This is a genomic window from Microbulbifer aggregans (genome assembly GCF_020524005.1).
GTDB classification, from domain to species: Bacteria; Pseudomonadota; Gammaproteobacteria; order Pseudomonadales; family Cellvibrionaceae; genus Microbulbifer; species Microbulbifer aggregans_A.
Map to the genome: position 1 here is coordinate 1 of NZ_JAIVKK010000002.1, position 57,671 is coordinate 57,671.

Consider the following 57,671-nt stretch of genomic DNA (forward strand, 5'->3'; position numbering starts at 1 on the left):
CACCACAAGCGAAAGCCAAACTCTCTCCGAATGGATCAGCTTTCAACTCTGATCCATCTCCGAAAATGACTAGATAATCGGTTATTTCTGCCATAAATATGAATCACGACTCTTGTGAGTTTTAACGCCGCCAGCAGAGGCGGCTTACTTTGTGCGCTTTTTGCGCGAAAATGGGAGCGTAGCGACCGCGCAAAAAGTGCACAGAGTAAGCCGTCCTGCGGAGGGCCGAAGGCCCGGAGCGAACTGCCTGGCCTTGTTATTGCTGGCGCGCTCCGACCTAATTACTAGCACTCTGCCTGCCACCCTGTGGCTGGCCACTGCCCGAAAATTGCGAGGAAAGAATACCGCACTTTCCCCAACCTACTTTTTTTATAGGCACACGACAATACTGCAGCGGAGCACCCTCTTCTACCAAACCCGAGCGAACACTCTAGGAACGAAACTACTTGGATGCACACAGGCAAAAAGCCAAATGCTGGTTGCCAAAACTGTGCGCAAAACTTGCCGTACCAAAAATATTTATTTTTACCGACCGGCACAATAACGCCGCGCTCAGCCGCAGCTTACTTTGGGCGCTTTGTTGCGCAAAATAGGAGCGGAGCGACCGCGCAACAAAGTGCACAAAGAAAGATGTCGGCTGCAGCGCCTGGTTATGGCTGACGCGCTCCGAAGCACCTACGGGCACCGAATGCGCAGAAACTCCTTAAAAACGAGGAAAGAGCTTACGGCTTCCCCCCAACCAATTATTCTCTTATTGGCACTCCGCGTTATTGCAGCGGAGTTGCCGCGATTCCTACGGACTTAAACAAAAGCACTAGGAACGAAACTGCTTGATTTTATCATGGCAAATAGCCAAATACTGCGGGCCCAAACAGTGCTTTCAATTACACGCTGGCACACGCCACAAATTTTTCGGCCCGGCACCATAACGCCGCCGGCAGGGGCAGCTTACCTTGTGCGCGTTTTGCGCAAAAATGGGAGCGAAGCGACCTGCGCAAAACGTGCACAAGGTAAGCTGTCCCGCGGAGGGCCGTAGGCCCGGAGCAAACTGCCCGGCCTTGTTAGCAGGGGCCCTACCACCCTAGAAAATTGGAAACAAACGTTAGCAGTAAAAGAGAGAATATTACGGAGAATGAATAGCTAACGAACTTTTTCAGCCGCTTGTATTCTGCATCCCCTGCTTCAGTGCTAACTTCATATTCAAATTTTTTACCTGTCAGCGCATGTTGCTGCATGTGTAACAACAGAAAATATGAATCATCGCAATTTTCTATGTGCTTGGACAACCGGCTTGATAATAAATAGCCCATTAGGCCATAGGCGATGACGATTCCGAAAGTGACAAAAAACAGATTTATAGTTATCACTGCGTATACCTGCTAACGCCGTGCTCAGCGGCGGCTTACTTTGCGCACTTTTTGCGCGAAAATGGGAGCGCAGCGACCGCGCAAAGAGTGCGCAAAGTAAGACGTCGGCTGCAGCACCTTGTTAGTGCAATTTATACCCAGCATAGGTAGTACCTCAGACAACTTCCCTAAAAAGGGCCGAAGAAACTCCCCCTCTTTGTCACCCGCAATATTCTCTAAAAAGCAGGTACAAATGGCATTGGCTAGCAGATCAGAATCATCAGGATCAGGCGCAACAATTCCTTCCATGAGTTGAGAAAAGGCTATGCACTGAGACTTGGTGTAAAGCTTAAAATGATTTCTATAAAAATCTGTAAGGCATGCCATCAAGCTGTGTTCAGTAAACGAACCATCATCTTCTCTATAGATATCTTCATTTTTCCATGACTCTTCAAACCCTGGAAAAATTGCCACCAATTTACTGAGATAGTCTTCTGTATTCATGTATGCACTAACGCCGCGCTCAGCCGCAGCTTACTTTGGGCGCTTTGTTGCGCAAAATAGGAGCGGAGCGACCGCGCAACAAAGTGCACAAAGTAAGATGTCGGCTGCAGCGCCTGGTTATGGCTGACGCGCTCCGAAGCACCTACGGGTACCGAATGCGCAGAAGCTCCTTAAAAACGAGGAAAGAGCTTACGGCTTCCCCCAACCAATTATTCTCTTATTGGCACCCCACGTTACTGCAGCGGAGTTGCCGGGACTCCTATGAACTTAAACGAAAGCACTAGGAACGACACTACTTGATTTTATCATGGCAAAAAGCAAAAGGCTGCGAGCCAAAACAGTGCTCAAAATTACACGCTGGCACAGGCAACCATTTTTACGGCCCGGCACCATAACGCCCAGCGCAGGCGCAGCCAGCGCGGAGCAGCTTTTGTGTTAATGTTTGAGCGCCAGCGAGTAACACAAAAGGTGCGTAGCGTTGGCTGTCGCTCTGCCGCTGTTTGTTAGGCAATTATACGGAGTTCCAATATAGCCTGGTTGGGACTAGTTTTTTAACCTCTTCTTTTACCGCTAAATACTGGACCTCAATGCTTTTAGGCTCTCCCTTAAGATTGATATACTCCAACACGAAGTTGTAGTCTTGCTCTAATTCAATGCCTCTTATCCATGGGGTGATGTAGATATCACGGACAGTGTTCACTCCCCCCAAATTTTTTAAATGAACATGATCATTATACTTTTCGCTATCTTTGAACCATGAGTCTCTAAGCGTTAGTTCAACACCCCGGCGACTCAAGAGCTCCATGCCACCTTCTGATTTCAAAGAAATTGAAGTTATCGCTATTGGAGTATCTTTGTACTCGTGATCTGAAGATATGTGAACGATAATTCTAGGTGGAAAGTCGTAGTGCCGAATGTGCTGTTGATCTTTAGCCTCCCTAGAAACAAGAGTACTTTCCGTGAGAATCAAAATACTTAGATCACCATCTGTGTAATTCGACTGAATCGGCTGCAGCTCCGCAGCCGTGAAGTGTATTTTCGTACATGAAGAAACTATCAATGCGAGCACTACTATAAAAATGGCTTTTAACACGGATGTATCTCTGGTTGCGTTGCCTAACGCCGCCAGCAGGGGCAGCTTACCTTGGGCGCGTTTTGCGCGAAAATGGGAGCGCAGCGACCTGCGCAAAACGTGCACAAGGTAAGCTGTCCCGCGGAGGGCCGAAGGCCCGGAGCTTTACTGCCTGGCCTTGTTATAAATCACCCCCGTGCTCTCTACGAAGCACGCTGCATAGCTCGCCAGCACGTTCGTAGGAGATACCTAGTATCTCCAAAACTTTTGAACTTGGGACAGAACTTGCCCCGTATAAGAGTTCTCCAAAACAACTTGCAGCTGCTGCAGCTATTAATTGTGGTTGCTCTCTAAGAGATTTCGGCCAGTCTTCCACTAAAGAGCGCATCTGCGATTTGTCCATGCCAAAAAGAGTTGGGCATTCCCAATCCCACTTGTCAATCCAGTACGTTAATGCTCTATGGATCGCTTGACTTTCTTGTGCACTGAATTCGTTCATGATTTATAACAGTTATATCGTGGGCGAGGTGCGCAATTTTGGCTGCCCACTATCCGCCGTGTTATTTTGCGTAAAGAATGCGTCCTAAGCCCCATGGCGTCAAGGTTTCGGACCGTGCATCAACCAAACCTACCAGGACATAATGTTTCACTCTGCCCACTATCACACCCTGAACATAACCCGGTAACTATTTGATTTGAATCATTTTTTTCGGATATGGCTCTTTCTTCCACAGATAGTGGGCACTGTAATCGTTTGTAATCGGAGATTGCTGGAAAAAACCCCAAGCACTGTATATAAATACAGATCAAATGCCGTAATTGGGGGCCCCCATGGAAGATGTGCCTCGCCCACTACCCGCTCAGCCAACTAGATTTATGGATCGCCTGCGTGCTTTTATGCGTACCAAACGGCTGGCATACAGGACGGAAGAAACGTATTGCCGGTGGATTCGAGACTATATCCGGTTTCATAACATGCAGAGACCGGAGAAGCTCGGGGCTGAGCAGATTGATGAATGGCTCTGTCACCTCGCCTGTAACCGGTCTGTATCAATCAACACGCAGAAAACAGCGCTCAATGCTTTGGTATTCCTGTACACACAGTTCTTGCGCCGTGACATTGGTCACTTGAACTTCACTCGCGCCAATAAAGGGCGGAAATTGCCTGTCGTGTTTAGTCACGACGAAGCAATGCGAGTGCTGTCCCTCCTCAGGGGCCAGTGTTGGCTTGCTGCATCTCTAATGTATGGATCAGGATTACGGGTAATGGAAGCCGTGCGCTTACGTATACGTGATTTGGACTTTGACAATTTAGCTCTGACTGTAAATGAAGCGAAAGGCAGTAAGGCACGCCGGGTTCTGTTACCCCAGTCACTCGTTATGCCATTGCGGGCCCAGATTGATATGGCAGTTGCTTTACACCGTCAGGATCTGGTGAAGGGGTGTGGTTCTATCTACGTGCCGGGCGCAAAGTCCAGTAAGCCCGCACACCGCAACCTTGCGTTATTGTATCTATTTCCCGCTGATGAGCCTGCATTCTGCCCGTATATGCAAGTGATGCGCCGTCATCATATGCGCGAACAGCAGGTACGACGCGCTGTCGCACGAGCAATTGAAAAGGCTGGCGTGAAAAAGAAGGCCAGCTGCCATACGTTTCGCCATTCTTTCGCAACCAATCTACTTGCGGCAGGGAGCGACATCCGGAATATCCAGGAGCTGCTGGGACACAGTAACGTCAGGACAACGATGATCTATACCCATGTAATCGGTACACATACAGAGGGAGTACGGAGCCCCCTGGACCTCATCACTCAATAGTAGAGGCTTTATTTGTTGGAAGAGTGAAGCAGAAACGTATAGGTAGCATTACAAAGGCGTATAGGCGAGTTTCATCACGGCAAAAAAAACGGGCCCACCAGGGGCCCGTCTTTATAAGAAAGCAAACGGCCAATTACCAGCCAGTTACTTCCTTCAGTGCATTACCGATTTCCGCCAGGGAGCGGACGGTTTTAACACCAGCGTCTTCCAGCGCAGCAAACTTCTCGTCTGCAGTGCCTTTACCGCCAGAGATGATCGCACCAGCGTGGCCCATGCGCTTGCCGGGAGGAGCGGTTACACCAGCGATGTAGGAAACCACCGGCTTGGTGACGTTTTCCTTGATGTAAGCAGCCGCTTCTTCTTCAGCAGAACCGCCAATCTCACCGATCATAACGATCGCTTCGGTCTGCGGGTCGTTCTGGAACATTTCCAGAATGTCGATGAAGTTGGAGCCCGGGATGGGGTCACCACCGATGCCCACACAGGTGGACTGACCGAAGCCGTGGTCGGTAGTCTGCTTGACCGCTTCATAGGTCAGGGTACCGGAACGGGAAACGATGCCCACTTTACCCGGCTTGTGGATGTGGCCCGGCATGATGCCGATTTTGCACTCACCCGGAGTGATCACGCCCGGGCAGTTCGGGCCGATCAGGCGTACGCCCAGCTCGTCGCACTTAACCTTGGCATCCAGCATATCCATGGTAGGAATGCCTTCGGTGATGCACACGATCAGCTTGATACCGCCGTTGGCTGCTTCCAGGATGGAATCCTTACAGAAAGGCGCCGGTACGTAGATTACAGATGCTTCTGCACCGGTAGCTTCTACGGCTTCTTTTACGGTGTTGAAAACCGGCAGGCCCAGGTGAGTCTGGCCGCCTTTGCCCGGGGTTACACCGCCGACCATTTTTGTACCGTACTCGATAGCCTGCTCGGAGTGGAAAGTACCCTGGGAGCCGGTGAAGCCCTGGCAGATTACTTTAGTATCTTTGTTAATCAGTACTGACATGATTATTTACCCTCCGCAGCTTTAACCACTTGCTCTGCCGCGTCGGTCAGGCTGGTGGCAGCGATGATGTTCAGGCCGCTGTCGCTCAGAACCTTGGCACCCAGGTCGGCGTTGTTACCTTCGAGGCGAACAACAACCGGGATCTTAACGCCAACTTCTTTAACCGCACCAATTACGCCTTCTGCGATCATGTCGCAGCGTACGATGCCGCCGAAGATGTTGATCAGAACGGCTTTTACGTTCTCGTCAGACAGGATGATTTTGAACGCTTCAACTACACGCTCTTTGGTCGCGCCGCCACCAACGTCCAGGAAGTTGGCCGGCTTGCCGCCGTGCAGGTTGACGATGTCCATGGTACCCATGGCCAGGCCAGCACCGTTAACCATGCAGCCGATGTTGCCATCGAGTGCCACATAATTGAGGTCCCACTTGGCTGCGTGTGCTTCGCGCTCGTCTTCCTGAGACGGGTCGTGCATTTCACGCAGGTCCGGGTGGCGGTACAAGGCATTGCTGTCGATCACGATTTTCGCGTCGAGGCAGTGCAGGTTTTTCTCTGGGGTGATTACCAGCGGGTTGATTTCCAGCAGGGCCAGATCTTTCTCTTCGAACATCTTGGCGAGGCCCAGGAAGATCTTGGTGAACTGCTTGATCTGATCGCCTTCCAGACCCAGCTGGAACGCCAACTCACGCGCCTGGTAAGGCTGAGCGCCTACCAGCGGATCGATGGTGGCTTTCAGGATTTTTTCTGGAGTCTCTTCCGCAACTTTCTCGATCTCAACACCGCCTTCGGTGGAGGCCATGAAAACGATACGACGGGTAGCACGGTCAAGGACCGCACCCAGGTACAGTTCCTGATCGATGTCGGTGCAGCTTTCAACCAGGATGCGGGAAACCGGCTGGCCGTTTTCGTCTGTCTGATAAGTTACCAGGTTGTTACCCAGCCACTTCTTGGCGAATTCTTCAATTTCCGCTTTGGAGTCTACCAGCTTAACGCCGCCCGCTTTACCGCGGCCACCAGCGTGCACCTGGGCTTTAACAACCCACTTGTCTCCGCCGATTTCGTCTGCTGCCGCTGCTGCTGCTGCCGGGGTTTCCGCTGCGATGCCTTTGGAAACCGGCAATCCGTATGCTGCAAACAGTTGTTTGCCCTGATACTCATGCAAGTTCATAGTCAATACCAATTCACATTTGAAATGTGTTTACCAATTGCAGATTGCTCTGCACCTTTAAACAAAATCCTGAAATTGCCCAAGTCTTTAAAAAAACGTTACAAATCCAGAATCCTGAAATGAAACCGGGGCGGCTTTTGATGGCCGCCCCGACATGCAAATCGCTTACTTGCGCTTTTTACGGTTAGCGATATGAATCGCGTGGCCGTTTACAGCCAGTGCCGCTTCCTTCACGGTCTCAGACAGGGTCGGGTGACCGAACACAGTCATACCGATGTCTTCCGCGCTGGAACCAAATTCCATGGCGATCGCTACCTGCTGCACCAGATCCGCCGCAGACGGGCCAACGATGTGGGCACCGAGAACGCGATCAGTTTCGGCGTGAGCGATGATTTTCACCATACCGCTGGTTTCGTTCGCGGCAACCGCACGACCGGAAGCAACAAACGGGAAAACACCTACGTTATAGGGTTCGCCGTCCGCTTTCACCTGCTCTTCGGTACGACCGACAGCAGCGATTTCCGGGTGGGTGTAGATTACGTTCGGGATCACGTCGTAGTTCATCATCGGCTTCTGGCCAGCGATGCGCTCGGCAACCACCACGCCTTCTTCAGACGCTTTGTGGGCCAGCATCGGGCCGCGCACTACGTCACCTACCGCCCATACGCCCGGTGCAGAAGTCATGCACAGGTCGTTGACGTAGATGAAGCCGCGCTCGTCCAGTTTCACGCCGGCGTCTTCAGACAGCAGGCCTTCGGTGAACGGACGACGGCCAACGCAGACGATCAGCTTGTCGAAAGTTTCTTGTTGCTCTTTACCTTCCTTGTCCTGGTAGGTAACAACAACTTCTTTGCCCTTTACTTCGGTACCAGTTACACGGCAGGACAGGCGGATATCCAGGCCTTGCTTCTTCAGGATCTTCTGGGATTCTTTCGCGATCTGCTGATCCATAATGGACAGGAAGTTGTCCAGTGCTTCCAGTACAACCACATCAGAACCCAGGCGGTTCCACACAGAGCCCAGCTCCAGGCCGATTACGCCCGCACCGATCACACCCAGGCGCTTGGGTACGGAAGTAAATTCCAGTGCACCAGTGGAATCAACGATGATTTTATCGTCTACCGGTGCAGGCGGAATGTTCACCGGAACAGAACCGGATGCCAGGATCACGTTTTCGGCTTCGTAGATAGTGGCGTTGCCGTCTTTATCGGTCACTTCCACTTTCTTGCCGGCCAGCAGTTTGCCAGTGCCCTGAATGGAGGTCACTTTGTTGGCCATGAACAGACCGGCGATACCGCCAGACATCTGCTTAACTACGCCGTCTTTACGCTCGATCATTTTCTTGACGTCGATCTTTACCTTGCCGGTGTCGATGCCGTGAACGTCGAGAGAGTCTTTTGCTTCGTGGTATTTCCAGGAGCTGTCCAGCAGCGCCTTGGAGGGGATACAGCCCACGTTCAGACAGGTGCCGCCGTTAACGACCTTGCCTTCCTTATTGGTCCATTTCTCGACGCAGGCAGTCTTCAGACCCAGCTGCGCTGCGCGAATTGCGGCTACATAACCACCGGGGCCTGAGCCGATTACGATTACGTCAAATTTTTCTGACATGGTCCGTTCCAAATTTGGTGAATTCAGTGTGCGAACGGGGCCGTTCCCGGCCCCGATATTTTTATACTTCCAGCAGGATGCGCGCCGGGTCCTCGATCATTTCCTTGATCGCAACCAGGAAGCCAACCGCTTCCTTGCCGTCGATCAGGCGGTGATCGTAAGACAGGGCCAGGTACATCATCGGCAGGATTTCCACCTTGCCGTCTACCGCCATCGGGCGTTCCTGGATCTTGTGCATGCCCAGGATCGCAGTCTGCGGCGGGTTCAGGATCGGGGTGGACAGCAGGGAACCGAATACACCACCGTTGGTGATGGTGAAGGTACCGCCGGTCATCTCGTCGATGGTCAGCTTGCCGTCACGGGCGCGCAGGCCCATGTCACGGATGTTGTTTTCGATATCCGCGAGGCCCAGGTGCTCGGCGTTACGCAGTACCGGTACAACCAGACCTTTCGGGGAGGAAACTGCAACACCGATGTCCTGGTAACCGTGGTACACAATGTCGTTGCCATCGATGGAAGCGTTAACCGCGGTGTAACGCTTCAGCGCTTCGGTTGCCGCTTTTACAAAGAAGCCCATGAAGCCCAGGCGAGTGCCGTTGTGGGTCTTCTCGAACAGATCTTTGTAGTTTTTACGCAGATCCATGATCGGCTTCATGTTCACTTCGTTGAAGGTAGTGAGCATGGCGGTGGACTGGGAAGCATCCAGCAGACGCTCCGCGATGCGCTTGCGCATACGGGTCATCGGCACACGCTTTTCAACGCGCTCACCAGCAGCCACTTCAACCTGCGCTGCAGCAGCCGGAGCGGCTGCGGCAGCCGGAGCAGAACCGGCCTTCATCACGTCTTCTTTCAGTACGCGACCGCCTTTACCGGAGCCTTCAACGCCGGCCAGGTCTACGCCCTTTTCCGCCGCCATTTTCTTGGCGGAAGGCATGGCAATTTTTTCACCGCCTGCCGCAGGGGCTTCCGCTTTTTCTTCAGCTGCAGGAGCAGCTTCGGAAGCGGCACCGGCGCTTGCGCCCGCACCTTCTTCAAAAATAGCGATCACTTCGTTGGAAAGAACGGTGTCGCCCTCGCCTTTGATGATTTCACTGAGGGCACCGTCTGCCGGTGCGACAACTTCCAGCACCACTTTGTCGGTTTCAATATCCACGATCAGTTCATCGCGGGACACGGCTTCGCCCGGTTGTTTGTGCCAGGTGGCAACAGTGCCGTCCTGAACGGATTCCGGGAAAGTTGGCGCTTTAATCTCGATCGTCATTTTCCTGTTTCCTGAGATTGCTCTTCGTTGTACTGCTGCCTTATTTGACAGTCAGCGCCTCGTTGATGAACGTATTCTGTTCTTCCAGGTGCGTGGACATGTAGCCCGCCGCAGGTGCAGCAGAAGCCGCGCGGCCGACATATTCCAGCTCCAGTTTCGGGTGTGCTTCTTTCAGCAAGCGACGCAGGTGGTGCTGGCTGGAGTACCAGGCGCCCTGGTTCATTGGCTCTTCCTGACACCAGGCGACGCTCTTGATGTTCTTGAATGCGGAGATCGCAGCCAGGAATTCATCATCCGGGAACGGATACAGCTGTTCGATACGTACGAAAGCCACATCATCCTGCTCGCGCTCCATACGGGCTTCCAGCAGGTGGTAATACACTTTACCGGAACACAGGATCAGTCGTTTCACCTTGGCCGGATCGACGCCATCATCCTGGATTACGTTGTGGAACTTGCCGTTGGCGAGTTCGTCCAGGCTGGAAGTAGCCAGCTTGTGACGCAGAATCCACTTCGGGCTCATGATCACCAGCGGGCGGCGCATCGGGCGGATAGCCTGACGACGCAGCAGGTGGAAGATCTGTGCCGGGGTGGTGGCGTTACACACCTGGATATTGTGCTCGGCGCACAGCTGCATGAAGCGCTCCAGGCGGGCGGAAGAGTGCTCCGGGCCCTGGCCTTCGTAGCCGTGTGGCAGCAACATGACCAGACCACACATCCGGCCCCACTTGTGTTCACCGGAAGTGATGAACTGGTCGATAACAACCTGGGCACCGTTGGCGAAGTCACCAAACTGGGCTTCCCACACCACCAGGGATTTCGGGGTGGTGGTGGCGTAGCCATATTCAAAAGCCAGTACCGCTTCTTCAGACAGCAGCGAGTCGTACATATCGAAACGCGGCTGATCTTCAGACATGTGCTGCAGCGGCACGTAAGTCTGGCCGTCTTTCTGACTGTGCAGTACGGCGTGGCGGTGGGAGAAGGTACCACGACCCACGTCTTCACCGGTAAAGCGAACCATATAGCCCTGCTCCAGCAGCGTACCGTAAGCCAGGGTTTCCGCCATGCCCCAGTTCAGCGGCAGTGCGCCACCGGCCATCTTGCGGCGGTCTTCGTAAATTTTGGAGACCTGACGTTGCATGACGATACCATCTGGAACGGTAGTCATACGGGTGGCCACATCTTTCAGCTTGGTCAGCTCAAAGCTGGTATCGCCTTCAGCAGTCCACTCGTGGTTCAGGAACGGGCGCCAGTCCACAAACATGGAGGCATCCGGTTCTTTCACCAGACCAGTGGCTACATCTTCACCGCGATCCAGTTTATCGCGGTAGTCGTTCGCCAGTTTGTCCGCTTCAGCCTTATCAACCACACCTTCCGCAATCAGTTTTTCCGCGTACAGGGTACGGGTCGTCTTTTGCTTGCGAATAAGCTGGTACATCAGCGGCTGAGTGCCGGACGGATCGTCGGTCTCGTTGTGCCCGCGACGGCGGTAGCACACCAGATCGATCACGATGTCTTTCTTGAACTCGTAGCGGTAATCCACTGCCAGCAGGCCTGCCAGTACTACGGCTTCGGGATCGTCGCCGTTCACGTGCAGTACCGGGGCGTCGATCATCTTGGCCACGTCGGTACAGTACTCGGTGGAACGGGCGTCTTCGCGCTTGCTGGTGGTGAAGCCCACCTGGTTGTTCAGCACAATGTGGATAGAGCCACCGGTGTAATAGCCACGGGTCTGGGACATCTGCAGGGTTTCCTGCACCACGCCCTGACCGGCAAATGCCGCATCGCCGTGAATATTGATCGGCATTACCTTCTCGCCGGTGCTGTCACCGCGACGGTCCTGGCGTGCGCGCACAGAGCCCACAACCACCGGCGCACAGATTTCCAGGTGCGAGGGGTTAAAGGCCAGTGCCAGGTGCACTTCACCACCGGGGGTCATCACGTTGGAAGAGAAGCCCTGGTGATATTTAACGTCGCCGGAGGTATCCAGGGTTTTCTTGCCCTCGAATTCCTCAAACAGGTCCGCCGGGTTTTTACCCAGAATATTGACCAGGGTATTCAGACGACCACGGTGGGCCATGCCGATCACGATTTCTTTCACCGCGTAAGTGCCGGAGCGACGGATCAGCGCATCCATCAGCGGAATCAGGCTCTCGCCGCCTTCCACACCGAAGCGCTTGGTGCCCGGGTACTTGGAGTCCAGGTGACGCTCAAGACCTTCCGCAGCAGACAGGCGCTGCAGGATCTCAATGCGAATATCGTTACCGTAATTGGGCTTGGACTGGCTGCGTTCAAGACGCTGCTGGAACCACTGCTGCTCGTCCAGGTTGGAGAGGTGCATGATTTCAGCACCCAGGCTACCGCAGTAGGTTTTTTCCAGGCCTTCGACAATTTCGCGCAGGGTTGCTTCGCCATTGCAGAAGAACAGGTCACCGGTCTGGAAGGTGGTATCAAAATCCCCTTCAGTCAGGCCGTGATAGTTCAATTGCAGGTCCGGCACCTGTTCGCGCGCCATCAAACCGAGCGGGTCGAGCTTGGCTTTCTTGTGGCCGCGATGGCGATAGGAGTTGATCAGTTGCAGAACTTTGATCTGCTTGCGCTCATGCTCAATATTCACAGAGCCGGCGCCTGGGGCGGACAGCGGGCGGGTACGGTTTTTGGCCAACAGCTCAAAGTGCTGACGAATGGCCGCATGTGACACATCGCCACCGTTTACGCGGGGCAAGCTGTCGAAGTAATTGCGCCACTCTTCCGGGACGCCATTGGGATCGTGCAGATAGGTCTCGTACAGCTCTTCCACGTAACCGGCGTTACCACCGGAAATGTGCGAAGTGCGCCAGAGCTCCTCCATTGTACTTTCGTGCATTAATGCCTACCTCGATTGTCGGCGCCTCCCCTGCTGCGCCGCTCTTTCCTGTCTTTTCACTCACAAAAGGGGAGGCGCCACAAAGACACCTCCCCTCTTTTGTATAAGCCTGACAGCTGCGTTACTGTCGGCCTAATTGTGATTATCTATGGTTGCTAAATTCGCAACCTATACCGCGCGGGTAATCAGCATGTTGCGGATGTGACCGATAGCCCGGGTCGGATTCAAGCCTTTAGGGCACACGTTCACACAGTTCTGGATACCGTGACAACGGAATACACTGAAGGGGTCGTCCAGATTGCTGAGGCGCTCATCAGTAGCGGTATCGCGACTGTCCGCAAGGAAGCGGTACGCCTGCAGCAGGCCGGCCGGACCGATAAATTTGTCCGGGTTCCACCAGAAAGACGGACAAGCCGTGGAACAGCAGGCGCAGAGAATACACTCATACAGACCGTCCAGCTTTTCGCGCTCTTCCGGAGACTGCAGGCGCTCGATGGCCGGAGCCGGTGAACTGTTCTGCAGGTAGGGCTCGATCTTCTTGTACTGGGTGTAGAACTGCTCCATATCCACAACCAGGTCGCGGATCACCGGCAGGCCCGGCAGCGGACGCAATACCAGCTTGCCTTTCGGTGCCGCTTCAGAAATCGGTTTGACACACGCCAGACCGTTCTTACCGGAAATATTCATACCGTCAGAACCACACACACCTTCACGACAAGAGCGACGGAAGGCCAGACTCGGATCCTGGGCCTTGAGCAGTTCGAGCACGTCCAGCACCATCAGGTCTTTACCTTCGGTGTCCAGCTCGTAATCCTGCATGTACGGGGCAGAATCCGTGTCCGGGTTGTAACGGTAAATGCTTACTTTCAACATGTTGCTTCCGCTCCCGAATTAGTATGTACGCGCTTTCGGCTCAAAGGTATCGACAGTCTTCGGTGCGAAGTTAACCGCACGCTTGCCGACACGCTTTTCCGCCGGGAAGAACATGGAGTGGCACAGCCAGTTCTCGTCGTCGCGCTCCTGGAAGTCTTCGCGCGCATGTGCGCCGCGGCTCTCGGTACGCACTTCTGCAGCGATGGCAGTCGCTTCCGCCACTTCCAGCAGGTTTTGCAGCTCCAGCGCCTCGATACGCGCGGTGTTGAACGCACGGGACTTGTCGTCCAGGCGTACATTCGCAATGCGCTCGCGCAGGCCTTCCAGCTTCTTAACGCCTTCCGCCATGTAGTCGCCGCGGCGGAATACACCGAAGTGATTCTGCATCACGCCCTGCAGCTCGGTGCGCAGGCTTGCAGCAGATTCACCATTATTGGTGGTTTCCAGACCGTTCAGGCGCGCCATGGCCGCTTCGATATCGGACTCGGAAGCTTCACGGTTTTCGATACCTTCGCGCAGGGCTTTCTCGATAAACAGGCCGGATGCGCGACCGAAGACCACCAGGTCCAGCAGCGAGTTACCACCCAGACGGTTGGCGCCGTGTACGGATACACAAGCAACCTCACCACAGGCATAGAAGCCGTCGATGACCTGGTCGTTACCGGAAGCGTCCTGGGTCAGGGCCTGACCGTGAACGTTGGTCGGAATACCACCCATCATATAGTGACAGGTCGGTACGACCGGGATCGGCGCGTTCACCGGATCCACGTGTGCGAAGGTCTTGGCCAGTTCACAGATACCCGGCAGGCGGCTGTGCAGCACATCTTCACCCAGATGATCCAGCTTCAGGAACACGTGGTCGCCATTGGGACCAGCACCGCGACCGTCGAGGATTTCCAGAACCATGGAACGGGCAACCACGTCGCGGGAAGCCAGGTCTTTCGCGTTCGGCGCGTAACGCTCCATGAAGCGCTCGCCGTCCTTATTGATCAGGTAACCACCTTCACCGCGGCAACCTTCAGTGACCAGTACGCCCGCGCCGGCAATACCGGTGGGGTGGAACTGCCACATCTCGATGTCCTGAACAGGGAAGCCGGCACGCAGGGCCATACCCACACCGTCACCGGTGTTGATGTGTGCGTTGGTGGTAGAGGCGAAGATCCGGCCGGCGCCGCCAGTAGCGAATACGGTGGCCTTGGACTTCACGAAGACAACTTCGCCGTCTTCGATATTGAGGGCAATCACACCTACAACCGCACCGTCCTGGTTCTTCACCAGGTCAACCGCGAACCATTCATTCAGGAATACGGTGTTGTGCTTTACGTTGTTCTGATAAAGGGTGTGCAGCAGCGCGTGACCGGTACGGTCAGCCGCGGCACAGGTACGTGCCGCCTGACCGCCGCGACCGAAGTCTTTGGACTGGCCACCGAACGGACGCTGATAGATACGGCCTTCCTCAGTACGGGAGAAAGGCAGGCCCATGTGTTCGAGCTCGAACACCGCTTCCGGACCCACAGAGCACATATACTCGATGGCATCCTGGTCACCGATATAGTCGGAACCTTTTACGGTGTCATACATGTGCCAACGCCAATCGTCGTTGGGGTCAGCACTGGCGATCGCACAGGTGATACCGCCCTGGGCAGAAACCGTGTGTGAACGCGTCGGGAATACTTTGGTGATAACCGCAGTCTTGAAACCGGACTGGGCCATCTGCAGCGCAGCGCGCATACCCGCGCCGCCGCCGCCAATTACGATACCGTCAAAGGTAATAGTTCGCATATTCGACATTTCTTACACACCCCACAGAATTTCAATGCCCCACACCGCGTAGAACACGGCTACGGCGCCCAACAGCACCTCTACCAGAATGCGCAGCACGGTAGCTTTGCCACCCATCATGCGGTTGGTGAGGTAGTCGGTAATTACGGACCAGAGACCGATCCAGGCGTGTGCAATGGTAGAGATCAGAGCCACCAGGCTGAATACGCGCACCCAACGCTGCTCAAACAAAGCAGACCAGGAGGCATAACTGAAATCTTTGGACAAGAAGATGAAGCCCACTATAAAGAGGGTATAAGCCACCAGCACCACGGCGCTGACGCGCTGAATGAACCAGTCGTAGAGACCGCTACGACCAAATCCTGTTACTGCCTTTACCATATCAGAACCCCCGCCAGCAGAATGAGAATGACTGAAAGCACCAGCACTGCAACCGCGCTGCGGCGACCACCTTCAAGGCTTTCACCAATACCCATATCCATCAGCAAGTGACGCACACCGGCAATCAGGTGGTAAATGAGCGCAGCCAGAGACGCCCACAGAATGAGCTTGGCCGGAACACTATTAAAAGTGTCTGCTATTTTTTGGAAACCCTGCTCAGATTCCAGACTGGCGTCGAGCATGCACAACAGCAGTGCAACGACAGCAAAAAGCACCACACCGGAAATACGGTGCAGAATAGAAACCAATCCAGCAGCGGGGAGCTTGATAGTAGAAATGTCTAAATTGACAGGTCTGTTTTTGTTCACAGGAAAAACACCTTGTTGCCCTGAAAGACGGGGCGCCCGTAGATTTTCTCGAGTTTGGGCGAGCTTGCTGTTTACTTTGCACTCAACCTGTAGAGACCTTGTACAAAGTGGCCTTACCAAGGCGCAAGCCGCGCGGATTATAGGCATTCAAATCTCAAAAAACAACGAAACACCGGACGTTCGCGGCAGCTTTGTAGCAGTTGCATGCTGCGCCACATACCCGACCTAGGTATGAACCCGATACCAAAGGCTCACCGAATTTCCATTGTGGATATGCGCAACTAAGCAGGCAAAATCCCTGCCACCTGCTCTAGTGACCGAAGATCCTGCGGATATGAATGGCCTGCAAAGCCCCGATTTGGTTTGACAATTCGAGGCGCGGCACTTAAGTTTGGCCGCGCTTAAAAGCCCGCTAGCCCCATATCCGTGTCTGGATGCAGCCAAAGGTGGCCCTCCGAGCCCGCATAATCCGGTACTTTCCGGGTTTTCAGCGCGCCAGGACACTACCTGTAATCATAACCAGTGAACACAGGTGAACGCGGAGGGAGTCCTCCCGGCACGCTGCAGCATTGAACTGTTATTCAGTGATTTGTGTGGAAATAAGAAGCTGGCAAAAGAATAGTTTTTAGGAGTCCACAATGTCCGACAAGAAAGCTCAACTCACGGTCGACGGTATCGACGCCCCATACGACCTGCCGGTCTACTCCGGCACTGCCGGTCCCGACGTTGTTGACGTCAGCAGCCTGGCAAGCAAGGGTCTGTTTACCTATGACCCGGGCTTTATGTCCACCGCATCCTGTGAATCCAAGATCACCTACATCGATGGCGCCAAGGGTGTACTACTGCACCGCGGCTACCCTATCGAGCAGCTGGCAGAAAAATCTGACTACCTGGAAACCTGCTACCTGCTGATGAACGGCGAACTGCCAAACGCTGAGCAGAAGAAAGAGTACGTCAACGGCATCATGAACCACACTATGGTGCATGAATCCCTGGTCAACTTCTTTAAGGGCTTCCGCTACGACGCCCACCCGATGGCCATGATGTGCGGTGTTGTAGGCGCCCTCGCCTCCTTCTACCACGATTCCCTCGACATCACCGATCCTGACCACCGCAAGATTTCCGCTGACCGCCTGATTGCCAAGATGCCTACCCTGGCAGCCATGTGCTACAAGCACAGCAAAGGCCAGCCGTTCATGTACCCGGACAATAGCCTCAGCTACTCCGAGAACTTCCTGCACATGATGTTCGGCAACCCCTGTGAGCCGAGCAAGATCGACCCGGTTGTCGCCAAGGCAATGGACATCATCTTTCTGCTGCACGCAGACCACGAGCAGAACGCCTCTACCTCTACCGTGCGCCTGGCCGGTTCTTCCGGTGCCAACCCCTTCGCCTGCATCTCCTCCGGTATTGCTACCCTGTGGGGACCGGCGCACGGCGGTGCCAACGAAGCGGTTCTGACCATGCTGGAAGAGATCGGCGACGAGAGCCGCATCGACGAGTACGTGAAGAAAGCCAAAGACAAGAACGACCCGTTCCGCCTGATGGGCTTCGGCCACCGCGTATACAAGAACTTCGACCCGCGCTCCCGCGTAATGCAGGGCATCTGCGACGAAGTTCTGGGTGCGATGGGTGCCGAGAACGACCCGCTGCTGAAGATCGCCAAGAAGCTCGAGAAGATTGCTCTGGAAGACGAGTACTTCGTAGAGAAGAAGCTCTACCCGAACGTAGACTTCTACTCCGGCATCATCATGAAAGCCATTGGCATTCCGACCGACATGTTCACCGTAATCTTTGCCACCGGTCGTACCGCTGGTTGGATCGCGCACTGGAACGAGATGATCTCCAATCCGTACAAGATCGGTCGTCCGCGTCAGCTGTACACCGGCTACACCGCGCGCGATTACGTTTCCGTGGAAGATCGTTAAGTTCGATCTCCAGCGAAACCCGAAAAACCCGGCAATTGCCGGGTTTTTTGTTTTCTGGCGGCCCGGTTAGACCGCTGGTTTTGTCTTACCGACTCTTTTAAACTGGTTTCTCACGCCACCGAAGGCCTCAATTCCCGGTGGAAAAGCCTGCACCAGGGAATCAGCAGGGATTACATATGGATATGATCGACACCACTTTCGAATTGCCCGTAGAAAATGCCGGTCGTGGCTGGTTAATTGGCGAGCCCACACGCACTGCAGACCGGGTTCAGCCCGTTGCGGAAGAAATTCATCTACCTGCCACCTCATCGGCACCAGGCAATTTCCGCCTCAAACTGGCCTCGCAGGCGAGTGTCTCAACCCCAGCCAACCTGTCCCGGCGCGAGCGGCTAAAGCAGTGGGTATCAGGTGAAAGAAACCCCATTGAAGTGGAACAGGGCAGCATTGTGCTGGACTTGCGCTACCGCAGCCCGGAGAACTGGGCCCACGCCATTACCAACCACCTTCCCCTGGCGCTCATGGTGCGGGAGCAGCTTGTAAAAATTAACAAGCCTGTAACCGTAGTCCTGCCCAAAACTATTTCAGGTAAGCTCGTTGAGCTCTTCCAGCTGTTTGGGTTCTCCGTACTGAGAACTGATCGACCGGTACAGGGCCTGGTCGCCAGGTACGAGATATCCCCATGGATTGCCCTGCGCGGGGTTCGGCATGAGGTTATCGCACGCCACCTACCCGAATCATTAAGTATTGGCACCCCGAACAAGTTCGACACCCCCACCCGCCTTTACATATCCCGCAAAGACACACGAAAACTGATAAACGAACAGCGGGTATGGGCCACCCTGCAAGCGCGCGGCTATACCCGTATTTTTGCCGAGGAGCATTCCCTGCAGGAGCAGATACAGTACCTTTGCGCAGCCGAGGATATCGTGGCCGTGCACGGCGCGGCACTCGCGCCACTCATTTTCCGCAACCCCGGTATAGGCCATAAGCCCTACCGCTTACTCGAAATCTTTTCTCCCGCCCACGTAACCACGGTATATCGCATTCTCGCGCAGCAGACCGGCGGCAGCTGGATCGGGGTAAGAGGCGATATCTGGCCCGAGTTACTCGGCCCCAAAGCCTCTTTCACCAGTAATCTGCGTGATTTCCATGTGTCGATGGAAAGCCTGGATTTGGCTATGAACAAGGCCGGCATGACTTCAGAACCATGCCCTCCCCCATCGGCGGAACCGGTAGCCGAGAAGCCCGTTTTACAAGTGAGCTGAGGGCCGCCAATGGGGCACTTTAATTTGGAGTGCCCCGATTAGTCTCTCCACGTTTCTGCACGCCAACCAATGAATTGGCTACAAAAAAAGCCGCTAGTGCTTACACACTAGCGGCTTGAATGGAAACAACAGGCCCCGTTTTACAGGAGCAGATAGTTTCGCATGGTGATCTGCTCGGTGCGGCTGCCACTGGTACCGGCCATCTGTACACGCAGGTGCACATAGTCACCGGCCTCTCCAGCGTTGGGCACAATCGCCACCCACTCGCCATTTACCTGCTTGATTTCTGCGTTCACCCAGCTGTTAGAAGAGAACTTGCTGCTTACCGGGCAGTATACGTAAGCAGAGACATTGTCCGGCACACACTCCTGTCCATAGCCGTATTGCAGTGTCACAGCGGAGAGCTCCACTTCGCCAAGCCCGTCCATCACCGCAGACAGTTTGATTTCCACCGGCTCACCGGCCGGTGCCGTATTCACAATGCTGACCGGCACATCAAGTACGGGAACCAGTACCGGCTGGGAGCCCTGCTGACTGGTGTCCGTGTTGAAGCTGTAAAAGCCCTGATAGAAGGATCCCAGGTGATCCTTGACCGGTGAACGCTCACCTACACCACGGGGGTAGTAGCGGACTTCCAGCGTGATTTCACTGGCACTGTTCGGGACGGTGAGCATGCCGCTGTCCAGATACTGGCTCTGGCCATCAACGGTAATACCGTATGCCCCTACACCATTGTATCCACCGGTACCATCATGCCCGGACGCGTCACCGAAGGCAGGAATACTGAATTGCAGCACATTGGTATTCCGGTACGCGATCGAAGAGCCACTGGTCAGCAGCGTGCCGCCGCGCGGGCCCTTGAACCAAGTGGTGTATTCCTCGGCACCCGAGGTCATCAGCCTCGGTCCATCAAAGTAACCGCCGTTGGAGCGCAGCTGCGCCGCCGGCATCACGATGTTGGTCCAGGCGTTTTTGCTGGTAGCCGTGTAAAACTCTTCGCGCTCTACCGGTGTCATGACCAGCTGCGGGCTACCGGTTGAGTAAAACTCGCCGGTACTGTTGGTCATTGCCATCACATCGGTCCAGGCTGGGCTGTCGCCATTCTGGGCGTGGTAAGCGGCGGTGATTTTGTGCATGTCCTTGTCATGGATACGCACCAGACCGCCGTCCACATGGCCATCGGTAATGTGGTTGATAGAGTAGGCATAGGGGCTGCGCTCTGCCGCAATACCAGACCAGCTCACCAGGTTGTTACCCGCCTCGACTTCAGCGTGCAGTCGCGCACCCTGCTCGGCGCTCAGCGCGACAACCGGCACTTTGGGTGTACCGGAAATCGTACCCTTGTAGCGGCCATCGGTGCCCGGGCGATACGCGATAACGCCGATCGCACCGTGCTTCATTGCGTTGCCGACCATGTAGGACGTCAGGTAGTACGGGTTGGAAATAAGCGCGACCTTGCCTTCCAGATCAAACTGCTCCCAGTCTGTGCTGTATCCGGCATCCCCAACCGGTACGACTTCAGCACTGCCTTCGCCATGGAAGCTCAGTGCCAGACTCTGATTCACGTAATCCAGCACCTCACCGTTTTCCATGGTCATGACCGTCTCCGGAGCCACCGCGCGAGTAGTAACGAAGGAACGGAAACGATCATCATGCCCCTGGGACCAAGCATAGAAGTCTTTTACATAGTCCGGAGCCAACTCCATCGCGGCCAGCTTGGCGACTTTGGCGTCGTCCAGGGCATAAGTAAATCCGAAGGAATAACCCTGGGGTGCCAATGGCCGATCTGCCTTGAACTCCACCTTCTCGGCATTGCGCGCATCAAACTCGATATGCGTATCGCTCTCCACCTTGCGGCGTAGAATCGCCATCTGGGCCGCGGACTCCACCAGCCCGTAATATGTATCGTCGTTGTCGTAGGTCATCACATTGGCAACGATACTGTAATTGCCTTCCGGCACTTTCACGCTGGCATATCCGTTGCTCACCGACAGGTACTGCCCCCAATCGTCCTCGTCGTTCATGAGATAGATTTTCGACGGAGAGATAGCGGGCTTGCCGCGATTGTCGGTCACACTAAATGTCAGATCGACTTTCGGTTGGTCGATCCAGAAAGACAGCGGTACCGAGAGTCGCTCGTCGTCATTACCGGTAACGGTACCGACAATGCGCCCGGTGATTGCACCGTAGGCGCCGTTACGCAGGCCAACGGCCGGGTCAATCCAAACAGGAATGTCTGCACTGCCCTGGGCAGGTACAGTAATGGTTTTCAGCCCAAGACCGGCAAGGGTCGCCGGCAGCTGGGTAGAACCGTCTTCACCAATCAGATCGAGTTTCAGCTTGAAGGTTTTGTCTTCGCCCGACAGGTTCTCCAGCGTTACCGTGGTTTCGGTCAGTTCGAACTGCTGGTTGCCGGTGAAAAACCCGAGCTCGGAATTGGGCTCGGCGACCACCGCCTGAATCACTGCCTGGTTCACGTCCATTGGGCCAGCACCCTGTTCGAGCACGTGCGCATCGCTGAGTGTTACCGAAGAAGTCAGGACTTTTTTCAGCTGCCGGGGCGTCAGTTCAGGGCGCGCCTGCTTCAGGATTGCCGCGCCGCCAGACACATGCGGTGCCGCCATTGAAGTACCGGAGAGCGCTGTATATCCGGTCTCAGCAATACCGCCCGCGGCGGCCGCAATCACATCAACACCCTGGGAGGCAATATCCGGCTTGGCGGAGTGGCCGTCCGGGGAGGGACCGCGGGAAGAAAACACTGCTGTCTGGTTATCGCGATCAACCGCTGCCACGGTCAGGGCGCTCGGCGCACAACCCGGTGAGCCCACGGTTTCACGGGTGAAGCTGTTTCCGGCGGAGATGACGAACAGGGCCTGATCACTCAACGCTTCGACCAGATCCACCATCGGTCCATCACAGGACGTCGCCGTTCCCCCCAGGGACATACTGACAATATCCGCTCCCTGGTTCACCGCCCACTGCATGCCGTTCATGATGCGGTACGTAGAACCGCTGCCGGTGTTCCCCAGTACTTTACCGATAACCAGGTTCGCGCCCGGCGCCATACCCGCCCAAAGGCCATCGGACAGCTGGCCGGTACCGGCTATCGTTGTAGCTACGTGGGTACCGTGACCATTCAGGTCGTCAAACTCATTGCGGGAATAGGTGAAGTCCATAGCGGCCACAACCTGGCCAGCGAGATCCGCATGCTCCACATCGTAACCGGTATCCAGCACGGCAACCGTCACACCTTCACCGTTAAAGTCTGCCGCAAATGCACCATGGGCACCGGTGAGCGGCACGGTGGGGGTCAGGGCCTGAGACACGGACATTTCATGCGCATTCAACATCGCATCCAGCCAGACGCCCTCTACGCGGCTGTCTGTAGTCAACTTCGACCAGAGTTCCGCCGCCTGACTTTTATCAATGCCGAAGGCCGCGCTGTCGATAATTTCGATTTCACCGGTCAGGGACATGCCATCCAGCACCTCCGGTGTTGCCGATCCAGCCAGGCTGCCATCGATGTACTCAACAATAACTGGGAGCTCGCTGGTAGACGCGTCATCGTAACCACCCTGGTGGAGTTTACTGATGTTGAACAGCTCCAGGTCCACGGCTTTTGCATCGACCAGCTTCTGGGCTTTCGGCGGTACCACATAAGTGTCATTGCCGTACTTATAGATGCTGGTTACCACCTCGCCACCATCCGCGCCAAGCAGACGAATGCCCGCGAGTGCACCGTCATTTTTGACGATCGCGGAGACTTTATCGCCGGTTATCAGGGTAAATGTCAGTTCGCCGGATTCCGGCTTCTCACCAAGCGCCAGTGCTTGGGAGGAAACCCCGTTCGATGCCAGACTTCCGGAAAAGGCGAGCATTGCCGCAGCAATGTGGCTCAATTTGGCCATCTTTCTCATAGTTCAGACCTTTTATTATTGATTTATATCTTGCCGGCCGATTGCTGCCCTGGACTCTCGTCATTCTCACCAGATTGGTAGTTAAAGTTCGGTAATACGAGCAACGGCTGCGAGTAAGATTTAACGTTTGCAACGGTACCGGTCTCTGACCCTGATTCTGTCAGCGCCAGTACATTTATCAGTGTTGCAATCTGGCATCCGCAAAACGTGTTATCAGTTCGCACAAAAGCCGCAACTTCTGTAACACTCTGTAACAGAGCCGACATTTCAAGACCCAGACAGGTGCAACCGAACGAAAAGCGTGCTTTTTCGCCCCAATTCAGTGAAAACCCTGGCCTCGCATTGCTGTTATCCACAGGCAACAAAAAACCCACACCTGTTTGCCAGATGTGGGTTTTTATTACGAAGAACGAATCAAGGTGGAAAATCTACAAGGACGATACCTCTAATTCCGCCCCACCGTAGCCCCGATTCCTAGAGAAACATAAACTTCAGAACGAAGATGCCACCCACCAGGTACACCACCGGGGGGCACTCCCGGAACTGGCCGTTGAGCAATTTGATCCCGGCGTAAGCAATAAAGCCCAGACCAATACCATCGGCGATGGAGTAACCCAGGGGCATTGCCAGTGCGGTGATTACCGCCGGTGCACTCTCGCTGTGATCATTCCAAGTGACATCTGCCAGGCTGCGGGCCATCAGGCAGGCCACAAACAATAACGCGGCAGCGGTGGCATAGGCCGGCACGCTCTGGGCCAGCGGTGCAAACAACAGACACAGCAGAAATGCCAGCCCGCACACGATCGCCGTCACGCCGGTGCGACCACCGGCCTCGACTCCAGCCGCGCTCTCGATATAACTGGTAGTCGATGAAGTTCCCAGCAAGGCGCCACCCAGCGTGGCACCGGAATCCGCCAGCAAGGCCTTGCCCAACCTTGGAAGCGAACCGTCCGGACGCACCAGCCCGGCCCGGTTGGCTACGCCTACCATGGTTCCTGCGGTATCAAATACATCTACCAGCAACATGGTAAGGATCACTGTAACCATCGAGATATCAAATGCACCCGCTATATCCAGCTGCATCAACACCGGGGCCGGGGACGGCGGCATCGAAACGACGCCTTTGAACTCCACGGTACCAAGCAGCCAGCCCGCAGCGCTGACAACGACAATGCCGATGACCACCGCACCGGTAACCCCACGTTGGGAAAGCGCCGCGATCAGCACAAAACCGACCAGGCACATCAGTGGCTCGAATGCGGTGAGATCCCCGAGAGATACAAGAGTCGCAGGGTTGTCGACTACCACCCCGGCATTGCTCAGCGCCACGATCCCCAGAAACAATCCGATACCCGCTGAAATGCCCAGTTTAAGATTGCGCGGAATGGCATTAATCAGCCATTCACGAAAAGGCAGCAGACTCAGGGCCACAAACAATATGCCGGACAGAAATACCGCCCCCAGTGCCGTCTCCCAGGGATGCCCCATGCCCAGCACCACCGCATAGGTAAAAAAGGCGTTCTGCCCCATACCCGGCGCCAGCCCTATCGGATAGTTACCCAACAGCCCCATCAGGATGGAACCGAAGGCCGCCGCCAGGCAGGTCGCCACAAACACCCCACCGAAGTCCATACCGGCCTCGGAGAGCATCGACGGATTAACCACGGTGATATAGGCCATGGCCAGGAAGGTCGTCAGACCCGCCAGCACCTCGCGCCGCCAAAAACTCGTCGACGCCTCTCCCTGCGCCGACGCCGCAGGCCCGAAATTGAAATAGTCCACCACTCTCTGCATATCAGTTCACCGAAATTCTCATTAATCACCCAATTGATGTATAACTGCAATTTTTAAACCAAGTGGTCAACTTTTTGGCGCAACACTTGCTTACGTTTGAAGACAAAGCAAAAACCTTACAATGATCGGCTTGAACCCCGCCATGCAAAAAAGAAACTCTCTCTATATTTTTTACAGCTGTGTACTCGTCGCCTTCCTGTCGAACGCGCATGCATCCAGCGCACAGCCTGTCATCTTCGATACCGATATGGCCATTGATGACTGGTCCGCACTGCTGGTACTGGCGATGCATGACGATTTGGAGCTGGTCGCCGTTACCAGCAATGGCGCCGGCGAGACCCGCTGCGCCCCGGCCATGAAAAACATCGCGGCGCTGCTCGATCTGACTCCCGCTGGTGACGTACAGATAGCCTGCGGCGATGACTACCCGATGGATGGCTACTTCGCCTTCCCTGAACCCTGGCGGCAGCAGGCGGATACCCTGTCGGGCATCACACTGCCCGACAGCGCACGCCCCACCAGCGAAGAGCACGCGGTGGAAGTCATACATACCGCCCTCGACAGCAGCGGTCAAAAAACCGTACTGGTCGCGACCGGCAGCCTGACCAATATCGCCCAGTGGCTGGAAAAATATCCCGGTGACACCAACAAGGTACAGCGACTGGTCATCATGGGCGGCGCCTTTGAGGCTCCGGGAAATATCATCGTACCGGGGTTTACCGACAATCACCCCAACACGGAAGCGGAATGGAATATCTTCGTGGATCCCGAAGCCGCCGCCCAGGTATTCGCCTCGGGACTATCCATAGAGGTAGTGGGACTGGATGTCACCAATCAGGTCAAGGTAACGAAGGCCTTTGCGCGCGACTTCAAGGCGGTGGCAAAAACCCAGGCAGCGCAGTTCTGGGATGCAGTGCTCGATGACAACGACTGGTTTATCGAATCCGGTGAATATTATTTCTGGGACGTACTGGCCGCGCTGGTAGCACTGGACCCATCCTTCTGCAAAGGTGACCTGGCGCCGGTCACGGTCAGCGTGGAGGCAGGCGCTCCCTGGCAACCCTCCTCGCTGCGCTCCATCCCCGACACCACCGCCAACGGAGCCGAACGTCGGCACCTGGACGCCAGGAAGAGCGGCATTACCCGCGTTGGCGGCGATAATCCTGCGGTTAAAATCTGCCGGGATACCGACGCCAATCGAGCCTTCCGACTATTTACCCATACCCTCAACCAAGGCTGACGGCTGGGGGGCTTCGAGTCCCACCCCGGCGAGAATCGAACGGCTGAGAAAATCTGCGATGCGGTCGATCATCGACCGCTCGTATTCAGCTCGATTCAGGATTGTCAGCACCTGTGCCTCGAAATCCGCATAGTGCTGCGTTGAAGACCAGATCAGAAAAATCAGGTGGTAGGGATCCACCGGAGCCATTTTTCCGGCAGCCACCCAGGCCTCTATTACCGCCGCCTTTTTTCTCATCCATGGGCGCAGGTCATTACGCAGATAATCCTTCAAGTGCGGCGCCCCCTGAATAATTTCCATTGCAAACAGCTTGGAGGACTGTGGGTGGGAATAAGACAACTGTACTTTACGACGAATAAAGCGATCCAGTACCTCGGCAGGATCATCCTCCGCGCGCAGCTCATCAAAATAATCATTCCAAAGCACAATGATTTCTTCCAGTACCGCCACATAGAGATTGGACTTGGTCTTGAAGTAATAGTGCACATTGGCCTTGGGCAATTCTGCGCGATCCGCAATGGCCTGAATACTGGCCCCGGCAAATCCCTTCAGAACAAACTCTTCTCGTGCAGCACCCAGTATCCGCTCAAGGTTCTGGTCGCGGATCTTACCGCGCCGATAGCTTCTTTTTGTTTCCGCGAAATTGTCAGCCATTAATATCAACCGTGTTTAAAAGTCGCTGAAGTTGTCTATCGCGACAAGATTATCTAGCGCCGATTCAATAACGCAACTTGTGTGCCAGCAACCTCCAGAACATAAGAACAGACCCGCTCCACAAAAACCTGTCCACTTGGCCAGCTTTTTGCTTAACCATTATTCATCGGATGCAAGCCTTCCTGATTGGGTAAAAACTGCTGGAGCCTGTGTTGAAATTTATTCTGAATCACGATCTTGTCGAGGAAACGGCGCCCGCCGCAGACACCACGCTGCTGCGCTACCTGCGGGAGTCACAGCGCCTGTGTGGCACAAAGGAGGGCTGCGCTTCGGGAGACTGCGGCGCATGTACCGTACTGTTGGGGCAACTCAAAGGCGAGCGTATCCACTACCGCACCGTCAACGCCTGTATTACCCCCCTCGCCGCAGCCAACCGCCGCCACCTTGTCACCATCGAGGCCCTTGGCAGTGGTGGCAAACTCCACCCCGCGCAACAGGAAATACTGGATAACCACGGATCCCAGTGTGGTTTCTGTACCCCGGGATTTGTCATGTCCCTGGCCGGTCTCCATCAGCAATTACTTGCGGGCGATTGTCTGCAAACGGATCGCGCGCAGGTCTGCGAGGCAGTTTCCGGCAACCTGTGCCGATGCACCGGCTACAGGCCCATCATCGACGCTGGACTGAAAATGGTGCAAACACTGGACGAGACGCACCGTCTCGATGCACGGATCCTTATCGAACAACTGGCCAGTATCGCCGAAGCACATACAACACCGTATTACCTCCAACCAAAGAGCCGCGAGGAGCTTGAAAAGGCGATCGCCAGCAACCCGGACGCGCGCCTGATCGCCGGTGGCACCGACCTGCTACTGGAAGTTACCCAGCAGTGTCGGCCAATAAAAAAAATGATTGATCTCTCGGGCGTGAAAGAGCTGCACCGCATTGAGGAACGTAAAGGTTTCATCCACTTGGGCGCTGCACTGACATATCGGGACCTGGAAACTTTCTTTGCCGAGCGCTCTTCCAGAATCAGTGCGCTGCTTGAACGCATCGGCTCACGCCAGATCCGCAACCGCGGCACCTTGGGCGGCAATATCGCCAATGCCTCCCCCATTGCAGACCTGCCGCCGTTGCTACTGGCACTGGATGCCTGCGTCACCCTGGCCGACAGTCGCGGGGATGAACGTGAAATGCCACTGGCGGATTTTTACAAGGGTTATAAGGCTACGGCCTTGGAGAGTGGTCAGTACCTGGCCAAGGTCAGCTTCCCGGCCAACGCCCTTAATGACTTCCATTGGCTTTACAAAGTCAGCAAGCGCCGTGAGGACGACATCTCCGCCGTGATGGCGGCCATCCGCCTGCGCACGAACAAAAGCAATGGAAGTGGAAACGATGAGGTGTTTAGCGAAGTCCGTATCGCCTTCGGCGGAATGGCGGCTACGCCAGTGCGCGTGGCGAAGGCAGAATTGGCGCTGCTCGGTCAGGCGCCACAAGATGAAAGTGCACTTGAAGCCGCAGTGACTGCCATCGCCGAAGCCCTGCTCCCCATTGGCGATGTGCGCGCCAGTGCAGAATACCGATTACAGGTAGCGCAAAACTTGTTGCGTACTGCCTGGCAAACTTTCAATCGTGAAAAAAGTGAGAACAGCGCACCGGAGACCCTCCATGCGTAGACTGCAACAAGCGCTTGAGCACGCTGAAAAAAATGGTTCACGAAGCCGGGAAGCAGTCGCTCACGAATCCGCATTGAAGCACGTGACCGGCCGAGCACAGTATCTGGACGATATCCCCGAGTGGCCAGACATGCTGCACGTCGCCACTGTGGGCTCTGAACAGGCTTGCGCGCTGATTGAACACATCGATCTCGAAGCCGCGCGACGTGCGTCCGGTGTTGTTGATGTCATTATTCAGGCAGATATCCCGGGCAGTGCCGACGTGTCCCCTGTATTCGGCGGCGATGTGTTGCTCGCAGGCGAGCGCGTCGACTACATGGGACAGCCGGTGGTGGCCATCGCGGCCACCAGCCTCGAAGCTGCCCGCCAGGCAGGCAAACTGGTAAAAATCCACTACCGCGCACAATCGCCGCGACTATCGGTGCAGGAGGCACTGAAGCACGAGGAATTCGTACTTCCGAGCCACACCATTGCCAGTGGCGATGCAGGCACCGCCATTGCCAACGCCAACCAGCAACTGCAAGGCGAGCTTTACTTGCGCGGCCAGGAGCACTTTTACCTGGAGGGGCAGATCAGCATCGCGCAGCCCAATGAAGATGGCGGTGTACGCGTTTACAGCTCGTCCCAGCATCCGGCCGAGGTCCAGAAACTGGTGGCCCAGGTACTGGGGGTTCCACTGCACCTGGTACAGGCAGAAGTGCGACGTATGGGCGGCGCCTTCGGCGGCAAGGAATCCCAGGCTGCCGCGCTGGCCTGTATGGCCGCGGTGTTCGCGGTGCGCAACCAGCGCCCGGTGAAGTATCGCATGCCGCGCCGCGACGATATGACCCAAACTGGCAAGCGCCACGACTTCTGGAACCAATATCGCGTCGGCTTCGATAGCGACGGCATCATTCGCGGTGTCGAAATGGACCTTGCGGGCCTTTGTGGCCATAGCGCCGACCTGTCCGACGGCGTCGTCGACCGTGCCATGTTCCATGCGGATAACGCTTATTTTTATGAGTCCGCACGTATCAGCGGCCACCGCTGTCGCACCAACACTGTCTCCAATACGGCGTTCCGTGGCTTCGGTGGTCCGCAGGGCATGATCACAGCCGAAGCCATACTGGACGATATCGCCCGCACCGTCGGCGCAGATCCACTGGATATCCGCAAGCGCAACCTCTATCACGCTGACAGAAATACCACCCCCTACGGCCAGGCGCTGGAGGAGGAAGTTCTGCCCCAGCTGATCGAGCAACTGGAACAGACCGCGGACTACCGTGCCCGGCGTGAACAGATCCGCGCTTTCAATAAATCCAGCCCCCAGATTAAAAAAGGGCTGGCGCTCACACCGGTGAAATTCGGTATTTCTTTTACCTCCAAACACCTGAACCAGGCCGGTGCACTGCTGCATATTTATGCCGACGGCAGTATTCACATCAGCCATGGCGGTACCGAAATGGGGCAGGGCCTGCATACCAAGATCGCACAGATCGTCGCGCGCGGATTCGGCGTAGACCTGGAGCGGGTACGTGTAGCAGCCACCGCCACTGACCAGGTGCCCAACGCCTCCCCTACCGCGGCTTCCGCCGGTACAGACCTGAACGGTATGGCGGCACTGAACGCGGTCGATATTCTGAAACGGCGCCTGCTGACCTTTGCCGCCGAGAACTACGGTGCGGATATCGAACGTATCAGTATCCGCGACGACCACTGCTGGATCGGGGAACGCGCGATACCATTTGCCGAACTGGTCAAGGGTGCCTATATGAATCGCATCTCCCTGTCCGCAACCGGTTTCTACCGCACCCCGAAAATCGGCTACGACCGCGCCGCCGCCCGTGGCCGCCCCTTCCTGTACTTCGCCAACGGCGCAGCGGCCTCGGAAGTGGAAGTGGATTTGTCTACCGGCGAATACCGGGTAACACGAGTGGATATCCTTCACGACGTAGGCGAGTCACTGAATCCAGCGATCGATCTCGGTCAGGTAGAAGGCGGCTTCGTTCAGGGCATGGGCTGGGTCACCAGTGAAGAATTACTGTGGAATGATCAGGGGCGAATCATTTCCGACAGCCCGGCCAACTACAAGATTCCCACCGCCGGCGATGTGCCGGAAATCTTTAACGTGGATTTTTTCCAAAGGCCGAATGCGGAAGAGACGGTCTACCGCTCCAAAGCGGTGGGAGAGCCGCCTTTAATGCTGGCCATCTCCGTCTGGTGCGCCCTGCGCGACGCCTGTGCCAGTCTCGCCGCGTATCGCTACAGCCCTCCCCTCGGCGTACCTGCTACGCCGGAGCAGGTCTATTTCTGCGCACGCGCGGCAAAAGACTTTTCCGAGGCAAAATCGTGATCAGCAAAACGCCCTGGTTCGAAGCCGCTGCCGACCGCCGCCATCGAGGCCAGCCCTGGGTCCTGGCCACCGTATTGAGCACCCAGGGTTCGGCCCCTCGTAATAGCGGAACCAAAATGGTGATTGATGCCCGCAGCAGCGCTGACACACTTGGGGGCGGCCAACTGGAATTCCTGGTGATCGCCCGCGCCCGCGAACTGATCAGTGATGGCCGCGAGCGACAACTGCTGGAACACTTTCCCCTGTCATCCCGCGCAGGCCAGTGCTGCGGCGGCAGTGTCACCGTATTGCTGGAATGCTTCGCCGGTGCAGAATTGCAATTGCATATTTTCGGTGCCGGTCACGTAGCCCGCGCGCTGCTCCCGGTACTGGCACCGTTGGAGTGGCAATTGCACTGCATCGACAACCGAGCCGAATTGCTGGAGGACGATCTGGACGGTCGTGTACACAACCACTTCCTCACCGACCCGGTGGCTCATATCTCCCGGATGAACCCCGGCGCCTTTGTCCTGATCCTGACTCAGGATCACGCGCTCGACTACCGACTGCTCAGCGCGCTACTCGATCGCGACGACTGTGCCTACCTCGGAATGATTGGCTCACGCACCAAAGCCCAGCGATTTCGCCGCCGGCTTGCCGGCGATGGCTTTATTCAGGGACAGGTCGACAAGTTTTATTCTCCGGTCGGCCTGTCAGAAGTGCCGGGAAAAAAACCCGCGGAAGTGGCGATCTCCATCGCCGCACAGCTGCTGGCGGAAAAACACCGGCTCACCGCCAGCGAGGAACAGAAATCCACCGGAATCAACTGGAAAACCCTGCGCGAGAGCCTGAATAGCAACCTCACCGCAAGCGGGAACAGTACTAAAGTACGAAAGAGAGAAACATCGTGACACCACACACGCTCAATCAATTCAACCAGCTTGCACCGGAGCAACAACGTGCCCTCTTACTGGACTGCTGCCATAGCAGCCGCTGGGCAGAGAGGCTGCTGGAACTGGGCCCGGTCAGAAGCGTTGGGCAAATCCAGAACCGCGCATTCAAAGCCTGGAGCAAACTCCAAGAAACTGACTACCTGGAAGCATTTGCCGCGCACCCACGTATCGGCGACCTGCAGCGGCTGAAGGAAAAATTCGCCCGTTCGGAACAAGGCCAGGTAGCCCATGCAGACGAAACCACGCTGAAAGAGCTACAGCAGCTGAACGACGCCTATTTTGAAAAGTTCGGGTTTATTTTCATTATCTGTGCCACGGGAAAATCTGCCCGGGAAATGCTCGCCGCAATAAAATCCCGTATCAGCAATAGCCGCGAACAGGAAATAGGTAACGCCGCAGCCGAACAGGAAAAAATAACCCGGCTGCGGCTGGAAAACTTATTCGCTGTACAGCCTGACCAGTAACTCAGGAATAAGGGAAACGCTATGCAAAAAGCCCCGATCACCACCCACGTCCTTGATCTGCATCAGGGCCAGCCCGCTGCTGGCATCATCGTGGAGCTCTACTGCGCTGATGAACCCATTGCCGTAGCGAAGACCGATAGCGACGGACGCATCCAGAAATGGGACAACACCTTCGAGCTGATATCCGAACACTGGACCCTCGTATTCCGCTTGCTCCCCTGGTTCAAGCAAAGAGGAGAAGAGTGTTTTTTTCCAACAGCAACGCTGGAATTCAGTATTTCCGACTGCACACGTCATTACCATCTCCCATTGTTGCTGAGTCAATACGGCTACACCACCTACCGAGGAAGCTGAAAAGTCGAGTTGATATTTAGCAGCAATCATAAAGTTATCGGGAGGACGCCGAATTGAACCAGACACTATTGCGTAGCCGTATCATCCACTTTCGCGACGATGTGACCGGCTCCCCGGACACGGCACTGGAATACATCGAGGATGGCGTAATCGGCTTCGCCGACGGTCGCATCACCCTGCTCGAAGATGCACGCCGTGCCGAGAGACAGGGCCTGGACCTGAGCACTGCCGAGCACAGACCGGAGGCGCTGGTTACCAGTGGTTTTATTGATGCCCATGTGCACGCGCCCCAGCTTGGGGTGATGGGCAGCTACGGTGAAAAGCTGCTGGACTGGCTACACAAATACACCTTCCCCACGGAGCTGCAATTTGCCGATGAGCAAATTTCACAACAAAACGCCGAGTTTTTTATCGACGCCCTGCTCAACTGTGGCACCACCAGCGCCATGGTATTTACCACCAGTTTTGCCCACAGCACCGAGCACCTGTTCCAGGCCGCCGAACGCGCCGGAATGCGACTGATTGCTGGCAAAGTATTGATGGACCGCAATGCCCCCGACGGGCTACTGGATACCCCTGAACGCGCTCTGCACGAATCCGCAGCCCTGATTGAAAAATGGCATGGACGCGGGCGACTCGGCTACGCCGTCACCCCTCGCTTTGCCGGTACCTCCAGCCGCGCACAACTGAGTGTGGCGGGGCAGCTTTTGCGGGATTACCCTGACCTGTGGATGCAGACGCATCTGAGCGAAAACCTCGAAGAAATTGCCTGGACCGCGAGCCTTTTCCCCGAGGCCAGTGACTATCTGAACACTTACGAAAGGTTCGGCCTTCACGGTGCGCGCAGTATCTACGCCCACTGCATTCACTTAAGTGGATCCGAGCAGCAGCGTCTCGCAGATGCCGGCGCATCCGTCGCTTTCTGCCCTTCTTCCAACCTGTTTCTCGGCAGCGGCTTGCTGAAGCTGCAAAAACTGCGCGAACGCAACATTCCAGTGGCGCTGGCTACCGACGTGGGCGCCGGTACCAGTCTGTGCCAGCTGCGGAGCATGGGTGAGGCCTACAAGGTGTGCCAGCTGAGAGACTATCCCCTGTGCGCCGCAGACGCTTTCTACATGACCACACTCGGCGCCGCCCGCGCGCTACACCAGGAAAAACACATAGGCAACCTGATGCCTGGCAAGGAAGCAGACCTGTTACTGCTGAATGGCAACAGGGAACCACTACTGCGCGAACGACTGCGTCATTGCCGCAATATCCGCGAGGAACTGTTTGCCTATATGACGATAGGAGATGAACGCACTATCGAACGTACTTATGTAGCAGGCAAGCTGGCAAGAAAAGTCGAGGGGGTACATGCAGACCCTGGTCACCGAGCGCCCCAGGATAGGGCCTCCGCGGCGGCTCTCGCTGGCTAGATACCCAGTACCGGCACAGGCCTGTGTCTCCAACCAAAATAAAAAAGAGATCGCTGATGGAAACCCTGCTTTACGACTGGTTCAACCTGTTATTTCGCATGCTCCATGTCATTGCTGCCATCGCCTGGATAGGTGCATCCTTCTATTTCGTTTGGCTGGATAACAGCCTTGAAACACCAGACCGCGAGGGTAAGGCCCGGGGACTCGCCGGCGGCCTGTGGGCATTTCACGGTGGCGGCATCTACCAGGTCAGCAAATACAAGCTGGCGCCACCCGCCATGCCTGAGCGCCTGCACTGGTTCAAGTGGGAGGCTTATACCACCTGGATCAGTGGCGCGTTATTACTGACGCTGATGTACTACGGACGCGCAGATCTGTATCTGTGGCAACAGGGAAAATGGGCGGCCACGCCTACCGCGGCTATCGCGGCGAGCATACTGTATCTCGCCGCCGGTCTGCTCTGCTACGAACTTATGTTCCGCTTACTGCGCCCGTACAGCCGTCAACTATTCAGCGGACTATTACTTTTGTTGATCACTATGGCCTGCTGGTTGGCAAGCCAACTGTTTAGCGACCGTGCGGCATTCCTGCAAGTAGGCGCCTTGCTGGCCACCATCATGGCCGGCAATGTATTTTTCGGCATTATCCCTGCGCAGAAACGTTTTATTCGTGCGCTTGACGCCGGCGAGGAACCCGCTGAAGCGCCAATGCTGGCTGCCAAGCATCGCTCGGTGCACAACAACTATTTCACACTGCCTGTAGTGTTCTGCATGCTCAGCAACCACTACCCTTTTCTCTACGGCCACCACTTCAACTGGCTGGCGTTGATCGCTATCGTTGCCCTTGGGGCCTACGTCCGCCACTTTTTCAATCTCCGCCACCGTGGTCAGTTGCAGTTCCAGATCCCCGCGGTCGCAGCCGCGGGCTGCCTGCTATTGGCGCTGGGTCTGGTCCAGACTCAAAAAAACATCGGCGAGCCAAACGAAGCCACTGCAAGCACATCCTCCCGAGAACCCAATGGTTCCCCCATGCACCTGATAGAAACCCACTGCCAGGGCTGTCATTCCTCCACGCCCTCTCAGCCCGGCTTTAGTGCACCCCCAATGGGACTCGCGCTGGATACCCAACAGCAAGTTGAGGCTGCGCGAAATAGAATTCTGCCAACGCTACACAGCCAATATATGCCATTGGGCAATATCACCGGCATGAGTAACGGGGAACGTGCAGAATTGATCGCCGCACTCGAAAATGAAAAAAGCATGATGTTAACCGAAGACTGAAATCCAGCAGCGCACTCTTCTATAAAAATGCACCACAAACTGTCACATACGCACGTTAATGTGGCATCCAACACCTGCTTTATCCCATTTAGAAATTCCCCCTTGACCCGGGCGAAAAGCATTTTTAAAGTTGACCAACTGATCAGGTTAAAAATCTGATCAGTTCCCTTTATACAGTCCCAAATAAACTTCGCATTTGCCTGCGGATGAGTCGGTACCCGGGCAGAAGTGGAAGGCTTGCCCTCAAAGCGAGTGCACAGCCGACCAGCTGTAGTGGTAACCAGGCGGGAGCCCTAGTCGTCCACACAGTAAATTCTGTAACCACGCACTGGTGGTCCCGAAAATTTATCCTCAGGAAAATCGCAATGAACAAAAAACTAAGTGTTTTTGTATTATTAGCGGCATTGAGTCCGTGGGCGAATGCCGATGTAGAAAATGGAAACTTTGAAAACTGGACGAATGGCAGCCCGAACGGCTGGACTACGATCGATTCCGGCATTGACGTCAACCAGACGACGTCCAATGTATATAGCGGTAGTTCGGCTGCATCAGTAAGAGTGACAACCGGTACTCAGTCATCAACAGATCTCCGCCAGACCGTCAGTGTCAGTGCCGGCCAGACCTATAATTTCTCTGTATGGGTCCGACATACTGAGGGCAGCGTTGCCGCTCGACTTTATGTCAATGGCTACCGGGATTACACCAACTATTCACAGACCGGCCAGTGGCAGCAGCTCAGCTATAGTTTTACCGCCAGTGGCAGCGGCACTATCGAGGTAGGGCTGCGCTTTTACGATCGATCCGGATTCGACGGCTCGGAGGTAGTCTATGTGGACGCATTCGAGCCCACGAACACCAGTGGCGGAGGATCGAGCGGTGGCTCCAGCAGCGGCGGCTCTGGTAGCAGCAGCTCCAGTGGTGGCGGCAGTTACTACAATTCCGCAAATGGCCTGAGCGGCTACTCACTGAAAACCGCACTTTACAATATCATTCGCGGGCACAGCACCCGCAGCTACGGAGACCTGTGGGATTTCTATGCTAGCAGTGACCGGGACTATTACTACGAATACGATGGCTCCATCATAGATATCTACTCCGAGAATCCCGGCGGTAGTGATCCTTATAACTACACCGCAATCAATGACCAGTGTGGAAACTACAGCGGCGAAGGCGATTGTTACAACCGCGAGCATAGTTTCCCACGCGCCTGGTTTGGCGGCGCAGTAGCACCAATGAATACCGACGTGCACCACATTTTTGCATCCGATGGCTACGTCAACGCCATGCGTAACAGCTATCCTTTTGGCGAAGTGGCCACCACCAGTGCCATATCCAGCAATGGCAGCAAGCTCGGCAGCGGCCAGTCCAGCCAGGGCTATACCGGCACGGTGTTCGAGCCCATCGATAAATTCAAGGGAGACCTGGCCAGAGCGTATTTTTACATGGCAACGCGCTACCAGAATGTAATTGCCGGCTGGGAGAACAACAGCAGTTACGGCAACGCCATGCTCAATGGCTCCAGCAACCAGGTATTCGAGAACTGGGCGCTCCAGCTACTGATCGACTGGCACAACGCAGACCCGGTAAGCCAGTGGGAAATTGATCGCAACAATGCCGCCTACAACTTCCAGGGCAATCGCAATCCATTTATTGATCACCCGGAATATGTGCAGTCTATCTGGGGCCAGTAATACTTTTCACTGGAGGTTACCTACCTGACAAATCAAGGGCACCTCCTGTAATGGCTTGTCGGCGAAATTACTTCGCCGGCGAGCTTTCCCTAACTCCCCATAACGCACCATCAACTGTCATGTATGCACGTTAATGTGGCACCCAACACCTGCTTTCCCCCGTTTGAAAATTTACCCTTGACCCAGGTAGAAAGCATTTTTAAAGTTGACCGACTGATCAGGTTTAAATCCTTTTCAGTTCCTTTTTACAGTTCCAAATAAGCTTCGCATTTGCCTGCGGATGAATCCGTACCCGGGCAGAAGTGGAAAGTGTGCACCCATACGTTGTGAGCGTGCGCACTGACCAGCTGTAGTGGTAGCCAGGCGGGAGCCAAAGTAGTCCACGCAGTAAACTCTGCAACCGCTGACTGCTGGTCCCCGGAAACCGATTCTCAGGATAACTGCAATGAAGAAACATCTAAGTGTATTTTTACTTTTTGCGGCATTCGGCCAGCTGGCCAATGCCGATATGATAAACGGCGATTTTGAAGGCTGGACCAGCGGCAACCCGGATGGCTGGACAACGATCGATGCAGGCATCGAGGTCAGTCAGACAACGTCCGTAGTTTACAGCGGCAGCTCGGCGGCAGCGGTAAATGTATTGACCGGTACCCAGTCGTCAACGGATCTGCGCCAGGCGATCGCTGTTAGCGCCGGCCAGATCTATGAGTTTTCTGTCTGGGTATATCACACTGAGGGCCAGATCGCTGCGCGCCTCTATGTGAACGATTATCTCGATTACAGTGACTACTCACTGACCGACCAGTGGCAAAAGCTCAGCTACCGCTATACCGCCATTGCGGATGGGAACATCGAGGTAGGCTTACGCTTTTACGACCAATCCGGATTCGACGGCTCGGAAGTGGTCTATGTGGATGCTTTTGAATCGTCTCTTGGTGACGGAACGGGTGGTAGTTCCAGTAGTAGTTCCAGCAGCAGTAGCTCCGGGGGCAGCAGCTCCAGCAGCAGTAGCTCTGGGGGCAGTAGCAGCTCAAGTGGCAGTAGTTCGGGGGCAGGCAGCTCAAGCGGCGGTGGAAGCTACTACGATTCCGCCGCTGGTATGAGTGGCTATTCCCTTAAAACGGCCCTTTACAACATCATCCAGGGCCATAGCGAACGCAGTTACGGTGAATTGTGGAGTTTCTACGCGGCCACCGATCTGGATTATTACTTCGAGAACGATGGGTCCATTATTGATATCTACTCAGAAAACCCCAACGGCAGTGACTCCTACAATTACACGCCCGTAGTCAACCAATGTGGGAACTACCGTAGCGAAGGCGATTGCTACAACCGCGAACACAGCTTTCCACGCGCTTGGTTTGGCGGTGCCATAGCGCCAATGAATACCGACGTGCACCATATTTTCGCCTCCGATGGTTATGTCAACGCTATGCGCGGCAGTTACCCTTTTGGTGAAGTAGCCAGTATCAGTGCCATTTCCAGCAATGGCAGCAAACTTGGCAATGGGCAGTACAGCCAGGGATATACCGGTACAGTATTTGAACCCATTGATGCGTTCAAGGGAGACATCGCCAGGGCATATTTCTATATGGCCACTCGCTACCAGGATGTGATCGCGGACTGGGAAAACAATAGCGACTACGGTGACGCTATGCTGGATGGATCCAGCGACCAGGTTTTTGAATGCTGGGCCATTCGTTTATTGATCGACTGGCACAACGCCGATCCGGTAAGCCCGTGGGAAATGGACCGGAATGAAGCAGCCTATTATTTCCAGGGTAATCGCAATCCATTTATTGATCACCCTGAGTATGTGTGGGCGATTTGGGGAAGCGATCATCCCTATACGCATCACAAGAAGAAAAAACACAAAACAAATTGCCTGCAGCCTCAGGCAAAGGTTCACAGGCAAAAAAAATGGAAAATATAAAGTTACCCGCGATTCAGATTTGGAATCTGATCCGCTCAACTAGTACAGCCACCACGTAACTTTATATTCGTCTGTCAGTGATTCCCCACGCGGGCAGCAGTACCGGCGTCAATCGCCGTGGGGAATCCAGATATTCTTGACCCGGCAGGCCTCGCGCAGAAAGTGTCGTCCTTCGCCCTCATCACGGGAAAACCAATCGGGGAATTTCCCGCGGTTTACCCAGGTGTGAGCAAGGGACGGCGCCGAGGCCTGTTCAACCCGCACGCTGCCCTCAGCACTACCGAAATACCAGACACCATCTACCTGCTTGTGAGCGGCGAGAACCTCTACCAAGTCATCGCGGGCACCAGTGACAATATTGACCACACCGGCGGGGATACCGGAAGACTCCAGTAACAGTGTGAGCATGCGCTGGTAGTCCGCCCTGCTCGGGGCGTTCCTTTCAGACGCAACCAGCACCACGCGATTACCCACAGCCAGCGCCGGTGCCAACAGGGCAACCGGAGCCAGCAGTGGCAGATGATCCGGGCAGCCAACAGCAATCACCCCGACGGCTTCATTGACCGCAAGTGCCGCGCCGGACCGCTCGTACTGGCGCACTGCACCGTCGTATTTGTCAGCCCAGGCGGCATAGGAGAACAGACGCTCAACGCTTGCGTCAATTTCTCGCCTTGCGGCCTCCTCGGAAACCCCAGTGAATTGTGCAAGATACCAGCAGAATTCCTCTTTCCGCTCACTCAGGTTTTCCGCCATATGGTTGAGAACCCGCGCGCGGCTGAAACCGCTGTCGCGAGTCCAGTCTCCAGCCCTCACGGCCGCACTCACTGCGCGGGGAATATCTGCCTGGTGGCCACCTTCAATACGGACAATGGGTGGCAAGTCTCCAATTGATGCGGTACGGGTCGCCTTTGTGGATGGCGCACTGTTTAAGGCCATATCGCCCCGGGAAAATTCAATCGGGGATCGCAGAGCTTTTTCTACCGTCTCGCGACCACTGCCCAGATCAAATGGATTACTGTCGTTAATCCAGACAGTAGCCGCATTAAGCTGTGAGGCCACATCTAACGCGCGGTTGATGTTTTCCGACCAAATGCTGGCCGCCATGCTGCGGCCACTGCCGTCGGCGAGTTCCAGCGCCTCGGAAAGCAGGCGGAAACCGGTCACGCTCAATAACAGCCCGAAATCATCTCCGCTGACAAAGGCTTCATTCCGCTGGACAATGCTCGCTAAGCTGGCGGGATCGATATTGGCCCCCAGATCCGTATTGGCATCCAATGGATTTCCCGTGCGCAGTTTTCCCACACGCGCGTGGATTTTATCCAGCGCCCGAGATTCAACCCCTTCCTGTAGCAGCAGTTGCACACCGGCCCCACAGGGTTCGACTCGATTGCACAGAACGGTTTCCACCAGTTCCTCGACGGCACTATCCAGATCCGCATCTTCGAAAATAATAAATGGAAGTTTGCGGTCAAGGTTCAGGTTCAACGTTTTGCCGGTACCGGCGGTGCGACTGCGTATATCACTCCCCACAGCGATGGAGCCGGTAAAATCGATCTGGTCGACATTGGGATGATCCACTAGATATTCACCCGTTGCGGCGCCGCCGGTAACAATATTGACCACCCCCGGCGGCAGGCCGATTTCCTCGCACAGACCAGCAAACAATAGCGCGCTGAGGCTGGTATGCAGCGACGGCTTCAGCACGATGCAATTGCCAGCCGCCAAAGCAGGAGCCATTTTTTGTACGGCCGACAACAACGGATAACCCGAGGCAACGATCAGTCCCGAGACGCCTAATGCGCTCCGCCCGGGGAACTCCACGTCAAATAACTGTGCCCGTCCCGTTTGGTGATGGAAGTGGCGAATGGCGAGGGGAATATCAAATTCGCTGCTTTCGCGGATCGGCTTGCCGCTGTCGAGGGATTCCAGAACAGCAAATTCCCCTGCGCGCTTCTGCAATTCCTGCGTGAGCGCGTAAAGATAGCGAGCGCGACCATGGCCGCCGAGTTTTTCCCAGGCGGGCTGTGCGGTCCGTGCGGCCTTGACCGCGATGTCCACATCGCCGCTGCCGGCAACCGCAATCTTTGCCAGAAGTTTTCCGTTGACCGGATTGACACTGTCCAGCGTTTCCGCCGACGTAACCCACTGACCACTGATAAACAGCCCGAAGCCGTCCCGGCGATTTTCCAGCCAGCTATCGACTTTCAGCGTACTCTCAGGAGCGGGACCATAGTTCATAGTGTTAAAAATTTCCGCGACCTGCATTAAGTTGGCCTCCACTGTGTTGACCTTCGGCTATTAATAGCCTGCGTGCGGACTGCTGGATTGCACCGCGCCATCCCCCTGCGACAGCTGTCGCTCGATATCCCCAAGCAGACTGGAGGCACCAAAGCGGAACAACATCGGCGTTAACCAGTCGTCACCCAACTCCTCTTTCACCAGCACCAGAAAATTGAGGGCGTCTTTCGCCGTGGAGATACCGCCAGCGGGTTTGAAACCAACACGGTAGCCAGTCAGCGCTTCATAGTCCCGAATGGCCCGCAGCATCACCAGGCTCACCGGCAACGTCGCATTGGTGGACTCCATACCGGTGGAGGTTTTGATAAAGTCGCTGCCGGCCATCATGGCTACCATGGATGCCCTGGCAATATTGTTGAGGTTGTCCAGCTCGCCGGTGGAAAGAATGGTTTTCATGCGCGCACTGCCACAGGCCGTGCGAAAGGTCCGCACCTCGCTATAAAGGGATTCCCAATCGCCGTTCAGCACAAGGGCGCGGGTAATCACAATATCGATCTCTCGTGCACCGGCAGCTACCGATGCAACGATTTCTGCAACGCGGGTTTCCATGGGTGCGAGGCCCGCGGGAAAACCGGTAGACACGGCGGCTACGGGAATGCCGCTGCCTTCCAGCGCAGCTACCGCCGTTTCCACCATCTGGTGGTAGACGCAGACCGCTCCGGTGGTGAGCTGCAACGATTCAACATCCAGCGCCTTTTGCAACGCAGGCGCCAGTGGTGCGCGCGCTTTGGCACAGAGCCGGCGCACTTTACCCGGCGTATCCTGACCGGACAGGGTAGTCAAATCAATACAGCTAATTGCTTTCAATAGCCACGCGGTTTGCCAGCTATCTTTCAGTGTCCGTCGCGCAGCCAATGACGCGATTCGACGCTCAACCGCTCTTCGGTTTACACGGATATCCGCCAGCCAATCGGGAATATACGGAACACCCGGATTGGCGAGATGCTCCTGTTCAGAGACGGGCTCCATCCTCTGATTCATCAGTTTTCCCATCCGTCCGGATTCAGTTGTGGGTAACAAGAGTTGCCGTTATCAAGAGCAGGCAGCTGGAAATGTTCGGCAAGCGTCTGGCCGATATCCGCAAAACTGTGTCGCCGCCCAAGGCTCCCCGCAGTGACGCCAGGACCAAAGAAGAGCGCGGGAATATGCTCCCGGGTGTGATCGCTGCCGGGCATAGTGGTATCGCATCCGTGATCGGCGGTAATTACCGCGATATCGCCGGGGCGAAGTATCGCCAGCAGTTCCGGTATACGGCGGTCCATTTCCTCCAGCGCGGCAGCGTAACCGGGTAAATCGCGGCGGTGACCATAGAGAGTGTCGAAATCGACAAAGTTGGTGAACACCAGTGTCGGTTTTTGCGGGCGTTCACGGGCTGCATCAAGTGTTGCATCGAATAAAGCCATATTGCCGTGCGCCTTGATACAGCGCCCTATTCCCCGCCCGGCAAAAATATCGTTGATTTTGCCAACCGCCACCACTTCGCCACCGTTTTCCTGCAGGCAATCCAACAACGTGGCGCCGTGTGGCGGTGTCGTGTAATCGCGACGGTTACCCGTGCGCACAAAGGTGTCGGCACTATCGCCGACAAAAGGCCGCGCGATCACCCGACCGACATTCAGTGGATCCACCAATGCACGGGCAGCCTTACACAATGCCAGCAGGCGATCCAGACCAAAATGCACTTCATGGGCAGCGATCTGCAATACCGAATCCGCCGAGGTATAGACAATCGGCATACCACTGCGAACATGCTCTTCACCCAATTCCCGTAGAATCGTCGTGCCGGAAGCATGGCAGTTGCCAAGGATACCGGGCAAACGACCGCGGCGGATAAGCTCATCAGTCAGTGACACAGGGAAAGCGGGAACGGTATTGGGAAAACACGTCCAGTCGAATGTTACCGGCAGCCCGGCGATTTCCCAGTGGCCGCTGGGCGTATCCTTGCCGGCACTGATCTCGGCGCAATATCCATAACCGCCGACAACCGACGAGGGTAGCTCAAGGCCTTCGGCAATGTTACCACTACTCTCTTTCAGGGCGTGCCCCAACCCGAGTCGCAGCATGTTGGGAATGCTCAACGGACCTCGACGCAGCCCTTCCCGGTCGCCCTGCCCGCGGCTGCAACCCATCGCGATATGCCCGAGAGTATTAGCGCCGGCATCACCAAAATGATCGGCGTCGGCGGTTGCGCCGATGCCGAGGGAGTCCATCACCAGAATAAACGCACGCGGGATACTCTCTGCTGCATTGGACTCATTCCCGGCAAGTTGCGTCTCCGACATATCAGTTTTTCTCGCACCCGCCAAACCGTTGCAGAATCACAGGGTGCGGTTTCACATCGACTCCTGTGTCCAGATCATCCAGGCTGAATGCCTGATGCAAGCGTTTGCGGGCTCTTTCCGCATCCACTTCGGTGGCGGCATGGATCATCGCCAGAGGTGTGTCTGCACTCACGGTGTCGCCCGGTGCACGGATTGCACTCAGGCCCACTCGATGGTCGACCGGATCGCAGGCGCGACGACGACCGCCTCCGAGCTCTACCACCGTGTTGCCAACTGCACGCACGTCGATTTCAGTAATTACGCCCGGAACTTGTGGATACACGGGCACAACGACCGGCGCGGCAGTCAGGTGTTTGTCCGGCCGGTCCAGCAAGTCTGCCGGGCCACCCAGCTCCACCACCATATTGGAGAAATACTCGCAGGCTGCACCGGTGTCCAGGGTCCGCTCCATCATGGCAGCCCCATCGTGAAGCCGATCAACACGACCACTCAATTGCAACAACTCCGCCCCGAGGCCAATGACCACCTCGTGCAGACGCGGATCGCGGAAGTCTCCGCGGAGATAGTCAATTACCTCCCGAACTTCCAGGGCATTGCCAGCGGTAGGGCCAAGCACCTGAGACATATCGGTAATGAGTGCGGAGATCGGCAATCCCAAACCCTTACCCACTTCAACGATACTAGTGGCGAGTTCTACCGCCATTGGGAAATTGTCTGCAAAGGCCCCACTGCCGGTTTTGATATCCATTACGAGGCTGTCGAGCCCGGCCGAAAGTTTTTTGGAAAGGATAGAAGCAGTAATCAGTGGAACGGACTCCACCGTAGCCGTGACGTCGCGGATACCATAAAGGCGCTTATCTGCGGGCGCCAGTTCCGCGGTCTGCCCGACTATGGCACAACCTGCTCGCTTGACCACCTGCTGAAAAGTGGGGATATCCGGGCTCGTATTGTAACCGGGGATACTATCCATTTTATCCAGGGTTCCTCCGGTATGACCAAGGCCACGGCCAGATATCATCGGCACAAAAGTACCGCAGGCAGCGAGCATCGGCGCCAGCATCAGACTAACTTTATCGCCCACGCCTCCAGAAGAATGCTTGTCGACAACAGGCCCAGGAAGGTCAAGCGCGGACCAGCCGAGAGTGGTTCCAGAGCCCTGCAGCGCCCGGGTTAACGCTACGGCTTCAGATCGCTCCAGGCCCTGAAAAAAAACCGCCATTGCCAGCGCAGCCACCTGGCCTTCGGTGATATTTTCATCCATCATACCTTCAATAAAAAATTCGATTTCTCTTGTAGAGAGACACTTGCCTTCACGTTTTTCGTGGATGATTTCCTGGGCCAGCATTATCGTGTAATCCCTTCGTATTGCGATTTAACTTCAGCGCTTATGAATCAGAGCATCATAAGTCAATCCTAACCAACTGGTCTACTTTTTGCAGATCCAAATAGTTACCTGGCGTCGGTTTTTGGTGTTTTCGACACGCTGCCAAACCGCCAATAGTTGACCAAAAGGTCAACTTACAATAAGATTAAAAAGGCGCCCGGGAGTAAGCTTTAACAACCAGGGCTTTGATCCTCTAGCTCTAAAGAAGAAAATAAAGGGGCAATACAGCTCCAGCAGGCACACATATGAGTTTGATCGGGATGATTGCCCTGGTAGTAATTGCAGTCCTGTTTTCGGAAAACCGCAAAGCTATCCAGCCGCGCACCGTTGGTGCGGCCTTCGCTATCCAAGCCGGCTTCGCCGCCCTCGTGCTCTACGTCCCCGCCGGTCAAGCTGCCCTGGCTTCCGTATCCGAGGGAGTACAGCATGTAATCGATTATGGCGATGCAGGTATTAATTTCCTGTTCGGCGAAATCGGTAAGAAAAAGCTCGGGTTTATCTTTGCCTTTCACGTGCTTCCCGTTTTGGTTTTTTTCTCCTCACTGGTAGCCGTGCTCTACTATCTGGGCATCATGCAAAAGATAATCGGTGTTATAGGCACTTTCTTTCACCGGATACTGGGAACAGGCCACTCCGAGTCTCTTTCTGCCACCGCCAATATTTTTGTCAGCCAGACAGAAGCGCCTTTGATTATCCGCCCCTATATCGCTGGAATGACCCGTTCAGAACTGTTTGCCGTAATGGTGGGTGGTATGGCTTCCATCGCTGGCTCACTCCTGGTGGGTTACGCCAATATGGGAGTGGACTTGAAGTACCTGATTGCGGCCAGCTTTATGGCCGCACCCGGTGGTCTGCTGATGGCGAAGCTTATGGTTCCGGAGGAAGAAAGCCTGCGGCAAGCAAACCTGGAAGTTGACTTTGATGAAGGCGAACGTCCAGCCAATGTCATCGATGCCGCCGCCAGTGGCGCATTGAGCGGCATGCAGCTTGCGCTCAATATTGGCGCAATGCTGATCGCCTTTATCGCACTGATCGCAATGATTAATGGCGCCATCGGCGGTATTTTCAGCTGGTTCGGGCTACCCGAGGTAACCCTGCAGGGCATTCTCGGCACAGTTTTCTCGCCCATCGCCTATTTACTGGGTGTCCCCTGGCCCGAAAGCATGGTATCTGGCAGTCTGATTGGACAGAAGTTGGTACTCAATGAGTTCGTCGCCTACGCGGATTTCGTCGAACACAAGGAGGCGCTTTCCCCTCATGCTCAGGTGGTAGTGACCTTTGCCTTGTGCGGCTTCGCGAATTTTTCCTCGATCGCCATATTACTGGGCGGCCTCGGCAGTCTGGCGCCGTCGCGCCGCGCTGAAATCGCCCACATGGGGCTAAAGGCGGTTCTCGCGGGCACCCTCGCCAACCTGATGAGCGCGGCACTGGCCGGGTTCTTTATCTCTCTTTGATGCCAGCAATAATATGCACAACCACACACAAGATATCTCGCCAGACCTTTCGCAAGATAGCTCCCCTATTGTCGAAAAGGCACTGCAAGGATTCCCTACCCATCTTTGTATAGAGCTGGAACGGGTTATTGGTGGTGGCGGTATTGTGCCGGCGGACCTGGTACAGCACATCTGCAAAGAGCTGGATAGTGATACCGAAAGCCTGATGCTAAGGCTGATTCCGCTGGCTGCCGCCTACGCTGAGGCACCGGTATCAGGCTATTACGTGGGTGCAGTCGTTCGCGGCCAACGACAAAACGCAAATGGGTACGCAGCACTGTATCTTGGCGCCAATATGGAATTTCCCCAGCGAGCCCTATGTCACAGCCTGCACGCCGAGCAGGCCGCGGTGGCCAATGCGTGGAAAAATCGCGAACCAGATATCACCAGCATCGCTGTTTCTGCACCACCCTGCGGGCATTGCCGTCAGTTTTTATACGAACTTTACGGACCCAATTCGCTCAAAGTCATCTTTCCCGACGGCACAGAAGGAAATTGCCGGGAAACAAGCATTACCGAACTTCTTCCGGGCGCGTTCGGTCCCGCAGACCTGGGGCACAAGGGCGGTATGATGGCAGTAAACACTACCCCATCACCACTTGAGCTTGAGTTCGGTGCAATCGACGCATTGATTCTCAAGGCTCTGGAAGCTGCAAGCTATTCTTACGCCCCCTATACCAAAAACTATGCAGGCTGCGCACTACTGATGCACGACGGCTCGATCTTTTCGGGTAGCTACGCGGAAAACGCGGCGCACAACCCTGGACTTTCACCGTTACACGCTGCACTGTCGAATATGCGAATGGCTTGCGACCCGAGAACTACAGCCGGCAATCTGCACAAGATTGTCCGCTGCGTACTGGTTGAGACAGCAGCCGATATCAGCCAACGAGAACTGGTAGCCACCCTACTCTCGTCAATTGCGCCAAACCTTGTACCAGAGTATTACCCATCCCGAGCAATCGACGGCGCAACTGATCCGCTCGATAGATTTGAATAAAGGCCAAGAAACAGGGGATCGTGAAATGAACGAAAATTTTATCCTGATCGACCACCCATTGATCCAGCACAAGCTGACGATCATGCGCGATCGAGGCACAACGGCTGGAAAATTCCGTCTACTGCTGAAGGAAATCAGCCTGCTGATGGGCTACGAGGCAACGCGGGACCTGCCAATCACCAGTAAAAATATCGAAACCCCGTTGGAGGAGATGGATGCTCCGACACTGTCAGGTAAGAAACTCTGCCTGTTCTCCATTTTACGTGCTGGCGATGGACTGCTATCCGGGTTGCTGGAACTGGTTCCATCCGCCCGGGTTGGCCATATCGGCCTTTATCGGGACAGCAAGACACTGGAAGCGGTGGAGTATTTCTTCAAGGCACCCAAGCAACTGTCCAATCGTTTATGCCTGGTGGTTGACCCGATGCTAGCCACTGGTCACTCTGCCTGTGCCGCTTTGGACAAGATCAAGGAGCATGGGGCCAAGAATATCCGCTTTATTTGCCTGCTGGCATCCCCGGAAGGGCTGTCCCTGCTGGCTGAAAAACATCCCGATGTAACAGTATATGCGGCCGCTCTGGACAGGGAACTCAACGACAAAGGGTATATCCTTCCGGGCATTGGTGATGCGGGGGATCGCCTGTTTGGCACTGGCAAATAGCGGTCCCTCCGTCGCTTGTGAGAGAATCACCCGCAACCAGTTTTTTGTATGACCGAATTATTTATGTCCGATAACAAAAAGCCAGGCACCACAAGGAAGTCAGGCATTCGCGAAGCCAACACCCGCCAGATCATCGCCGCGGCGGAAGCACTGTTTTCAGAAAAAGGATTTAATGGAACCTCAACCCAGGAAATCGCTGATCGAGCTGGCCTGCCCAAGGCCAACGTGCATTACTATTTCAAGACCAAGCAGGATCTCTATAGCGTAGTACTGCAGGACATCCTGCAAGGCTGGCAAAAAGACGCGGAAATTTTCCAGCGCTCTTCAGACCCCGAAGAAGTCCTGCGCTCCTATATCCGAGCCAAAATGGAGCATTCGTTTACCCGCCCCAAGGGTTCCAAAATGTGGGCCATGGAGGTTATCCAGGGCGGTCCGGTCATGGGTAAAGAGATCCGTAAGGCACTGGTTTCCTGGGATGACACGGTGCTACAGCGGATCCAGACCTGGATCGACGAGGGTAAAATCCAGGCCGTCAGCCCACAGAGCATGCTCAATATGATCTGGGCCACAACCCAATATTACGCGGATTATGACTATCAGATCCGGATTTTGAATGACAACAAGCGTCTGACTGTGGCACAGCGGGAAGAGGCCATAGAAGATGTGAGCCGGATGATCTTGCATGGAGTATTACAATAGCGGCGTTCCTGCGCCGCTATTTCAGCTCAACGTTTCCATATCCTCGACCGCAGCTTCGAGCACATCCAACGCCAGCGCCACATCCCCGGCATCAACGGACTCATCCGGGTGATGACTGATCCCTGCTGCGCAGCGTAAAAACAGCATCCCCACATCGGTCGCCGCTGCCATGGCCATGGCATCGTGGCCTGCGCCGCTTGGCAGGGAAAAATCCTGCTGCCCACAGTGCACCAGCGCACGGCTGCCGGCTTCGCGCAATCGCGGAGCGCAGGCCACCGCCGGTGCACGGTGAATTTCACGGTACTCCATAGCCACCTGCGAGCGATCACACAGGGACTCAATACCTTCGATGATTTTTGCCAGGGCGCAGTCACGAACCAGGTCTTCACCACTGCGGATGTCCAGAGTGAATTCACAGCGGCCGGGAATCACATTGACTGATCCCGGTTGCGCTTCGATCTTGCCAACGGTTGCCACAACGCCACAGCGGCGCGCGACAGCATCCACAAGCTGCACCGCACCCGCCGCTGCCAGCAGCGCGTCCTGGCGCATGGTCATCGGCACGGTGCCCGCGTGCCCGGCGCGCCCCTGCAGGGTAAACTGCAGGCGCCGCGCACCGGCGATGGCCGTCACCACCCCCAGTGCCAGGTCGCGCTCTTCCAGCACCGGCCCCTGTTCGATATGTAGTTCCCAGTAGCCCAACAGCAATTCCCCGGCACGGGAGGCTGTAGCAACCATTGTTGGGTCCAGACCGAAAGCGGTAAAAGCCTCGGCCATGGAAACCCCATCGGCATCACGCAATTCCAGCAACCCCGGATCCCACTGGCCGGCAACGGCGCGGCTACCCAGCAGCGTGGCGCCAAAGCGGCTGCCTTCCTCATCCGCAAAACCAACCACATCAATGTGAAACGGAAAACGTTTGCCGCGGTGGTGAAAGCGCGACACTACCTCAATGGCAGCCAGCACACCGAGAATACCGTCGTAGCGACCAGCACCCGGCACCGTATCCAGGTGAGAACCCAACACCAGGGTTTGCCCATCCGCATCGCTGCCGGCGTAGTGCCCCCAGCAGTTGCCCGCGGCATCGGTGCGGGTTTCCATTCCCGCCTCATACATCCACTGCATTACCTGCTGATTGCAGCGGCGGTGCTCATCCGTCAGATAAGTGCGACAGATAGAACCCTCGGTGGCACTGATGGCCGCGAGCAGATCGCAGCGCTGCAACAGACGCTCGGCGCTCACGAGGCCTCCGCAAAATCGTCGAGCTGCTGTAACAGCGCCGTCTTTTCCGCCTCGGGGAGAAAGCTGGCTTCAAAGCCGTTACGCAGTAACTGCAGGGCCTGGCTACGATTGAGATTCAGCGCGCGGTGCATAGCGATAAAGTTATCGTTCATGTAGCCGCCGAAATAGGTGGGATCATCGGAATTGACGGTTACCATCAACCCGCGCTCAAGCAGCTGCAAAATATTGTGCTGCTTCATTTCCGAAAACACGCACAGACGCACATTGGACAGCGGGCAGACCGTCAGCGGAACGCCGCGCTCGCGCAGCCATTCCACCAGCGCGTCGTCTTCCACACAGCGAACACCATGGTCGATGCGTTCTACCTGTAAATCCTGCAGCGCGGAATAAATAAAGGCGGGCGGACCCTCTTCGCCTGCGTGCGCGGTAAGACGGTAACCGCGCTCGCGGGCGCGACGATAGAGCTCGGTAAACTTTTGCGGTGGGTTACCCTGCTCACTGCTGGCGAGACCGATGGCAACGAAATCGTCCCGATATGCTTCCGCCTGATCCAGCACGGCCAGCGCCTCAGACTCCGGCAGGTGACGCAGAAAACTCAAAATCAGCTGTACAGACTGGCCCCAGCTGCTGCGGGCCTCAGCGATGGCGCGCTTGAAACCGGCCATAAATACCGGAAAGTCGATACCGTTTGGCAGGTAGGTCTGCGGCTCGATCATGATTTCGGTGTGGACAATATTGTTCTGCCGGCAACGCTGCAGATAGTCCATCATCAAATGGTAGAAGTCCTCCTCATCCCGCAGCACCGAGGCACCCAGATAGTAGAGGTCGAGAAAGCTTTGCAGGTTTTCAAAGCGATAGGCGGCCTCGATCTCTGCCAGGGATTTATAGGGCAGCTGCACACGGTTTTTCTCCGCCAGCTGCAACAGGCGGCCAGCCTCCAGAGTGCCGTCCAGGTGCAGATGCAGTTCTGCCTTCGGGGCTGCGCGGAGCCAGTCTTCAAAATTGTTGTTTTCTCTCACCATTTTTTCCAATATCCGGACACCCACAGGAGCCTGCTAGCAAGCGCTGCAACTCCCGGGATGAAATGTTCGCCTGCAAGCAAAGCAGGCTCTTACGATTTGAATATATCCAATGCAGCCGCAATGGAATCGCCGCTATTGATAGCGACCCGGTTCAGAATCAGCACCTGCTCCAGGCAGGCCAGTGTCTGCAGAACCGCGTCTTTGCGCGCATTGTAGCCCATGGTACCGATACGCCAGATGCGCCCGTGCAGCGGACCAAAAGAGGTGCCGATCTCGATGGCAAAATCCTGTAGCAACTGTGCGCGGATTTTTTCCCCATCCACACCTTCCGGAATATATACCCCCACCACATTGTTCATGCGATAACGCGAATCCCCGAAGAGTTTGAGCCCCATGGCTTCAAGGCCAGCGGCCATCGCAGCACCGGCACGGCGATGACGGGCGATTACGTTTTCTCCGCCCTCCTCCAGACACAGGCGCGCGCATTCCCGAGCTGCGTAAAGCATACTGGTGGCTTCGGTATGATGATTGAGCCGCTCCTCGCCCCAGTAATCCATGATCATCGCCAGATCGAAATAATTGGAGCCGATACGCTCGCCGGCGGCATCGCGATGGTGGCTCGCTCGTATACCCGCTTCCACGTGACGGCGGCTGTTGATCCGCGCTACCGCATCGTCGTTAAGCGTAATTGGCGCGATGCCAGACGGGCCACCCAGGCATTTCTGTAGACCGGCGGAGACGACGGAAATACCCCAGTTATCGGTCAGAAACGGATTGCCGCCGATGGACGCTGTGGCATCGCAATAGGTAAGCACCCCTTTTTCCCGGCACAACTGGCCGATGTCTGCCAGCGGCTGACACATGGTAGTGGAGGTATCCCCCTGCACCAGTGCCACCAGATCCGGTTTCACCCTGTCGATGGCCGCAGCCATCTGTTCCGGTTCCGCCACCCGGCCCCACTCAAAATCAATACAGTGCACCTCGGCTCCGGCCCGCTCGGCAATTTCCCGCAGCAGCAGGCCGAAGCGCCCGAACACCGGTACCAGCACCCGCTCACCGGGCTTCAACAGTGATACCAGTGCCGCCTCGATACCTCCGCGGGCGGTGCTGTCTACCATGAAAGTCCAGCGGTTTTCGGTCTGGAAAACACCGCGGTAGAGGTCCATGGTCTCGTTCATGCAATGGGTCATGGACGGGTCGAACTGCCCCACCAGCTGCTGCGACATGGCCCGCAGCACCCTCGGATCACAGCTGATGGGACCGGGCCCCATCAGCAGCCGGGGCGGGGGAACAAAAGGTTTCATATTCACTTTGTCTGATTCCTGCATCACCGTGTACTCACCCAATGGCCGCCTGGTAGATCATCCGTGTACCACTCAAAAAAAGGAAAATCGCAAAAACCCGCTTCAGCGCTGCGCCGTTAAGACGCGAGCCCAGCCAAACCCCGACCGGAGCCAGAGCCACCGACAGCGGTACAATCAATGCAAAGCCCGGCAGGTTGATAAAGCCGTAGGTCGCTTCCGGCGCATCCGCCGGAGTTTCCCCCAACAGCAACATCAACAGCGCACCGGGCAGCGCGATCACAAAACCCAGTGCCGCAGCGGTGCCCACTGCGCGGTGCGCTGGTGTATTGAACGCGGTCAACAGCGGTACTCCCAAGGTACCGGCACCAATGCCCATCACCGATGACAGCAAGCCGATCACGGCGGCCATTCCCCGTTGCGCTGGACGCCCGGGCAGGCGCTCAGCCAGCGCTGTGGCATTGGCCCGCAACAACATATTCAGTGCCACCAGCAGCGCCACCGCACCAAAAATCCCCGAGGCCAACACACCTCCGCCATGGGTCGCCAGCAACACACCACCGATAACCCCCACGGCAACAAACGGTGCCCAGCGCTTCAGGATTTCTGCATCCACATTTCCGTGCTGGTGATGCGCGCGCACTGAAGACAGACTGGTGGCGACAATAATCAATAGCGAAGTGCCGGTTGCCACAGACATGGCCGTGGCTGCTCCAACGCCCAGCCACTGAAAGACGAAAAACAGCACCGGCACAATCACTATACCGCCGCCAACGCCGATCAGCCCGGCCAACAGTCCCGCGACAACGCCGGTGAATACCAGTGCGACAATCACTGGTAGCCATTGAATAAGAGTTTCCGCAAACATCAAACTATCCGCTTTTAATCCAGGGTTTCACACAGAGCCAGGCCGTCGCTGCGCGGATCTGTCGCGCATTCGACGCGGCCGTTGGCATCAATATAAATACCCCCGGCATGGCCCATCATTTCAATATGCTGCGGTACTGGCCGTATCTCGTGTCCCAGATCCGCAAGCTGTGAACCGATACGCTCATAGAGCGCCTGCTCCATTTTCAGGTCCATGGATGTCTCACCCCAGGTACGCCCCAACAGCCAGCGGCCTTCGGCAATGGCATCTGCCAGTGGCAGCCCCTGATAGAAACGGCGCGCGAATACGGCCGCCTGGGTCTGCGGCTGCCCTTCTCCGCCCATGGTGCCGTAGGCGACGCGGCCGCCATCGGCAAAACTCGCCATCGCCGGATTCAGGGTATGGAAAGGTTTTTTACCCGGCGCCATGAAATTGCGTGAAGCGGGGTCGCGGGAAAACCCCAGGCCGCGGTTATTCCACACCAGACCCAGTTCCGGCAAAACCACACCGGAACCAAATTCCCAATACACACTCTGGATAAAACTTACCAGGGTACCGTCTCCGTCCAGTGCCCCCATCCATACGGTATCGCCGGGTTCCGCCACTTTGCCCCACGGGCGCGCACGATCTGCGCGGATATTCGCGGCCAGCTGACGGATATGTTCCGGCTGCAACAAATGCTCCCACTGATCGCTCAGGCTGGCCGGGTCTGCCACTTCGCGATCGCGTACCAGGAACGCCTGCTTGGTGGCTTCGATCAGGTGATGCACCCGCTGCAACTCGTCCCAGTCCTCCTGGTATAACTGATCGTAAATGGCAAGAATCAGCAGCGAAGCGACGCCCTGGGTAGGTGCCCCAAGATTGAACAGCTGAGCGAAAGAGGTTTTTACCGAAAGTGGCGATTGCAGATCCGCACGGCAATCGTGGAAGTCCGTTGCCCGTAAGGGACTTCCAGCGGATTCCAGAGCCGCAGCCATTTCCTCCGCCAGGGAGCCGCGATAAAAACTGTCCAGCCCCTCTGCCGCCAGTCGCTCGAAAAGTACTGCCAGGCGAGGGTTACGCAGCCGAGCGCCAACAGCAGGCAGCTTTCCGTCGGGGTAGTAAAGCTGTTGAATATCCTCGCACCCCTCTGCCTCACATTTTTGCAGCGCAGCAACCAGACTTTCGGTTACTTCTATCCCCTCTTCACAACCGCGGCGCGCCTCGGCAAAGAGCGTTTGCAACGGCCGCAACTCGGTAAACTGCCCTATATAGTCACGTGCGGCCTGCCAACCGGCGACGGTACCGGCAGAGGTGAATGCGGCAGCGGCACCGCGGCTGGGCGGTGTTGACTGTGGATCGATGGCTGCAGCCGCACAGCCGGCAGCATCGATGGCCATAGGCGCTTCTCCCTCGCGCTGGATCAGCCAGAAGCCATCACCACCAAGGCTGTTCATATGGGGGTAGTGCACGGCAATAGCAGCCGCTGCGGCCACCATTGCGTCCACGGCGGAACCACCGTTGCGCAGAATGTCCATTCCCGCTTCTGTTGCTTTGAAATGCGGTGCGGTAAAGGCAATGTTTGTCATGAATAACTTCCGACTGTTTTTCTTGTCTCGCAGCCTCACCGCGGGTGCGGCACGAGCTTTCGCCCTGCTGCAGGCTGCAACATCTGAGCCAAATTCCTGTCCGATTGGTTAATTTTTTAAATCACTCGAAAATACAACACTATGGCCATAACTACACGCTGTAGTGCCGCCTTAGCGCAACCGCCTCTTGCGCACCATAACAAAGCGACTGCAGGGATTTTTGCACAACCATATTGCACGAAATGGTGGCAATCACAGATGCATGGCGATGGCAAAGGTCACGCTTCGGCCTCTCCAGAAAAAATAAAACCTATCTAGTTGGTCAGCTTTTTGCATTATTCTCAGAAACCGCAGTAATGTGCAACTGGAGCCATCTATGGACACAGCTTACCCCCGCGACCTGATCGGGTACGGAGCCGAACCACCTCAAGTTCGCTGGCCGGGCAATGCCCGTATCGCGGTGCAGTTTGTGATCAACTACGAAGAAGGCGCCGAAAACTGCGTGTTACATGGTGATGAGCACTCCGAAACCTTCCTCTCGGAAATCATCGGTGCCCGGGCTTTTCCCATGCGTCATATGAGTATGGAATCCCTGTACGAGTACGGCAGTCGCGCAGGCTTCTGGCGGCTGTGGCGACTGTTCCGGGGATTTGGGTTTCCGGTCACAGTTTACGGTGTTGCGATGGCGTTAGAGCGCAACCCGCAAGCGGTAGAAGCAATGTTGAAGGCGGAATGGGAAATCGCCAGCCACGGCTACCGCTGGATCGACCACCAGTTTATGCACGAGGAAGAAGAGCGCGAACAAATTGCACGGGCGATAGAAATACACCAGCAGGTAACCGGCAGCCGTCCGCTGGGCTGGTATACCGGCCGCGACAGTCCCAACACCCGCCGGCTGATCCAGGAGCAAGGTGGCTTTCTGTACGACTCTGATTCCTATGCTGACGACCTGCCCTACTGGACCGAGGGGCCGCGCGGGCCACATCTGGTGATTCCCTACACGCTCGACAGCAACGATATGCGGTTCACCACCGCGCAGGGATTCCACACTGGCGAGCAATTTTTCACTTATCTGAAGGATTCTTTCGACACACTCTACGAGGAGGGCGCCAGCCTCCCCCGGATGCTAAACATCGGGTTGCACTGCCGCATCATCGGCCGCCCGGGCCGTCTTCAGGGACTCAAACGTTTCCTGCAATACATCTCGGGAAAATCCGGTGTCTGGGTATGCCGGCGGGAAGACATCGCCCGGCACTGGCACAAGCACCACCATCCAGAAAAACAAGACAATTAAACAACCCAGGAGAGTACCGTGAGCGCATTCGTTATCGTGGATATCAAAGTCAGGAATCCCACAGAGTACAGCCGTTATATCGAGCTGATCACCCCGTCGGTCGCCCAGTACCAAGGGCGCTACCTGGTGCGCGGCGGCAAACCACAGACCCTCGACGGTGACTGGGTTTCTGAACGCATAGTAATCATGGAATACCCCAGCCGCGAAAAGGCCCAGGCCTGGCTGACGGATCCAGCACTTGTGGATATTCACAATATGCGGCGGGAGAACAGCTACCAGTGCGATATGTTGCTGTGTGACGGCGTCGACTGACGCCTCAGGTTTCCGAGCGCGCTGCAGAGCCGACCGTGACGGGCAGCGTATGGCGAGCCATCTCTATCAACAGCGCAATCACCGCACCGGTGGAGATGGGAAACTGCAGCAAAGCTGCCAGTCGATCAGGTAGAAACGGCAGATAGCGGGCCAGCAGTGATACACCAACACCAGCGATCACGGCAGTGATCACCAGCGGCCAGCTTTTTACCGCGTTATCACCAGCGTTGACGATGTCGATCCCTGCAAGCAGCACCAGAAAAAACATCAGCAGGGTCGCGCCGTATACCAGTGCCGCCGGTATGGCGATAAACAGTCCTGCCACCAGCGGTGAGGCGCCCAGCAGGCACATGAATATCGCCACAAAGCGACCGATATAGGGACTGCATACACCAGTCAGGCGGATAACGCCATTGTTCTGGCTAAACGAGGTATTAGGAAAACTGCCGAACAACGCAGCGAGAAAGGAATTGAATGCATCGCCGCTGAGGCCACCGCGCACCCGTTGCCAATAATTTTGCGAGCCCACCTCAATAGAGGACAGGCGGCTGGTGGCGGTAAGGTCACCCAGGGTTTCCACCGAGGATATAAAAAACACCGGGAGCAGCACCGCCACGACACCAAAGTCCACGGCCAGAGGAAAGTGATTGAACTCGGGAATAAACATGGGTTGCAGATTTTTCAATCCCGAGAAGTCCACCAGGTCAAACAGCAAGGCTATGGCGAAAGCCACCAGCAACCCGACGGTGATACTGGCAATACGCAGATAGCGGTTGCGCTGGCGGGACAGAAACAGGGTGATGCCGAATACCGCCGCCGCCAGTAGCGGCACCAGCCATGAGGCATCGCCGGCCTGTTCGAAGGCAGTAAACTCGCGCCAAAGATTTTGCAACGTGGTGTACACCAGCATCGCACCGATCAGAATCACCGCTGTACCAGTGACGTTGGTGGAAATAAACGTACGCAAACGCTGAACGAAACGGGTACAGATACCGACGACCAGCGCGCACACGGCGCAACTGCCCATCACGATTCCCAGCGCCTGCTGTGGCGCGTGGTTTTCCAGCAGCAAAAAATAGACAGCCAACAGTGGTCCGATAAACGTAAAGCTGGTGCCCTGGATACTCAGTAAGCCGGAACCCAGCGGCCCGAAGCGATGAATCTGGATAAACGTGGCAATACCGGAAATAAACAATGAAGCGGAAACAAGATAGGCAGTGTCGACCTCCGACAACTGCATCCCATGGGCGAGGATTAGCGGCGGTGCAACCACTGCACCGAATACAGCGAGAAGATGCTGCAACGCAATCAACAG

Annotated in this window: 43 protein-coding genes (1 of these 43 running past the window's edge); 19 read left to right on the plus strand and 24 right to left on the minus strand. The window is 55.8% G+C overall.

What is annotated here, in order from left to right; translation table 11 throughout:
- Positions 1-1,391 precede the first annotated feature (1,391 nt).
- Positions 1,392-1,850 (minus strand): hypothetical protein, encoded by a 459-nt coding sequence (locus tag LC093_RS04090; protein ID WP_226662456.1) that lies wholly within the window; start codon positions 1,848-1,850, stop codon positions 1,392-1,394.
- Between the two features lie 511 nt (positions 1,851-2,361).
- Positions 2,362-2,943: a hypothetical protein gene (locus LC093_RS04095; protein ID WP_226662460.1), complete on the minus strand. Its 582-nt coding sequence runs from the start codon at positions 2,941-2,943 to the stop codon at positions 2,362-2,364.
- 810 nt (positions 2,944-3,753) lie between these two features.
- Here LC093_RS04095 and LC093_RS04100 point away from each other — a divergent pair.
- Positions 3,754-4,740 carry an integron integrase gene (locus LC093_RS04100; protein ID WP_226662462.1) on the plus strand — a complete coding sequence of 329 codons (987 nt, stop codon included), beginning with the start codon at positions 3,754-3,756 and terminating at the stop codon, positions 4,738-4,740.
- Positions 4,741-4,873: 133 nt separating this feature from the next.
- On the opposite strand, the gene sucD is transcribed toward LC093_RS04100, so the two are convergent.
- From sucD to sdhC, 9 genes are all read right to left on the minus strand, one after another.
- Positions 4,874-5,746, minus strand: a complete 873-nt coding sequence (gene sucD, locus LC093_RS04105; RefSeq protein WP_078086032.1) for a succinate--CoA ligase subunit alpha — start codon at positions 5,744-5,746, stop codon at positions 4,874-4,876.
- Positions 5,747-5,748: 2 nt separating this feature from the next.
- Entirely contained in the window at positions 5,749-6,915 is a 1,167-nt protein-coding gene (gene sucC, locus LC093_RS04110; RefSeq protein WP_226662466.1) for an ADP-forming succinate--CoA ligase subunit beta, read from the minus strand.
- 165 nt (positions 6,916-7,080) lie between these two features.
- Positions 7,081-8,523: a dihydrolipoyl dehydrogenase gene (lpdA, locus tag LC093_RS04115; protein ID WP_226662468.1), complete on the minus strand. Its 1,443-nt coding sequence runs from the start codon at positions 8,521-8,523 to the stop codon at positions 7,081-7,083.
- 61 nt (positions 8,524-8,584) lie between these two features.
- Positions 8,585-9,784, minus strand: coding sequence for a 2-oxoglutarate dehydrogenase complex dihydrolipoyllysine-residue succinyltransferase (gene odhB, locus LC093_RS04120; RefSeq protein WP_226662470.1), 1,200 nt, complete (start codon positions 9,782-9,784; stop codon positions 8,585-8,587).
- Between the two features lie 40 nt (positions 9,785-9,824).
- Positions 9,825-12,650: a 2-oxoglutarate dehydrogenase E1 component gene (locus tag LC093_RS04125; protein ID WP_226662472.1), complete on the minus strand. Its 2,826-nt coding sequence runs from the start codon at positions 12,648-12,650 to the stop codon at positions 9,825-9,827.
- A 168-nt stretch (positions 12,651-12,818) separates the two neighbouring features.
- Positions 12,819-13,523 carry a succinate dehydrogenase iron-sulfur subunit gene (locus tag LC093_RS04130; protein WP_226662475.1) on the minus strand — a complete coding sequence of 235 codons (705 nt, stop codon included), beginning with the start codon at positions 13,521-13,523 and terminating at the stop codon, positions 12,819-12,821.
- An 18-nt stretch (positions 13,524-13,541) separates the two neighbouring features.
- Positions 13,542-15,314 carry a succinate dehydrogenase flavoprotein subunit gene (gene sdhA, locus LC093_RS04135; RefSeq protein ID WP_226662479.1) on the minus strand — a complete coding sequence of 591 codons (1,773 nt, stop codon included), beginning with the start codon at positions 15,312-15,314 and terminating at the stop codon, positions 13,542-13,544.
- Positions 15,315-15,317: 3 nt separating this feature from the next.
- Entirely contained in the window at positions 15,318-15,686 is a 369-nt protein-coding gene (gene sdhD, locus LC093_RS04140) for a succinate dehydrogenase, hydrophobic membrane anchor protein (protein ID WP_226662482.1), read from the minus strand.
- Positions 15,680-16,054, minus strand: coding sequence for a succinate dehydrogenase, cytochrome b556 subunit (gene sdhC / locus LC093_RS04145; protein WP_226662485.1), 375 nt, complete (start codon positions 16,052-16,054; stop codon positions 15,680-15,682). The genes sdhD and sdhC overlap by 7 nt, the downstream gene beginning before the upstream one ends.
- Before the next feature lie 638 nt (positions 16,055-16,692).
- Here sdhC and gltA point away from each other — a divergent pair.
- Positions 16,693-17,982 (plus strand): citrate synthase, encoded by a 1,290-nt coding sequence (gene gltA / locus LC093_RS04150; RefSeq protein WP_226662488.1) that lies wholly within the window; start codon positions 16,693-16,695, stop codon positions 17,980-17,982.
- Between the two features lie 176 nt (positions 17,983-18,158).
- Entirely contained in the window at positions 18,159-19,247 is a 1,089-nt protein-coding gene (locus LC093_RS04155) for a glycosyltransferase family 61 protein (protein WP_226662490.1), read from the plus strand.
- A gap of 140 nt (positions 19,248-19,387) precedes the next feature.
- Here the strand turns inward: LC093_RS04155 and LC093_RS04160 are convergent, their stop codons facing one another.
- On the minus strand, positions 19,388-23,155 hold the full coding sequence (locus LC093_RS04160; RefSeq protein ID WP_226662493.1) for a S8 family serine peptidase: 3,768 nt from the start codon (positions 23,153-23,155) through the stop codon (positions 19,388-19,390).
- A gap of 483 nt (positions 23,156-23,638) precedes the next feature.
- A complete protein-coding gene (locus tag LC093_RS04165) occupies positions 23,639-24,958 on the minus strand; it encodes an NCS2 family permease (RefSeq protein WP_226662496.1) in 1,320 nt (439 codons plus the stop codon).
- Between the two features lie 142 nt (positions 24,959-25,100).
- Here LC093_RS04165 and LC093_RS04170 point away from each other — a divergent pair, with 142 nt between their 5' ends.
- Positions 25,101-26,198, plus strand: a complete 1,098-nt coding sequence (locus LC093_RS04170; protein ID WP_226662502.1) for a nucleoside hydrolase — start codon at positions 25,101-25,103, stop codon at positions 26,196-26,198.
- On the opposite strand, the gene LC093_RS04175 is transcribed toward LC093_RS04170, so the two are convergent.
- Positions 26,169-26,852 carry a TetR/AcrR family transcriptional regulator gene (locus tag LC093_RS04175; protein ID WP_226662506.1) on the minus strand — a complete coding sequence of 228 codons (684 nt, stop codon included), beginning with the start codon at positions 26,850-26,852 and terminating at the stop codon, positions 26,169-26,171. The genes LC093_RS04170 and LC093_RS04175 overlap by 30 nt on opposite strands.
- Before the next feature lie 212 nt (positions 26,853-27,064).
- Between LC093_RS04175 and xdhA the strand changes: the two genes are divergently transcribed.
- The 9 genes from xdhA to LC093_RS04220 all read left to right on the plus strand — a co-directional run bounded on the left by xdhA (position 27,065) and on the right by LC093_RS04220 (position 38,932).
- Positions 27,065-28,528, plus strand: coding sequence for a xanthine dehydrogenase small subunit (xdhA, locus tag LC093_RS04180; protein ID WP_226662510.1), 1,464 nt, complete (start codon positions 27,065-27,067; stop codon positions 28,526-28,528).
- Positions 28,521-30,860 (plus strand): xanthine dehydrogenase molybdopterin binding subunit, encoded by a 2,340-nt coding sequence (xdhB, locus tag LC093_RS04185; RefSeq protein ID WP_226662513.1) that lies wholly within the window; start codon positions 28,521-28,523, stop codon positions 30,858-30,860. Before xdhA ends, xdhB begins: the two co-directional genes overlap by 8 nt.
- The gene (gene xdhC, locus LC093_RS04190; protein ID WP_226662516.1) at positions 30,857-31,750 is read left to right on the plus strand and encodes a xanthine dehydrogenase accessory protein XdhC; all 894 of its coding nucleotides are present in this window, start codon (positions 30,857-30,859) and stop codon (positions 31,748-31,750) included. Before xdhB ends, xdhC begins: the two co-directional genes overlap by 4 nt.
- A complete protein-coding gene (gene uraD, locus LC093_RS04195) occupies positions 31,747-32,256 on the plus strand; it encodes a 2-oxo-4-hydroxy-4-carboxy-5-ureidoimidazoline decarboxylase (protein WP_226662518.1) in 510 nt (169 codons plus the stop codon). Before xdhC ends, uraD begins: the two co-directional genes overlap by 4 nt.
- Positions 32,257-32,277: 21 nt before the next feature.
- A complete protein-coding gene (gene uraH, locus LC093_RS04200) occupies positions 32,278-32,610 on the plus strand; it encodes a hydroxyisourate hydrolase (RefSeq protein WP_226662523.1) in 333 nt (110 codons plus the stop codon).
- A 53-nt stretch (positions 32,611-32,663) separates the two neighbouring features.
- Positions 32,664-34,028: a guanine deaminase gene (guaD, locus tag LC093_RS04205; protein ID WP_226662525.1), complete on the plus strand. Its 1,365-nt coding sequence runs from the start codon at positions 32,664-32,666 to the stop codon at positions 34,026-34,028.
- A gap of 56 nt (positions 34,029-34,084) precedes the next feature.
- Positions 34,085-35,308, plus strand: coding sequence for a urate hydroxylase PuuD (locus tag LC093_RS04210; RefSeq protein ID WP_226662529.1), 1,224 nt, complete (start codon positions 34,085-34,087; stop codon positions 35,306-35,308).
- A 365-nt stretch (positions 35,309-35,673) separates the two neighbouring features.
- Complete coding sequence (locus LC093_RS04215; protein ID WP_226662531.1) at positions 35,674-36,999, plus strand: endonuclease; 1,326 nt, start codon at positions 35,674-35,676, stop codon at positions 36,997-36,999.
- Positions 37,000-37,444: 445 nt separating this feature from the next.
- Entirely contained in the window at positions 37,445-38,932 is a 1,488-nt protein-coding gene (locus LC093_RS04220; RefSeq protein WP_226662534.1) for an endonuclease, read from the plus strand.
- 108 nt (positions 38,933-39,040) lie between these two features.
- On the opposite strand, the gene LC093_RS04225 is transcribed toward LC093_RS04220, so the two are convergent.
- From LC093_RS04225 to deoA, 4 genes are read right to left on the minus strand one after another with little or no spacing between them, the layout of a single operon-like run.
- Positions 39,041-41,170: an aldehyde dehydrogenase family protein gene (locus tag LC093_RS04225; RefSeq protein ID WP_226662538.1), complete on the minus strand. Its 2,130-nt coding sequence runs from the start codon at positions 41,168-41,170 to the stop codon at positions 39,041-39,043.
- Between the two features lie 60 nt (positions 41,171-41,230).
- Complete coding sequence (gene deoC / locus LC093_RS04230; protein WP_226662541.1) at positions 41,231-42,211, minus strand: deoxyribose-phosphate aldolase; 981 nt, start codon at positions 42,209-42,211, stop codon at positions 41,231-41,233.
- Positions 42,211-43,512, minus strand: coding sequence for a phosphopentomutase (locus LC093_RS04235; protein ID WP_226662544.1), 1,302 nt, complete (start codon positions 43,510-43,512; stop codon positions 42,211-42,213). Before LC093_RS04235 ends, deoC begins: the two co-directional genes overlap by 1 nt.
- A 1-nt stretch (position 43,513) precedes the next feature.
- On the minus strand, positions 43,514-44,857 hold the full coding sequence (gene deoA / locus LC093_RS04240; RefSeq protein WP_226662547.1) for a thymidine phosphorylase: 1,344 nt from the start codon (positions 44,855-44,857) through the stop codon (positions 43,514-43,516).
- A 284-nt stretch (positions 44,858-45,141) separates the two neighbouring features.
- Between deoA and LC093_RS04245 the strand changes: the two genes are divergently transcribed.
- From LC093_RS04245 to LC093_RS04260, 4 genes are all read left to right on the plus strand, one after another.
- On the plus strand, positions 45,142-46,350 hold the full coding sequence (locus LC093_RS04245) for a NupC/NupG family nucleoside CNT transporter (RefSeq protein ID WP_226662550.1): 1,209 nt from the start codon (positions 45,142-45,144) through the stop codon (positions 46,348-46,350).
- 13 nt (positions 46,351-46,363) lie between these two features.
- The gene (cdd, locus tag LC093_RS04250) at positions 46,364-47,389 is read left to right on the plus strand and encodes a cytidine deaminase (RefSeq protein WP_226662554.1); all 1,026 of its coding nucleotides are present in this window, start codon (positions 46,364-46,366) and stop codon (positions 47,387-47,389) included.
- Between the two features lie 25 nt (positions 47,390-47,414).
- On the plus strand, positions 47,415-48,050 hold the full coding sequence (upp, locus tag LC093_RS04255) for a uracil phosphoribosyltransferase (protein WP_226662559.1): 636 nt from the start codon (positions 47,415-47,417) through the stop codon (positions 48,048-48,050).
- A 63-nt stretch (positions 48,051-48,113) separates the two neighbouring features.
- Positions 48,114-48,749 carry a TetR/AcrR family transcriptional regulator gene (locus LC093_RS04260; RefSeq protein ID WP_226662561.1) on the plus strand — a complete coding sequence of 212 codons (636 nt, stop codon included), beginning with the start codon at positions 48,114-48,116 and terminating at the stop codon, positions 48,747-48,749.
- A gap of 21 nt (positions 48,750-48,770) precedes the next feature.
- On the opposite strand, the gene LC093_RS04265 is transcribed toward LC093_RS04260, so the two are convergent.
- The 5 genes from LC093_RS04265 to LC093_RS04285 all read right to left on the minus strand — a co-directional run bounded on the left by LC093_RS04265 (position 48,771) and on the right by LC093_RS04285 (position 54,750).
- Complete coding sequence (locus LC093_RS04265; RefSeq protein ID WP_226662564.1) at positions 48,771-49,991, minus strand: allantoate amidohydrolase; 1,221 nt, start codon at positions 49,989-49,991, stop codon at positions 48,771-48,773.
- Entirely contained in the window at positions 49,988-51,013 is a 1,026-nt protein-coding gene (locus LC093_RS04270) for an adenosine deaminase (RefSeq protein WP_226662568.1), read from the minus strand. The genes LC093_RS04265 and LC093_RS04270 overlap by 4 nt, the downstream gene beginning before the upstream one ends.
- Positions 51,014-51,102: 89 nt before the next feature.
- Positions 51,103-52,317, minus strand: a complete 1,215-nt coding sequence (locus tag LC093_RS04275) for a pyridoxal-phosphate-dependent aminotransferase family protein (RefSeq protein WP_226662892.1) — start codon at positions 52,315-52,317, stop codon at positions 51,103-51,105.
- A 34-nt stretch (positions 52,318-52,351) separates the two neighbouring features.
- A complete protein-coding gene (locus tag LC093_RS04280) occupies positions 52,352-53,182 on the minus strand; it encodes a sulfite exporter TauE/SafE family protein (protein WP_226662570.1) in 831 nt (276 codons plus the stop codon).
- Positions 53,183-53,196: 14 nt separating this feature from the next.
- The gene (locus LC093_RS04285) at positions 53,197-54,750 is read right to left on the minus strand and encodes a gamma-glutamyltransferase family protein (RefSeq protein WP_226662573.1); all 1,554 of its coding nucleotides are present in this window, start codon (positions 54,748-54,750) and stop codon (positions 53,197-53,199) included.
- Between the two features lie 376 nt (positions 54,751-55,126).
- Here LC093_RS04285 and puuE point away from each other — a divergent pair, with 376 nt between their 5' ends.
- Positions 55,127-56,044, plus strand: a complete 918-nt coding sequence (gene puuE, locus LC093_RS04290) for an allantoinase PuuE (protein WP_226662575.1) — start codon at positions 55,127-55,129, stop codon at positions 56,042-56,044.
- Between the two features lie 18 nt (positions 56,045-56,062).
- Positions 56,063-56,356 carry a DUF1330 domain-containing protein gene (locus tag LC093_RS04295; protein ID WP_226662577.1) on the plus strand — a complete coding sequence of 98 codons (294 nt, stop codon included), beginning with the start codon at positions 56,063-56,065 and terminating at the stop codon, positions 56,354-56,356.
- A gap of 4 nt (positions 56,357-56,360) precedes the next feature.
- Here the strand turns inward: LC093_RS04295 and LC093_RS04300 are convergent, their stop codons facing one another.
- Positions 56,361-57,671 carry the 3' portion of a uracil-xanthine permease family protein gene (locus LC093_RS04300; RefSeq protein WP_226662579.1) on the minus strand. It continues 51 nt past the right edge of the window, so only the last 1,311 of its 1,362 coding nucleotides appear in the window; the start codon falls outside the window, past its right edge; its stop codon occupies positions 56,361-56,363.

Coding starts and splice junctions, on each gene's coding strand:
- LC093_RS04090 (WP_226662456.1), bottom strand. CDS start 1,850: ATGAATACAGAAGACTATCTCAGTAAATTGGTGGCAATTTTTCCAGGG.
- LC093_RS04100 (WP_226662462.1), top strand. CDS start 3,754: ATGGAAGATGTGCCTCGCCCACTACCCGCTCAGCCAACTAGATTTATG.
- sucD (WP_078086032.1), bottom strand. CDS start 5,746: ATGTCAGTACTGATTAACAAAGATACTAAAGTAATCTGCCAGGGCTTC.
- sucC (WP_226662466.1), bottom strand. CDS start 6,915: ATGAACTTGCATGAGTATCAGGGCAAACAACTGTTTGCAGCATACGGA.
- lpdA (WP_226662468.1), bottom strand. CDS start 8,523: ATGTCAGAAAAATTTGACGTAATCGTAATCGGCTCAGGCCCCGGTGGT.
- odhB (WP_226662470.1), bottom strand. CDS start 9,784: ATGACGATCGAGATTAAAGCGCCAACTTTCCCGGAATCCGTTCAGGAC.
- LC093_RS04125 (WP_226662472.1), bottom strand. CDS start 12,650: ATGCACGAAAGTACAATGGAGGAGCTCTGGCGCACTTCGCACATTTCC.
- LC093_RS04130 (WP_226662475.1), bottom strand. CDS start 13,523: ATGTTGAAAGTAAGCATTTACCGTTACAACCCGGACACGGATTCTGCC.
- sdhA (WP_226662479.1), bottom strand. CDS start 15,314: ATGTCGAATATGCGAACTATTACCTTTGACGGTATCGTAATTGGCGGC.
- sdhD (WP_226662482.1), bottom strand. CDS start 15,686: ATGGTAAAGGCAGTAACAGGATTTGGTCGTAGCGGTCTCTACGACTGG.
- gltA (WP_226662488.1), top strand. CDS start 16,693: ATGTCCGACAAGAAAGCTCAACTCACGGTCGACGGTATCGACGCCCCA.
- LC093_RS04155 (WP_226662490.1), top strand. CDS start 18,159: ATGGATATGATCGACACCACTTTCGAATTGCCCGTAGAAAATGCCGGT.
- LC093_RS04160 (WP_226662493.1), bottom strand. CDS start 23,155: ATGGCCAAATTGAGCCACATTGCTGCGGCAATGCTCGCCTTTTCCGGA.
- LC093_RS04165 (WP_226662496.1), bottom strand. CDS start 24,958: ATGCAGAGAGTGGTGGACTATTTCAATTTCGGGCCTGCGGCGTCGGCG.
- LC093_RS04170 (WP_226662502.1), top strand. CDS start 25,101: ATGCAAAAAAGAAACTCTCTCTATATTTTTTACAGCTGTGTACTCGTC.
- LC093_RS04175 (WP_226662506.1), bottom strand. CDS start 26,852: ATGGCTGACAATTTCGCGGAAACAAAAAGAAGCTATCGGCGCGGTAAG.
- xdhB (WP_226662513.1), top strand. CDS start 28,521: ATGCGTAGACTGCAACAAGCGCTTGAGCACGCTGAAAAAAATGGTTCA.
- uraH (WP_226662523.1), top strand. CDS start 32,278: ATGCAAAAAGCCCCGATCACCACCCACGTCCTTGATCTGCATCAGGGC.
- LC093_RS04210 (WP_226662529.1), top strand. CDS start 34,085: ATGGAAACCCTGCTTTACGACTGGTTCAACCTGTTATTTCGCATGCTC.
- LC093_RS04215 (WP_226662531.1), top strand. CDS start 35,674: ATGAACAAAAAACTAAGTGTTTTTGTATTATTAGCGGCATTGAGTCCG.
- LC093_RS04220 (WP_226662534.1), top strand. CDS start 37,445: ATGAAGAAACATCTAAGTGTATTTTTACTTTTTGCGGCATTCGGCCAG.
- LC093_RS04225 (WP_226662538.1), bottom strand. CDS start 41,170: ATGAACTATGGTCCCGCTCCTGAGAGTACGCTGAAAGTCGATAGCTGG.
- deoC (WP_226662541.1), bottom strand. CDS start 42,211: ATGAATCAGAGGATGGAGCCCGTCTCTGAACAGGAGCATCTCGCCAAT.
- LC093_RS04235 (WP_226662544.1), bottom strand. CDS start 43,512: ATGTCGGAGACGCAACTTGCCGGGAATGAGTCCAATGCAGCAGAGAGT.
- deoA (WP_226662547.1), bottom strand. CDS start 44,857: ATGCTGGCCCAGGAAATCATCCACGAAAAACGTGAAGGCAAGTGTCTC.
- LC093_RS04245 (WP_226662550.1), top strand. CDS start 45,142: ATGAGTTTGATCGGGATGATTGCCCTGGTAGTAATTGCAGTCCTGTTT.
- cdd (WP_226662554.1), top strand. CDS start 46,364: ATGCACAACCACACACAAGATATCTCGCCAGACCTTTCGCAAGATAGC.
- upp (WP_226662559.1), top strand. CDS start 47,415: ATGAACGAAAATTTTATCCTGATCGACCACCCATTGATCCAGCACAAG.
- LC093_RS04260 (WP_226662561.1), top strand. CDS start 48,114: ATGTCCGATAACAAAAAGCCAGGCACCACAAGGAAGTCAGGCATTCGC.
- LC093_RS04270 (WP_226662568.1), bottom strand. CDS start 51,013: ATGGTGAGAGAAAACAACAATTTTGAAGACTGGCTCCGCGCAGCCCCG.
- LC093_RS04275 (WP_226662892.1), bottom strand. CDS start 52,317: ATGAAACCTTTTGTTCCCCCGCCCCGGCTGCTGATGGGGCCCGGTCCC.
- LC093_RS04280 (WP_226662570.1), bottom strand. CDS start 53,182: ATGTTTGCGGAAACTCTTATTCAATGGCTACCAGTGATTGTCGCACTG.
- LC093_RS04285 (WP_226662573.1), bottom strand. CDS start 54,750: ATGACAAACATTGCCTTTACCGCACCGCATTTCAAAGCAACAGAAGCG.
- puuE (WP_226662575.1), top strand. CDS start 55,127: ATGGACACAGCTTACCCCCGCGACCTGATCGGGTACGGAGCCGAACCA.